The following is a 56,179-nucleotide window of genomic DNA, read 5'->3' on the forward strand; positions in this document are numbered from 1 at the left end:
GCCAGCACCGGGCCGGCCAGCGATCGCAGGCGGCGGGCGACCAGCGCCAGCGGGAAGGCGATGAGCAGGCCCAACGCCACCGAGGCGGCCGTGATCCACAGGTGCTGCACGGTGGCGTCGGCGAGTTCCTGGCGGTATTCGCGCAGGTAGCGGCCGCAGATCCAGGCGTTCGCCGTCAGGCAGTTTTCCGGGCCGCCGCCGGTCGCGCCGACCGCGGGAGGGCCGGGAATCCCGGACGCGGCGGGAGCCCCGGGAATTCCGGAAATCTTGGCGATCCCGCGAATTCCATGAGCGGGAATCGCGGCGACCCCGCCGGTGCCGTGAACCGCCAACGGCGTGACGGCCATTCGAGTTCACCTCCCGTGACGTCCCGCCCGTACTGTCCGTGGCGGCGAGCCTAACCCCGGCCGGCCGGAATCCCGCCGTTCGCCATACCGTCGGACGAGTCGGACGAAAATCCCGGCGCGGCCGGTAACGGAGGGTACGATCCGGTGCCCGTGATTCGTTTCGAGAACGTCGGCAAGCGTTATCCCGACGGCACCGCCGCCGTGCGGGACCTGTCGTTCGAGGTCGGGGCGGGAGAGCTGGTCACGCTCGTCGGGCCGTCGGGCTGCGGCAAGACCACCACCATGAAGATGGTCAACCGGCTCATCGAGCCGACGTCCGGGCGGATCCTCCTGGACGGCGAGGACATCGCCGGGATGGAGCCGGTCGCGCTGCGGCGGCGGATCGGGTACGTGATCCAGCAGTCGGGCCTGTTCCCGCACCGGTCGGTGCTGGAGAACACCGCGACGGTGCCCGCGCTGCTCGGCTGGAAGAAGGCCGCCGCCCGGGCCCGGGCCGCGGAACTGCTGGACCTGGTGGGCCTGGACCCGCGGACCTTCGGGCCGCGCTACCCCGACCAGCTCTCCGGCGGGCAGCGGCAGCGGGTCGGCGTGGCGCGGGCGCTGGCCGCCGACCCGCCGGTGCTGCTGATGGACGAGCCGTTCGGCGCCGTGGACCCGGTGGTGCGCGAGCGGCTGCAGACGGAGTTCCACGCGCTCCAGTCGCGGCTGCGCAAGACCGTCCTGTTCGTCACCCACGACATCGAGGAGGCGGTCCGGCTCGGCGACCGCATCGCCGTCTACGGGGACGGCCGGATCGAGCAGTACGACCGGCCGGCGGCCGTGCTGGGAGCGCCCGCGACGCCGTACGTGGCGCGGTTCGTGGGCGCCGACCGCGGTCTGAAGCGGCTGTCGGTCACCGCCGTGGAGCCCTCCGACCTTCAGCAGCCGCCCACCGTGCGCCTCGACGACCCGGTCGGCCGCGCGGCGGACGCGCTGGCCGCGCTGGGCTCGCGCTGGGCGGTGGTCCTGGACGCGGCGGGCGCGCTGCACGGCTGGGTGCCGGCCGAGGCGCTCGTCCCGGCGGGCGGCGGCACCGTCCGCGACCACGCCCGGCGGATGGAGGCGTGGGTGCCCGTCGGGGCCTCGCTGAAGCGGGCGTTCAGCACGATGCTCCAGTACGACGCCGGGTGGGTGGCCGTGGTCGACGGCTCCCGTTTCCTCGGCGTGCTCACCCCGGGCCGGCTGCACGAGGCGCTGCGCCGATCGGTGGGCGCGGACTCCTCGGGGGCGCGGCGGGAGGACGTGCGGATCGAGTCGGTGGGGTGAGCCGGCGGGGTGAGGACCGGTGTGGTCAGTCGCCGTCCGGTACGTGCGGGCCGGCCGCGATGTGCGGGGTGGGGGTGGTCGCGGTGCCGTCCGGCGGGGTGACCGGCAGGCCGGCCGCGCGCCACGCCTGGAAGCCGCCGGTCAGGTCGGTGGCGCGGGTCAGACCCAGGGCGTGCAGGGAGGCGGCGGCCAGCGAGGAGGCGTAGCCCTCGTTGCAGAAGACCACGATCCGCAGGTCGTGGCCGGTGGCCTGGGGGATGCGGTGCGTGCCCAGCGGGTCGAGCCGCCATTCGAGCTCGTTGCGTTCGACGATGACGGCGCCCGGCACGGTGCCGTCGCGGTCGCGCAGGGCACCGTAGCGGATGTCGACGAGCAGGGCGCCCTTGGCGGCGGCCCGTGCGGCCTCGGCGGGGGTCAGCCGATCCAGGCCCTCGCGTACGGCGGCCAGCAGGTCGTCGACGGAACGCGGCGTGGTCACCGTCACCACTCCTCGGGGCGCTCGACCAGCTCAAGCCGCAAGGTGGCGCCCTGGCGACTGTAGCGGCGGATCAGCGGGAGCGGCGGGTAGTAGGCGTGGACGGAGACGGCGTGGACGCTCCCGGACCGGTTGACGACCTGGTGGACGTGGCCCCGGCCGAACGCCCGGCCGCCGCCCTCCGGCAGGATCCGCTCGCGGTCGACGCCGTCGGCCAGTTCCAGCGCGCGCCAGCCCTCGGTGGGGATCGGGACGGCCAGCGACTGCTCGGTCAGCTCGCCCGCGGCGGTCACGAAGACGCCGTACGAGCCGCCGTGGTCGTGCCAGCCGGTCTCGGCGCCGGGCGGCCAGCCGATCAGCCACGCCTCGGCCCCGCCGGGGCCTTCCAGGCGGATCCAGCTGCGTCCTTCGGGGTCCAGCGGGAGGCGAGCGACCAGGTCCCGGTCGGCGGCCGCGGCGCGGGCGAAGTCGAGCAGGTCGGCGGCGGTGGGGGCGGTCGCCGAGACGGAAGCGGTCGCGGGTGACGTGGTGTGCGGCAAGGGGTACCAACCCGGGTGAGGTCGCGTCGCCGCCGGCTGCCGTCCGCGGGCCGCGGCTACGGGCGCGGGACGGCGGATGTGCGGCTCGGGCGGACGCGAGGGTGAACGGTGGGCCGGAGGCGCGCTCGGCTCAGCGCGCGGCCGTACACACGCAGCCCGCGTACCGGACGAGGTCCAGATGGACCCTCCGGTGCAGTCGCAGGCTCTTTCCGTTCACGCCGGAACGCAATCACGCGCGGTGGGCGGAGGTCAAGTCGCGGCACCCGGCCGGCCGCCTCCCGCCCCCGCGCCGGGGCCCGGGTTCAGCGGGTGCGGCCGTGGTGGAGGCGGCCGGGCGGATGGGGGTCCTGGTCGTCGGGGAGCTTGCAGACGCGTTCGAGGAAGATGGCCGCGGCGACGACGGCGACGCCCGCGAGGAAGGCGAGGCCGGAGTAGACCGCCTGGTGGCGGCGGGGGACCATGTCGAGCTTGTACATGATGAGGTAGACGCAGGCGCCCCCGTACAGTCCGGAGACGACGGCGGCGACAAGGGCGCTGGCCTGGCCGAAGACGACCGCGCGGGCGGCGGCGAGGGGGTCGACGCCCTTGGCGCCCGGGCGGCGTTCGCGCTGCGCCTTCAGACGGGCGCGCAGCGACAGGGCCGTGGCGAACAGGGCGACCGCGATGAGGGCCAGCACGATGGGCGCGGCGACGGGCACGCCCGGCAGGGTGCCGACGTGGTCCCACAGGTGCGCCACCGCCCATGAGAGGACCAGGGCGATCACGAACAGCCCCACCAGCGTCCTGATCCGCAGCGTCCTCACCTGGTGCCCGCCTCCGCCTTCTGCTGTCTCACGCCGTCCGCGCCGTTCCCGCCGTGTCCCCTCAACGATTACTCCGGCAGCCGGAGTTCCACGTCGGTGCGGCGCACCACCCCCTGGTCCGCCACCGCGGCCCGCAGGTCCGCGACGGGGCCGTGCCCGGGGAGCACGGCCGCGGGATCCACGTCGTACCACGGTACGAGGACGAAGGCGCGCTCGTGCGCCCGCGGGTGGGGCAGCGTCAGGGCCGGGTCGTCGCTGACCGTGTCCTGGTAGGCGACGATGTCGACGTCGATGGTGCGCGGCCCCCACCGCTCGGTGCGCACCCGCCGGAACGCCTCCTCGATGGCGTGCCCGCGCTCCAGCAGCGCCCGCGGCGGCAGTGTGGTGCGGATCAGGACGACCGCGTTGAAGTAGGCGGCCTGGCTGCCCGGCGGGACGCCCCACGGCTCGGTCTCGTAGACCGGTGAGACGGATTTCACCCGCACCCCGGGGGTGTCCTCCAGCGCGTCGACCGCGCCCTGGAGGGTCTCCAGGCGGTTGCCGAGGTTGCCGCCGAGGGCGATCACCGCGGTCCTCGGGTTCTGCAGCGTGCTGTCGGCGGCGTCGACGCGGGCCACGACGGCGGCCGGCACGGGCTGCACGGTCGGGTCCACGGCGGGCAGCTCGGACTCGTCGGGGAAGGGCGCGAACTCGGGCGACTCGGAACTCACGGGCGCCTCCGGGTGATGGTCACGGTCACGTCGTCGAAGGGCACGGTGATCGGGGCGTCCGGCTTGTGGACCGTCACCTCCACCTCCTCGACCGCCTCGTGCCCGAGGCAGGTGTCGGCGATGCGCTGGGCCAGGGTCTCGATCAGGTCGACCGGTTCGCCGGAGACGATCGCGGCGACCTCCTCGGCGACCACACCGTAGTGCACGGTCCGCTCCAGGTCGTCGCTCGCCGCGGCGGCGGAGGTGTCCAGGCCCAGCACGAGGTCGACGACGAAGATCTGGCCGTTCTCCCGCTCGTGGCTGAACACTCCGTGGTGGCCGCGGACCCTCAGGCCGCGCAGGGTGACACGATCCACGTACTCACTCGCTTTCCGCCGTTCGCCCGCGCCGGGCTTCGTTCGCCGCCCGCCGGGCGGGCCCTTCCACCGCCCGCCGGGCGGGCCCCGTACGCCCCCGGCGTACCCGAGGGCCCGGGGGACCAATCCACGTCACAGGGCCGGTTCGTCCGTGCCGCCGTCGCCGCCGTCCTCCGCGCCGGTCTCGTCCTCGTCGGCGAGCACCGGGGAGCCGTGGTGGACCCACAGCCGCCACCCGGCGGAGGTGCGGCGGAAGACGTTCGTCGCCACCACCAGGCCGCCCACCAGGGAGCCGGCCGAGCCGTCGTCCTCGGCGGGGCCGCCGGTGAGGATGTTCTCGGTGCAGGTCACCAGGGCGGTGTCGCCGTCGACGGCGACCTCCACGTCGGTGAGGAAGAACTGGATGTACTCGGTGTTGGCCATGATCAGCGCGTAGGAGCGCATGACCTCGCGCCGGCCGCGCAGCACCGGCCAGCCGGGGTGCACGACGGAGACGGACTCGGCCAGCGGGCCGGTGAGGACGATGTGCTCCAGGGCGTCCAGGTCCGAGGTCTCCACGGCGTCGTAGAACGCCTGGTTGGCCGCCTCCACGGCCCGCGTCTCCGCGGTACGCGCGGTCACCGCGCGGCCCCGCCTCGCGCGCCGCCCGCGTCCGGTCCGCCGGCCCCGGGCCGCTCCAGCGCCCGTGCCACCCGTACCGCGTCGGCGCTGGCCCGCACCTCGTGCACGCGCACCGCCCAGGCGCCCTCGCGGGCGGCGATGGCGGTGACGGCCGCGGTGGCCGCGTCGCGCTCGCGGGCCGGCGGCGGGTCGCCGCCCTCGCCGGCCAGCACCCGGCCGAGGAAGCGCTTGCGGGAGGCGGCGACCAGCAGCGGCCGGCCGAGCGCCCGCAGCTCGGGCAGGTGGGCCAGCAGGGTCAGGTCGTGGCCGGCGTCCTTGGCGAAGCCCAGGCCCGGGTCGACGACGATCCGTTCGGGCGCGATGCCGCCGCCGACCGCCCGCTCCAGGCCGGTCCGCAGTTCGGCGAGCACCTCGGCGAGCACGTCGCCGTAGACCGCCCGGTTGTTCATGTCGATGCTCTGGCCGCGCCAGTGCATGACGACGAAGGGCACGCCGGCCGCGGCCACCACGGGCACCATCGCGGGGTCGGCGAGGCCGCCGCTGACGTCGTTGACCAGCCGGGCGCCGGCCGCCAAGGCCCGCTCGGCGACGGACGCGCGCATGGTGTCGACGCTGACCAGGACGCCGGCCGCGGCGAGTTCGCGGACGACGGGCACCACGCGGCGCAGCTCCTCGGCCTCGTCGACCCGGGCCGCGCCGGGCCGGGTGGACTCGCCGCCGACGTCCACCAGGTCCGCGCCCTGCGCCACCAGGTCCAGGCCGTGCTTGACGGCCAGTTCGGGGTCGAACCACTGCCCGCCGTCGGAGAAGGAGTCGGGCGTGACGTTGACCACGCCCATGACCGCGCAGCGGTCCCACTCCGGCAGCCCCAGCGGCCGGGTGCGGCCCGTGGGCGGGCCCGGCGGCGCGCCGGGTGGCGTACGTGTAGGGCTCATGGGGCCAGCCTAGGGCGTCGCGAGCCGGTGAAGCTTCCCGGCCGCGGCACCGGCGGCGTGGCCCGGCGATCCGGGCCACGCCCCGGTCGCGCCCGCCGGGCGGGGTGTGCGGCGGGCGCCGGGGTCACGCGACGGCGCTGTGCCGCTCGGCGGCCGGGTCGTCCTCCGCGGCGGCTCCCGGCTCGGCGGCGTACCCGGGCTTGTGGCGGTGCGTGGTGCGCTTGGCGCGGCCGGGCAGGAACCGCTGGACGGCCTGCGGCAGCGGCAGGGAGAGGGTGACGAAGCCCTCGGCCTGCATGATGGCGAAGCCGATCCTGGGCAGGTCGCGGTTGCCCGGGAAGACCAGGAACCGCGGCACCCACTCGGGCTGGAACTTGGCGTTGAACTTGTACAGCGACTCGATCTGGAACCAGCGGGACAGGAACACCAGCAGGCCGCGCCAGCCGCGCAGCACCGGTCCCGCGCCGATCCGCTCGCCGCGGGCCAGGGCCGAGCGGAACATCGCGAAGTTCAGCGAGACCCGCGCGACGCCCAGCCTGGGCGCCTCCTGGAGGGCGGCGACGATCAGCAGCTCGTTGAGACCGGGGTCGGCGGCGCGGTCGCGGCGCATCAGCTCCAGGGACATGCCGTCCTCGCCCCAGGGCACGAAGTGCAGCACGGCCCGCAGGTCGCCCAGCTCCGGGTGCGGGGCGCCCGGCTCGCGCTCCTTGTGGGCGGTGACGACCACGCAGTCGCCGTCGGCCTCCTCGCCGAACCGGCCCAGCGCCATCGAGAAGCCGCGTTCGGTGTCGGTGCCGCGCCAGGCGTCGGCGGCCAGGCGGACCGCCTGCTTCTCGTCCTCGGTGAGCTCCCGGACCCGGCGCACCCTGGTCTCGTATCCCGACCGCTCGATGCGCTTGACCATCTGGCGGACGTTGCGCATGGCGCGGCCCTCCAGGGTGAACTCCGCGGTCCTGACGATGGCCTCGTCGCCGAGTTCCAGCGCGTCCAGGCCGGTCTCGCGGGTCCACACCTCGCCGCCGGTCTCGCTGCAGCCGACGACCGCGGGCAGCCAGGCGTGCGCCCGGGCCAGCTCCATGTACTGCTCGATGGCCCCCGGCCACGCCTCGACGTCGCCGATGGGGTCGCCGCTGGCGAGCATCACGCCGGAGACCACCCGGTAGCAGACGGCGGCCTTGCCGCTGGGCGAGAAGACCACGGACTTGTCGCGGCGCAGCGCGAAGTGGCCCAGCGAGTCGCGGCCGCCGTGGCGGGCCAGCAGGGCGCGCAGCCGGTCCTCCTCGGCCTCGCTGAGCTCGGCGACGGGGCGGGCCGGGCGCAGCAGCAGGTAGGCGGTGGAGCAGGCGATGAGCAGGCCGAGGCCGCCCAGCGAGTACGCCACGATGTCGTTGACCCGGTCGCTGGTGTACTGCACCGGGCCGACCACGCCGAACAGGCCGTAGAGCACGTGCTGGCAGCGGTCGAGGAAGCCGGGGTTGCCCCGCTCGGAGGACGGGTGGGCGCTGGTGATGACCAGGCCGAGCGAGAAGGCCAGGGCGCTGAGGCCGACGAAGTTGGCGCCGGCCCGCCAGCGGGTGCGCGGGTCGGACAGGGCGGTGAACTCGGCGCGGTTGACCACGAGCAGCACCAGCAGGCCCAGCGAGACGAGGGCGCCGAAGACCGAGTGCCGGTAGATGAGCTGGGTGGCGGCGCCGACCGGCAGCAGCGCCACGGTGGCCCACCAGGCCCGCTGCTTACCGCGTTTGAGGCCGTGCGCGAGCATCAGCAGCAGGATGCCGGTCACGACGGAGGTGGCGGCGGCCAGGGAGCTGACGGTGCCCGGGAAGACGGCGGCCAGGGCGTGCATCCGGCCGTTGCGCATGCCGGGGAACACCGCGCCGACGACGTCGAGGAGGCCGATCACCGCCGCGCCGGTGCCCATGATCACCGGTACGGCGGACGGCCGCGGCACCCACCGGTTCAGCCTGCGGCCGGCGACACGGTCAGCGGACATGATCACCCGCCTGGGGAACCCGGAGCATGTTTTCACCCTCTAGCTGAGCAGACATGGGTCACCAAACCCGACATCGCCGGAATCGCGGGGTTTCGGGAGAACATCCCGCAATCTTCTCCAGTACGAATAATTTGCGCCCTCTAGGACGGCAGCCCGGCCCGCCGGGTTCCCTCCTGGGAGGCGCAACTGGGCGCGACACGGAAAGTACACCTGCAGACATGGGTCTCACGAGCAAGAAGGTGCTGCTCCTGGCATTCGTCCTGGCGCTGGTGCTGTTCGGCCTCACCGTATGGCTGTGGCCGCGGCTGGGCCGACGCGGGGTGCTGCCCGTCCTCGGCCGGGTGGGCGCGCTGCTGGGAACCCAGCTGTCCATGATCGCCGCACTGGGGCTGTGGGCCAACTACTCCTTCGGCTTCTACGCCTCCTGGGCGGACCTGCTCGGCGAGAACACCACGCCGGGCGTGGTGGTGGACCACAGCAACGGCCGCAGCACCCTGCGGCTGCTCGGGACGCTGACCGTCGGCGGCCCCGGCGGCGGCGTGCCGACCGTCGGCGGCCAGATCCAGAAGGTGGTGATCTCGGGGCCGGCCTCGCGGCTCGGCAGCACGGCCTACGTGTACCTGCCGCCGGAGTACTTCCGCGATCCCGGGCGGCGCTTCCCGGCGGCGGTGGTGCTCACCGGCTACCCGGGGACGGCCGAGGCGCTGTTCAAGAAGATGCACTACCCGCAGGTGGCGGCGCACGAGGTGCACGAGGGGCAGGCGCAGCCGATGGTGCTGGTGATGATGCGGCCCACCGTCGTACCGCCGCGGGACACCGAGTGCATGAACGTGCCGCGCGGGCCGCAGACCGAGACCTTCTTCGCCACCGACGTGCGGGACGCGATCAGCGGCCGCTACCGGGTCGGCACGGCGGCGGCGAACTGGGGCGTGATCGGCGACTCCACCGGCGGGTACTGCGCGCTGAAGATGGCCCTGCAGGAGCCCGGGGACTTCTCGGCGGCCGTGGCGCTGTCGGCGGACTACGCGGCGCCCAAGGACGCCACGACGGGCGACCTGTTCGGCGGCAGCAAGGCCGTACGGCAGCAGAACGACCTGGCCTGGCGGCTGCGCCACCTGCCGCAGCCGCGGGTGAGCCTGCTGGTGACCAGCAGCAGGAAGGGCGAGAAGAACTACCGGGCGACGGTGCGGTTCATAGGGCTGGTCAGGACCCCGGCCCGGGTCTCGTCGATCATCCTGCCGAGCGGCGGCCACAACTTCGGCACCTGGTCGCGCGAGATACCGCCGGCGATGCAGTGGCTCAGCGACCACCTGACGCCCTGAGCGGCGGGCCCCGCGGCCGGCGTAGGCGGCGGACCCCGCGCCGCCCTGGGCGGCGCCCTACGACCGGCCGATGATCAGGCTCATCGCCTCGGCGCGGGTGGTGGCGTCACGCAACTGGCCGCGGACCGCGGAGGTGATGGTCTTCGCGCCGGGCTTACGGACCCCGCGCATCGTCATGCACATGTGCTCGCACTCGACCACGACGATGACCCCGCGCGGCTCCAGGATCTGCATCAGGGCGTCGGCGATCTGCGTGGTCAGCCGCTCCTGGACCTGCGGGCGGCGGGCGTAGACATCGACCAGCCGGGCGAGCTTGGACAGGCCGGTGATCTTGCCGGAGGCGGCCGGGATGTAGCCGACGTGGGCGACGCCGACGAAGGGCACCAGGTGGTGCTCGCAGGACGACATGACCTCGATGTCCTTGACCAGCACCATCTCGTCGTGGCCCAGGTCGAAGGTGGTGGTCAGGACGTCCTGCGGACGCTGCCACAGGCCGGCGAATATCTCGCGGTACGCCCGCGCGACCCGGGCCGGGGTCTCCCGCAGGCCCTCGCGGTCCGGGTCCTCGCCGACGGCGTACAGCAGCTCGCGGATCGCGGCCTCGGCCCGCTTCTCGTCGAACTCCCCGGCCGGTCTGTCGTCGTGGAGCGTCACCGGATCGGTCATGCTGTGTCGTTCCTCCTGCGCTCGGGCGTCCTCCGCCGCCGCCCGGAAACGGGTTCCGGACAAAGGCCGCGGCCCCAAGGCTAGAACCCTGGGGCCGCGGATCGCATTCCGGTCCGGTCCGGACCTGCGGTGTGAGCTGTGATTCCGCTCTCGTCGGGAGTCCCGCCGGGGGTCCCGTCGGGAGCCTCACCGGGACTCGCGTCCCGGCTGTCGTCCCGGCTCGTCAGCTCTCGGAGCCGCCGTCCTCCGGCAGCTCCACCGGCTCGGCCGGCTTGGTGGTGGACACCGTGGAGCGGGTCGCGCCGTTGGCGGGCTGGCTGCCGTTGGTCAGCGCCAGCTCCTTCGGCGACAGCACCGGCGGCCGGGTGGACGGCGCCCGGCGGGCGGAGCCGGTCCAGGCCGGACGCGGCGGACGCTTGACGACCGGGGCGAAGATCTCGGCGATCTCCTCCTTGTTCAGCGTCTCCCTCTCCAGCAGGGCCAGCACGAGGTTGTCCAGGACGTCCCGGTTCTCCACCAGGATCTCCCAGGCCTCGTTGTGCGCCGTCTCGATGAGCTTCTTGACCTCCTCGTCGACCAGCCCGGCGACCTCTTCGGAGTAGTCGCGCTGGTGACCCATCTCACGGCCCAGGAACGGCTCGGAGTTGTCGGAGCCGAACTTGATCGCGCCGAGCCGCTCGGTCATGCCGTACTGCGTGACCATGGCGCGGGCGGTGGCGGTGGCCTTCTCGATGTCGTTGGAGGCGCCGGTGGTCGGGTCGTGGAAGACGAGCTCCTCCGCGGCCCGGCCGCCCATCATGTACGCGAGCTGGTCGAGCATCTCGTTGCGCGTGGTGGAGTACTTGTCCTCGTCGGGCAGCACCATGGTGTAGCCCAGGGCGCGGCCGCGGGAAAGGATCGTCACCTTGTGGACCGGGTCGGAGCTCGGCGAGGCCGCCGCGACCAGGGCGTGGCCGCCCTCGTGGTACGCGGTGATCTTCTTCTCCTTGTCCGACATGATCCGGGTGCGCTTCTGCGGACCGGCCACGACGCGGTCGATGGCCTCGTCGAGGGTGCTGTTGTCGATCAGCTTCTTGTCGCTGCGGGCGGTCAGCAGCGCCGCCTCGTTGAGCACGTTGCTCAGGTCGGCGCCGGTGAAGCCGGGGGTGCGGCGGGCGACGGCCATGAGGTCGACGTCCGGTGCGATCGGCTTGCCCTTCTGGTGAACGGTGAGGATCTCCAGGCGGCCCTGCAGGTCCGGCGGGTCCACCGCGATCTGCCGGTCGAAGCGGCCCGGGCGCAGCAGCGCCGGGTCGAGGATGTCGGGCCGGTTGGTCGCGGCGATGAGGATCACGCCGCCCTTGACGTCGAAACCGTCCATCTCGACCAGCAGCTGGTTCAGCGTCTGCTCGCGCTCGTCGTGGCCGCCGCCGAGGCCCGCGCCGCGGTGCCGGCCGACGGCGTCGATCTCGTCGACGAAGACGATCGCCGGGGCGTTCGCCTTGGCCTGCTCGAACAGGTCGCGGACCCGGCTCGCGCCGACACCGACGAACATCTCGACGAAGTCGGAGCCGGAGATCGAGTAGAACGGCACGCCCGCCTCACCGGCCACGGCCCTGGCCAGCAGGGTCTTGCCGGTACCCGGGCGGCCGTAGAGCAGCACGCCCTTGGGGATCTTGGCGCCGACGGCCTGGAACTTCGCGGGCTCCTGGAGGAACTCCTTGATCTCCTGGAGCTCCTCGACGGCCTCGTCGCACCCGGCCACGTCGGCGAACGTCGTCTTCGGGGTGTCCTTGGTGATCAGCTTGGCCTTGGACTTCCCGAACTGCATGACGCGCGAGCCGCCGCCCTGCATCTGGTTCATCAGGAAGAGGAAGACCACCACGATCAGCACGAACGGCAGCAGCGACAGCAGGATGCCGACGAAGGCGTTCTGCTTGGACTGCGAGACGGTGTAGTGCCCGGGGAGGCTGACTCCCTTGACGTCGCCGTTCTCGATGCTCTGCAGCTTCGTGGCGAGGTCGGCGCCCTGGCGGCCGATGTACGTCGCCCGGATCTTGTTGCTGCCCTCGATCTTGACGCCGTCCTTGAGCTGCACCTTGATGGAGTTGTCGTCCCCGGTGGTGAGCTGGGCGTTGTCGGCCTTGTTCGTGTCGATCGCGTTGACGACCACGCCGGTGTCTACCGTCTTGTAGCCGCCGCCGGAACCGACGACCTGCATCAACACGACCACGGCGAGGACGACCAGCACGATCCACATGACTGGCCCACGGAAATAGCGCTTCACGTCCATCCATGCGGGGCGCTCACGCCCCGTCCCTCCTGCCACTGTGAGGCTCCGCGCCGATTGGCAGCGCGTGCATCCGGTGTATTGACCCGACCTTCGGACCGTACCCCAGCATTGTCACCCGAGGTTGCCGCAGACCGTTAACAAACCCGCTTTCCCCTGCTCCAACGCCGGGAAACCGTCAAGGGTTCCCCCGTTCACCCGGGGCGTACGGGCGGCGCGGGGCTCAGCCGCCGTACACGTGCGGGGCCAGGGTGCCCACGAACGGCAGGTTGCGGTACTTCTCCGCGTAGTCCAGGCCGTAGCCGACCACGAACTCGTTGGGGATGTCGAAACCAGTGTATTTCACATCGATCTCGACCTTGGCCGCCTCGGGCTTGCGCAGCAGGGTGCAGACCTCCAGGGAGGCCGGGCCGCGCGAGCCCAGGTTGCTGATCAGCCAGGACAGGGTCAGCCCGGAGTCGATGATGTCCTCGACGATGAGGACGTGCCGGCCGGCGATGTCGGTGTCCAGGTCCTTGAGGATCCGCACCACGCCGGAGGACTTGGTGCCGGCGCCGTAGGAGGACACCGCCATCCAGTCCATGGTCACGTTGCTGGACAGGGCGCGCGCCAGGTCGGCCATCACCATGACCGCGCCCTTGAGGACGCCGACGATCAGCAGATCCCGTCCCGCGTAGTCCCGGTCGATCTCGGCGGCCAGCTCCACCAGCTTGGCCTCGATGTCTTCCTTGGAGACGAGCACCTTCTCCAGGTCGGTGCCCATGTCGATCTCGTTCACTGCGCGGTACATCCTCAGGGTCTACGACGGCGAGAAGAACAGTCTGCCATTCGACCTGAGGACGGCGACGCCCCCGGGCAGGTTGATGGCCTTCTGCCCGCGCCAGCCGGTGACCAGGCGGTCCACCTCCTCGATGTGCCGGGCGAACAGGAAACCCGGCGGCGACCCCGCGGCCACGGCCGCCCGGCGCAGCACGCGGCGGCGCACGGCCGGCGGCAGCCCGTGCAGCCGCGCGACGTCCAGGCTGCCGTCCTCGGCCGCCGCCTGGCCCTGGGCGTCGGCGGCCCACTGGTCGAGGGCGTCCGCGTCGTCCCTGGAGAGCTGAGCGGTCCTGGCCAGCGCCTCCACCACCCCCTTGCCCAGCGACTTCTCCAGCACCGGCAGCGCCTCGTGGCGGACCCGGGAGCGGGTGTACGCGGGGTCGTGGTTGTGCGGGTCCTCCCAGACCGTGATGCCCTGCGCGAGGCAGCCCTGCCGCACGGTGTCGCGGTCCAGCAGCAGGAAGGGGCGGCGGTAGCGGCCGCCCACCCCGGAGACCGCGGCCATGCCGGACAGCGAGCGGATGCCGGAGCCCCTGGCCAGGCCGAGAAGCACCGTTTCTGCCTGGTCGTCGCGGGTGTGGCCGAGCAGGACGGCGGCGGCGCCGCGGCGCTCGGCGGTGGCGTCCAGCGCCGCGTACCGCGCGTCGCGGGCGGCGGCCTCAGGACCGCCCTGGCGGCCGACCTTCACGCCGACGGTGTCGACCGGGTCGAGCCCCAGCTCGCGCAGCCGCTCCGCGACCTCCCGGGCACGCAGGTCGGAGCCGGCCTGCAGGCCGTGGTCGACGGTGACGGCTCCGGCGCGCACGCCGAGGCGGGGCGCCTCGAAGGCCAGCGCGGCGGCCAGCGCCATGGAGTCGGCTCCGCCGCTGCAGGCGGCGAGCACGAGCGGGCCGGGGTCGGCGGACGCGGTGAGGACGTCGTGCAGGACGCGACGGACGGCCAGGCGTATCGCCGCGACCGTGGGGTGGGGTCCCATGTCCGGTTCCCTCCTGGGGAGGTGGTGGGTGCTGGGCGAGCTCGGGGGGAGAGCTCGGGGAGATGACGCAGGGTATTCAGATGGTGACAGAAGCCCGGGCATTACCCGAGCATCGCACGCGCCACCCCGCGCAGCGCTCCCTCGGACGGGTGAACCCGATGGGCGCTTCGGTCACGTGTCGCCGCGCCGGTGCACCCGCGCGACCCAATCCGCCGGTTTGGCGATCTCCGCCTTGGTCGGCAGGGTGTTCGGCGAGGTCCACACCCGGTTGAAGCCGTCCATGCCGACCTCGTCGACCACGGCCCGGACGAACCGCTCGCCGTCGCGGTACTGGCGCAGCTTGGCGTCCAGCCCCAGCAGCCTGCGCAGCGCCTGGTCGAGCCGGCCCGCGCCGCTGGCCCGCCGCTGGGTGAACTTCTCCCGGATCTCGGCGACGGTCGGCACGACGTCGGGCCCGACGCCGTCCATCACGTAGTCCGCGTGCCCCTCCAGCAGGGACATCACGGCGGTGAGCCGGCCCAGGATCTCCCGCTGGGACGGGGTCTGCACCAGGTCGACCAGGCTGCGCCCGTCGTCGTGGCGCTCGCCGGCGTCGCCGTCCTTGGCGTCCCTGCCGTCCCTGCCGCCCTGGCCGGTGAAGGACTGCACCGCCTCCCGGATCCGCTCGATCACGGTGGACGGGTCCAGCTCGGTCTCGCCGAGGAAGCCCTGGATCTCGCCCTCGATGTGGTCGCGCAGCCACGGCACCGCGGAGAACTGGGTGCGGTGGGTCTCCTCGTGCAGGCACACCCACAGCCGGAAGTCGTGCGGGTCCACGTCGAGTTCGCGCTCGACGTGGACGATGTTCGGCGCCACCAGCAGCAGCCGGCCGGCCTTGGACTCGCCCGGCCCGGGCTTGACCGGCCCGGCGGGCAGTTCGCGGGACGGCGGGGCGAAGGTCTCGTACTGGCCCAGCACCCGCGAGGACAGGAAGCTCAGCAGCATTCCGACCTCGACGCCGGTGACCTTGCCGCCGACCGTGCCGAGGACCACGCCGCCCGCGCCGCCGGGCCGGCGCGCCTGCATCTTGCCGAGCAGCGGCTTGAGGATCTCGCGGAACCCGGCCACGTTGGCCCGCACCCATCCGGGCCGGTCCACGATCAGCACCGGTGTGCCGTGCGGCGCCGCCTGCCCGCCGGCGTCCCCGTACATCTTGGTGTACGCCCTCACATGGGCCTCGGACGCCTGCGCGTGGCCGCGCAACTCGGCCACGATCGCCCGCGCCTCGTCCCGGCTCACCTCCGGCCCCGGCCGGGTCAGCCGCTGCGCGGTCGCCACGGCGAGGTTCCAGTCGACCATCTCGGTTCCACCGAAGCTCGTCATGTCTTCACGGTACGGTGCCGCTCCCGCTTTGGGGGTTCCACCTCGGATACGGGGTTCGCCGGGAGCCCCCGGCGACGCTTCCCCGGCTTGGGCGGCGGGGGCGGTTCGCCGGTCCGCCGCCCGGCCGCGGATGCGCCGCGGGGTTCGCCGGGAGCGCCCGGCAGGGGCGCGGGGTTCCCGGAGCCGCGCGGGGCGGCCGAGGTTCGCGGCACCTCAGCGGTCGGCCTCTCCGTACGCCTCCGCGATCTCCCGCGACGTCGCCCAGCGGCTGTAGGTCGGCGACTGGGGCCAGCCCTCGGGAGAGTCCTGCCACTCCTCCTGGCGGCCGTAAGGCAGGAGGTCGACAAGGCCGAACAGATGGCTCAGCTGCTCGGTGCCGCGGCCGTCGGTGTGCCAGGTGCGGTAGACCGTGTCGCCGTCGCGAAGGAACACGTTGACCGCGAATCCGCCGTTCGCCGGGGCGCCGACATCGGCGCCGAACGTGCTGTCCGCCGTCGAGTACCACGTCATCGTGTTGCCCACCTTGCGCTTGTAGGCGAGCGCCTGGTCGATCGGGCCCTGGGTGACGATCACGAACCGGGCGTCGAACTTCTCCAGCCCCGCGAGCCGGGTGAACTGAGAGGTGAAGCCGGTGCAGCCTGCGCACTGCCATTCGGCGTCCTCGCGCCACATGTGGCTGTAGACGATCAGCTGCGGGTGATCGCCGAAGATCTCGGCGAGCCGGACCGGGCCGTTCTCGCCCTCCAGTACGTAGTCGGGCATCTTCACCATCGGCAGCCGGCGGCGCTGGGCCGCGATGGCGTCGAGCTCACGGGTGGCGGCCTTCTCCCGCACGCGCAGCGCGGCCAGCTCTTTGTTCCAGGTGGCGGCGTCGACGACGGGCGGCAAGGCGTTTTTGCTGGTGGACATCGTGTCTCCGGTGAAGTCGGGTTCCTTTGCGGAGGTACCGACTCCCGCTCCGGTCGGAACTCATCGGTCGGCCCACACGCCCGGTGGGCCTGTTGAACACCTGATGCCGACTGACACGTCCACGCCGCTGCTCGGCCGCTCGCGTCCGCACCCTGATCGTCACCGCGCCGTCCGCGGTGCGGGACACGCTGCGCGGGCTGTGCGCGCGAGAGCTGGTCGACACCCTGGCCGGCTCCCGCCCGAGCGGTGAACGGAACGGCCCGGATCAAGGACGCGGACAAGGAGATCGGGCCGCTCGGCCCCGCGGTGGGCTCTTCGCGCTGGGGGCACCCCTCTGGGGGACCCCAGCGCGAACAGCCACAGCGGATACGCTCCCGGCGGCCGCTCCCGGCGAACCCATGGGGCCCCGGCCGCTCCCGGCGAACCCTTGGAAGGGGGCGGCCCCGGCGGGTCCCGGCGGCCCGCGGGGCTCAGTGGGAGCCGTGTTCCTTCAGGCGGCGGAAGGACTCCTCGATCTCCGCCTCGGCCTCCGCGCGGCCGACCCAGTTGGCGCCCTCGACGGACTTGCCCGGCTCCAGGTCCTTGTAGACCTCGAAGAAGTGCTGGATCTCCAGCCGGTCGAACTCGCTGACGTGGTGGATGTCGCGCAGGTGCTCCAGGCGCGGGTCCGACGCCGGAACGCAGAGCACCTTGTCGTCGCCGCCGGCCTCGTCGGTCATGCGGAACATGCCGATGGCGCGGCAGGTGATCAGGCAGCCGGGGAAGGTCGGCTCGTCGAGGATGACCAGGGCGTCCAGCGGGTCGCCGTCCTCGCCGAGGGTGTTCTCCACGAAGCCGTAGTCGGCCGGGTAGCTGGTCGAGGTGAAGAGCCTGCGGTCCAGCCGGATACGACCCGTCTCGTGGTCCACCTCGTACTTGTTGCGCGAACCCTTCGGGATCTCGATCGTGACGTCGAACTCCAAGGCCCTACTCCTCAATGATCAGCGCGTAATGCGGGTGATTAAGTGTCTCCCACGCGGATGAGTGGTCGTGAAAGGGGCTGGTCGGCGGTGCCGGTGGGCAGGACGTGGCAGGTCGTCGCGGGTTCGGCCGCGATAGGTCTGGCGGTGGCCGCCGGGGCGGTGGCCGCGGCCGGGCCGTGGGAGTCGGGCCAGCGTACGGCGGAGCGGGCGTACGCCGCCGCGCGGGACCACCACGGCGGCCGCCCCGCCCCCGGCCCCGCCGCACCGGCGCCCGGGGCGCTGCCGTCCGCGCGTCCCGCCGCCCCCGTCCTCGTACCGGCGCGGACGAGCGGGTCCGGGGCCCCGGCGGCGGCGCCCGCGCGGCAGCTGGACCGGATGATGTCGACCGCCGGCCTGGGGCACGTCACGACCGGCGCGGTGGTGGACGTGGCCGACGGGCGGCTCGTGTACGACCACGGGGGCGCCGTGGCGACCACGCCCGCGTCGGTCACCAAGCTGGCCACCGCCGTGGCCGCGCTCGAACTGCTCGGCCCCGACCACCAATTGACCACCACGGTGGTGATGACGGGGCCGGCCCGCGTGGTGCTGGTCGGCGGCGGCGACCCGACACTGGAGCTGCCGCGGCTGGCCGCCGACACCGCCGCGGCCCTGAAGGCGCGCAAGGCCACCAGGGTCACCGTCGGCTACGACACCTCGTACTTCTCCGGGCCGCTGATGCACCCCATAGGCGTCAACGAGAACCTCGCGCCCGTCACCGCGCTCATGGTCGACGAGGGCCGGCTGGACGGCAGCAGCGCGGGGCCCGCGCAGCGCGCGCAGGATCCGGCCGGGTCGGCGGCGGCCGAGTTCGCCGGGCTGCTCGCCGCGCACGGCATCACGGTCAAGGGGTCGCCCCGGCCAGCCCGCGGCTCGGGCGGCGCCGTCCTGGCCGTCCACCGGTCGGCGGCCCTGTCGGACCTGGTGGAGCGCATGCTCACCAACAGCGACAACGACCTGGGCGAGGCGCTGGCCCGGCAGGTGGCGCGGGCGAGCGGCCTGCCCGCCTCCTTCTCCGGCGGGGCCCGGGCGGTCTCGCAGGTCCTGCGGCACGTCGGCGTACCGCTGCCCGGCGCGTCCTTCCACGACGGCAGCGGCCTGGACCACCGCGACCGCCTCGCGCCCGTCACGCTGGCCCGCCTGCTGGCGCTCGCGGCGGCGCCCGGCCACCCCGAACTGCGGCCCGTGCTGAGCGGGCTGCCCGTGGCCGCCTTCACCGGCACCCTGTCCGACCGGTACCGCGGCAGCGCCGCGGCCGGCCTCGTCCACGCCAAGACGGGCACGCTCACCGGCACCAACACCATCGCGGGCACCACGGTCACCGCCGACGGCCGGGTGCTGGCCTTCGCCTTCATGACCCAGGGCGCGCCCGACTCCGGCGCCGCCGAGGCCGCCCTCGACAAGCTGGCCACGGCGCTGACGGCGTCCTGAGGCGGCGCCTGGCGGGGCGGGCGCGGGCAGACGCGGGCGGGCGGCCCGGAAAACCGGGCTTGCACCTCACGTGGCGTGAGGGGCCAGGCTCGTGGGCGACAGGAAAGCCGGAGAGGAGGGGAGCCATGGGCTGGTCGGTGGGAGAGGTCGCCGCCTTCGCCGGGGTCAGCGTGCGCACGCTGCACCACTACGACGAGATCGGGCTGCTGCGGCCGCGGGCGCGCAGCCGCGCCGGTCACCGCAGGTACGACGACGCCGATCTGGACCGGCTGCAGCAGATCCTGTTCTACCGGGAGCTGGGCTTCCCCCTCGACGAGGTCGCGGCACTGCTGGACGACCCCGACGCGGACCCCGTGGCGCTGCTGCGCCGCCAGTACGAGTTGCTGACCGCCCGCGCCGAACGCCTCCAGCAGATGGCCGAGGCCGTCCGACGAGCCATGGAGGCACGCACGATGGGAATCCATCTGACGCCCGAGGAGAAGTTCGAGGTGTTCGGGGACTACGACCCCGATCGGCACGCCGAGGAGGTGCGGGAGCGCTGGGGCAACACCGAGGCGTACGCGCAGTCGCAGGCGCGCGCCGCCTCGTACGCCAAGGAGGACTGGCTGCGGATCAAGGCCGAGCAGGACGACTGGGCCGCCCGGATCGTCGCGGCGCGCGACGCGGGGGAACCCGCGGACGGCCCGGCCGCGATGGACCTGGCCGAGGAGCACCGGCGGGCGGTGAACCGCTTCTACTACGACTGCGACCACCGCATGCACACCTGCCTGGCCGAGATGTACGTGGCCGACCCGAGGTTCACGGCGTTCTACGAGTCCCTCGGCCCGGGCATGGCCCGGTACCTGCACGACGCGATCCTGGCGAACGCGGCGCGTCGGGCGACGTGATCGCCGGCTGTACACACCCGCCGGTGTGTACGGTCCAGGTATGGAGATCCGTCCACTCGTCACGGCGAGGAACCAGCTCGGGCAGCTCGTCGGCCGGGTCCGGCACGGTCATGAGCACTTTGTGATCAGTGCATACGGCGAGCCGGCGGCCGCACTGATTCCGATGGAGGAACTCGACGAACTGCGACGCCTGCGCGACGCGGCCGACGCCGCCGAGGCCCGGGCACGGGAGGCGGCGCCGACCGGTCCGCGGATGACCCATGACGCCTTCATGGCCGAGTTGGAGGCCGAGGATCGCCGGGCGGCCGCGTCGTGACCTTCACCGTGGTCTGGGAGACCCGTATCCGCCGGAAGCGCGGGCGTTGGGGGGCTCCGGCTACTGGCGACCGCGCGTGGGCACCTGGCGCGTCCTTCACCGCCCCGAGGAGGAGACCGTGACGGTGCTCGTTCCGAAGGTGGGGCGCGTTCCCTGAGCCGCGGAGCACGCGGTCGGGCCTGCGCACATCGCTAGAAGCCCCTGGTGCGTTTGGCCGCCTTGCGGGGGGCGGGCGGGCTGGGGGCCCTCAGGGCGACGCGGGCGATCTCGTTGCCGAGGTTGACGCCGATGGCGATGGCCATGGCCAGGGCGGCGGCCTTGGTGAGCTGGGTGGCGCCCTGGGAGGTGTGATGCTGGGTGAGAGCGAGCAGGCCGAAGTAGGTGGCGGAGCCCGGCAGGAGGGGGCCGATGGCGGCGGTGACGTACGGGAGCACGGAGACGTAGCGGTAGCGGGCCATGAGCTGGCCGAACAGGCCCACCAGGCCGGCCGCGGCGGCGGTGGAGGCGACCTGGTTGCCGTGCGCCTGCTGGTGGAGGACGCCGAAGACGGTCCAGGCGACGCCGCCGTTGAGGGTGGCCAGCGGCAGGACGCCGCGTTCGCACTGCAGCAGCACCCCGAAGGCGAGGCTGACCGCCATGGACGCGAGGAGCTGCACCCAGGGGTGGTCGTAGGCGCGCAGCGCCTGGTCCGGCCGGAGGTCGGCGCCCAGCGCGAGCCCGCCGTAAAGGATCAGGGTGACGCCGATGACGATGCCGACGACGAGGTAGGCGACCTCCAGCAGGCGGGCGGAGGCGGTGATGTAGAAGCCGGTCAGACCGTCCTGCACGGCCGCGACCAGCGCGCGGCCGGGCAGCAGCGCGAACAGGCCACCGGTGATGACGGCGGAGGACTGGACCCCGCTGGCGCCCGGGATCCAGTGCGCGTAGCGGTCCACCAGCACGCCCATCGCGGCCGCGGGCATCGCGGCCACGGCGAACTGGTAGAACTCCGGCAGCCCGCGCCCGGCGCACAGCCAGGCCAGCCGGTCACCGAGCATCGCGGCGACCGCCGCCGCCAGGAAGATCACCGCACCGCCGCCGACCAGCACGCTCGCCGCGCCCGCGAGAAGGCCCGCGGCCGCGGTCAGCGCCCAGCTGCTGTACGGGTGCCGGTTGCGCCGGATGTCCGCGAGCCTGCGATAGGCGTCCTCCAGCGTGGTCTCGTGCGCGGTGATCGAGTCCACGAGCTGGAACACCGCGGCCAGCCGGGTGTAGTCGGTGCCGCGCCGGCGGACGGTGCGGCTGATCGTCAGCGGCGGCTCGGTGAGCGAGGGCTGGTACGAGATGCCCAGCAGCGTGAAGGTGACGTTGGGCTCGACGCGGACCAGGCCGTAGGCGTAGGCCACGCCGAGCATCGCCGCCTCGACGTCCTCCGCGCCCTCACCGCCGGACAGCAGCAGGTCGCCGATGCGCAGGGCCAGGTCGAGTACGCGGGGTACGGACACGCCGGGCCCGGCCTCGGCCTGCCCGGCGGGGGCGGGCCGCTCGGTGGCGGGCAGCCGGATCATCGCGCGCATGCGGTCCTGCCAGCGCGCGTCCTCCGGCGGCAGGACGACCGTCGGGATGCCCTCGGGCGGGGTGAAGGCGGAACGTATCTCCTCGTACGGCACGTCCCGCGCCGACCGCGGCTCCTCCCTGCGCGCCGGCTCCCGGCCCGCCGGCTCCCGACCGGCCGGCTGCTGCCCGCCCATGCGTCCGGACCCACCCGTACGCCCGGACCCACCCGTACGCCCGGAACCGCCCGTACCCGTCGAGCCGCCCGGGCCGACCGGGCCGCTCGTTCCGTTCTCCCCGCTTCCGGCTCTTCCGGCGGGGCCTTGCGCGGTCAAGGGCTCAGCGCTTCTGGGCCCGGTGCCGGCCGCCGCGCGGGGCCGCGGCCGCCACGTCCTGGTCCGGGTCCGCCGCCCGCCCGCCCGCGTCCGCCGCCCGCGCGTTCTTCCCGCGCGAGCGCAGGTACTCCACGATCAGCGGGACGAGCGAGACGAGGACCACCAGGACGAGCATGGCCTCGATGTTCTTGTGGACGAAGCCGATCTGGCCCAGCCAGTAGCCGAGCAGCGTGACGCCCGCGCCCCACAGGGTGCCGCCCAGGACGTTGAAGGTGGCGAAGGTGCGGTAGTTCATCCGGCTGACCCCGGCGACGATCGGGGTGAAGGTGCGGACGATGGGCACGAAGCAGGCCATGACGATCGCCTTGGGTCCGTGCCGGTCGAAGAAGGCGTGCGCCTTGTCGACGTTCTCCCGCTTGAACAGTTTGGACTCGGGGCGCCGGAACAGCGCGGGGCCCACTTTGCGGCCGAACCAGTAGCCGGTCTGCTCGCCCGCGACCGCGGCCAGCGCGATGGCGGCGGCCACCAGCGCCAGGGGGTGGTTCAGGGTGCCGGAGGCGACCAGCAGACCGGTGGTGAACAGCAGCGAGTCGCCGGGCAGGAAGAAACCGATCAGCAGCCCCGACTCGGCGAAGACGACCAGCAGGACGCCCCACAGGCCGTAGGTGTTGATCAGGTGGTCCGGGTTCATCCAGGCGGGACCGAGCGCGAGGTTCGTCACGGTCCAAAACTATCAATGCGGTCCTGACACAATCGTTCCGCAACCGGTGAGTAGTGGACTACCTTCTCCGCAGCGTCACCCACGCATCGCCGCGTCGTCGTCGTGAGGCCACTTTCGTACGCCCACCTGCACGTACGTCACGTACGGCACGCACGTCCCATCCACCTCACAGCAGACTCCCAAAAAACGTCCGGCACGTCCACAGCAGGCCTTCGCAGCACGGCAATTCCCGCACGCCCGTAAGCACCGCACGCCCCGTAAGTACCGCGGAGCTCCCCCCACGTGCCCCGTCACATGTCCGACAACCTGGCGGCTCCCGTTATGACTCGCGCCATCACACTGCATGAAGTCTCGAAGTACTACCCGAAGCAGCCGTCACCGGCGGTGGACCGGTTCTCGCTGGACATCCCGCCGGGAGAGTTCCTGGTGCTGCTCGGGCCCTCGGGGTGCGGCAAATCCACCGTGCTCCGCATGATCGCCGGTCTTGAGGACATCACGACCGGCGAACTGCTTCTGGACGGCGAATACTCCAACGACCTGGCCCCCGGCGACCGCCGGATGGCCATGGTGTTCCAGAACTTCGCCCTCTACCCGAGCATGACCAGCCGGGAGAACATAGGTTTCCCGCTGCGCTTCGAGATGCCCGGCGAGGAGCACGGGGCCCGGGTCGACGAGACCGCGCGCATCCTCGGCATCGAGGAGATCCTGGACCGCTACCCCGGGCAGCTCTCCGGCGGTGAGCGGCAGCGCGTCGCGATGGGCCGGGCGATCTCCCGCCACCCGTCCGTCTTCCTGATGGACGAGCCGCTGTCGAACCTCGACGCGAAACTGCGCGCCCACCTGCGGGCCGAGATCGCCCGGCTGACCCGCGGCATGGGCGTGACCACGGTGTACGTCACGCACGACCAGGCCGAGGCGATGTCGCTCGGCGACCGGGTGGCGATCATGCGCAGCGGGGTGCTGCAGCAGGTCAGCACGCCGCGCGAGGCGTACCACCTGCCGGAGAACGTGTTCGTCGCCGCCTTCATCGGCACCCCGCGGATCAACCTGCTGCAGGCCACCGTGCTCGCCCCGCTCAGCGGCGGGATGTGGATCGACTTCGGCCGGCAGCGGCTGGGGCTGCCCGAGCCGCTGAGCTACGACCACCAGATGCTGCGCGTCCAGCAGGGCCGGCGGATCATCGTGGGCCTGCGCTCCGAGGCGGTGCGCATCGCCCAGCCGAGCCAGGCGCACGCCGGCGAGGTGGTGCTCAGCGGGATCGTGGAGCACGTGGAGTACCAGGGGCACGAGTCGCTGGTGCACCTCAACACCGGGTCGCGGCCGGCGGTGGTGCCGGAGCTGGAGGCGCCGCGGCCGGGCACGTCGAGCCAGCGGGCCGGCGCCCGCCGCGTGGGCGGCGGCTCCACCGGCCTGGGCAAGCTCGCGCAGAAGGCGGCCCGCAGGCTCCAGGCGACGATGCCGGCCCGGGACGGCGGGAACGGCGCGTCCGGCGGGGCGCACAGCGCCAACGGGTCCGGATCCGGGTCCCGGCCGGGTTCCGCGGGGGCGCCCGGCACACCGCCCCGCCCGTCGCAGGCGCCGGGCCAGTCCCAGGTCTCGGTGCTGGACCGGCCGGACGGCGGCCCGATCACGCAGCAGCCGGGCGACCTGGTGGTGCGTACCGGGCCGGACGTCCGGGTACGCCGCGGCGACCGGGTCCCCCTCCTGGTCGATCTGGCCCACCTCTACGTCTTCGACCACGAGGGCAACCGGATCTGCCCGGCCCCCACGGGCCAGCCGCGTCTGGAGTAACCCCGGCTGCGCCCCCGCCGCGGCCGGGGCAGGCTCCCCCCATGGGAATCGAGGAGTACGGCGGCGGGCAGGCGCAGGGCGCCGAGGTCCTGGTCGTGACCACCAACGAGGCGCCCGGCTTCCGGGTGGAGCGGGTGATCGGTGAGGTCTTCGGCCTCACCGTCCGCTCCCGGCACCTGGGCAGTCAGCTCGGCGCGGGCCTGAAGTCCATGGTGGGCGGCGAGTTGAAGGGCCTGACCAAGACGCTGGTGGAGACCCGCAACCAGGCGATGGAGCGCCTGGTCGACCAGGCCCGCGCCCGCGGCGCCAACGCGGTCCTGATGATGCGGTTCGACGTCACCGACGCGGCCGATTTGGGCACGGAGGTCTGCGCCTACGGCACGGCCGTGGTCCTGGCCCGCGCCTGACCCGGCCGCCCCTCCCCGGAAGGCCCTGCCGGACTGCGGGGTAGGTGTTCTGCTCGTAGGGTCGCTCGTGGGTACGGGCGCCGGGACGAACCGGGAGGACACGGATGTCGCTGCACAAGGGGTCGGGCGCCGAGTGGAAGGTGGCGGTCAACCCGTTCTACGGGGAGGCCGACCCGGTCGGCGGTATGGAGACGGCGCCGCCCAAGCACCGGCTCCCGGACGGCCCGATGGCCCCGCACGCCGCCTACCAGCTCGTGCACGACGAGCTGATGCTGGACGGCAACTCGCGGCTGAACCTGGCCACCTTCGTCACCACCTGGATGGAGCCGCAGGCCCGGGTGCTGATGGCCGAGTGCGCCGACAAGAACATGATCGACAAGGACGAGTACCCGCGCACCGCCGAACTGGAGCGCCGCTGTGTGTCGATGCTCGCCGACCTGTGGAACGCCCCCGACCCGGGCGCGGTCGTCGGCTGCTCGACCACCGGCTCGTCCGAGGCGTGCATGCTGGCCGGCATGGCGCTCAAGCGCCGCTGGGCCAAGCGCACCCCGGGCTACCCGGCCACCGCCCGGCCCAACCTGGTGATGGGCGCCAACGTGCAGGTGTGCTGGGAGAAGTTCTGCGCGTTCTGGGAGGTCGAGCCGCGGCTGGCCCCGGTCAGCGGCGACCGGCTGCACCTGGACGCCGAGTCGGCGGTGGCGCTGTGCGACGACAACACCATCGGCGTGGTGGCCGTGCTGGGCTCGACGTTCGACGGCTCGTACGAGCCGGTGGCCGAGATCTGCGCGGCCCTGGACGCGTACGAGGAGCGCACCGGCACGCACATCCCGGTCCATGTGGACGGCGCCTCCGGCGCGATGATCGCGCCCTTCCTCGACCCCGGCCTGGAGTGGGACTTCCGGCTGCCGCGGGTGGCGTCGATCAACACCTCGGGCCACAAGTACGGTCTGGTGTACCCGGGTGTGGGCTGGGCGCTGTGGCGCGACTCCGAGGCGCTCCCCGAGGAGCTGGTCTTCCGGGTCAACTACCTGGGCGGCGACATGCCGACCTTCGCCCTGAACTTCTCCCGGCCCGGCGCCCAGGTCGTCGCGCAGTACTACAACTTCGTACGGCTGGGCAGGGACGGCTACCGGGCCGTGCAGCAGGCCTCCCGCGACGTGGCGCGAACCCTGGCCGGCCGCTTCGAGCGCCTGGAGGAGTTCCGGCTGATCACGAAGGGCGACCAGCTACCGGTGTTCGCCGTGACGACGGCGCCCGACGTGACCTCTTTCGACGTCTTCGACGTCTCCCGGCGGCTGCGCGAGCAGGGCTGGCTGGTCCCGGCGTACACCTATCCGGCGAACCGCCAGGACCTGGCCGTGCTGCGCGTCGTGTGCCGCAACGGCTTCTCGGAGGACCTCGCCCACATGCTCGCCGACAGCCTCGAAGGCCTGCTGCCGGACCTGCGCCGCCAGCCCCACCCGCTGCATCCGACGGCACAGGCCGCCACCGCCTTCCACCACTGACCGACCACCGGCCGGCCGTCCGCCGACCGGCGACGTAGTGAGGACCGCCGCTCACCCCCGCACGGAAGGACCCCCACCATGTCCGAGCACACCTACCGCGTCACCGAGATCGTCGGCACCTCGCCCGAGAGCGTGGACGCCGCCGTCCGCAACGGCATCCACCGCGCCGGCAAGACGCTGCGCGGCCTGGACTGGTTCGAGATCACCCAGGTCCGGGGCCACATCGTGGAAGGCGACGTCGGGCACTACCAGGTCGGCCTGAAGGTCGGCTTCCGGCTGGAGGACCCGGAGTAGGAGCCGGAGCAGCCGCCGGCGGCCGTACGCCGAACGGGGGCGTTTCCCCGGACGGCGGCGCCCCGGACGGCGCAATACAGGTCGCGAAATCCGACAATGCGTCAATTGTCTTGTCATTCGCGCGGGCCGCCGTCCGGTCACGCACCCGCGGCGCCGAGGCACGGCCGACCCGGTCCACGTGCCCCGGCGCGGCACCGCCGACGCATCGCCGACGCATTCCCGGGAGCCGTCATGAGCCAACAGGAACCGCCCGCCCCGCCGCCCCCGCGCCGCGGGCCGGCACCGCAGGGCCCGTCGCGAGCGGGGGTGACGCGGTGACGGTGAGCCCGGGGCCGCTCGCCCCGACCCTGGAGGTGCTGCGCCGCTGCACGGTGGCGGTGGACATGGGGGCCGCCCGTACCCGGGTGTACCTGCGCGGCTCGGGGCTGGTCGTCGACGAGCCGAGCGTGGCGGCGGTCGACGTGCGCTCCGGCGCGCTCATCGCCGTCGGCTCCCGCGCCGAGACCATGGCCGGCCGCACGCCGGCGCACATCACGGTGGTGCGCCCGGTGTCGGCCGGTGTGGTGGTGGACGTGTCCATGGCGCAGCGGATGATGCGGCACGTGCTGGGCGACAAGCTCGGCCGCCGGAGGCTGAGGATGATCCTGCGCGGGATGCCCGTGCTGCGCGCCGCGGTCTGCATGCCGCACGGCAGCGAGCCGATCGCCCGCAGGGCGGCCGTGGAGACGATGCTCGGGCTGGGCGCGCGGCGGGTGGAGATGGTGGACACGCTGCTGGCCGCCGCCGTGGGCTGCGGGCTGCCGGTGGAGCAGCCCGAGGCCACGATGATCGTGGTGTGCGGCGCCGGTACGACGCATGTGGCGATCCTGTCGCTCGGCGCGATCGTCTCGGCCGAGACGGTGCCCGTGGGCGGCGACGCCATCGACCGGGCCGTCATCGACCACATGCGCAACGAGCACGACCTGCTGCTGCCCGGCCAGAGCGTGCGCGCCCTGCACCGGACGCTGGGCGCCCCGGGCCAGGGCGGCGCGCAGACCACGGAGGTGCAGGGCCGGGACGTGGTCAGCGGCCTGCCCCGCTCGGTCGTGGTCGACACCGAGGGCGTACGGCACGCGATGCACGCGCCCCTGACGGCCGTGCTGGACGCCATCACCCACGTCCTGCGGCACTCGCCGCCCGACCTGGTCGCCGACCTCGCCGAGCGCGGCATCATGCTGGCCGGCGGCAGCGCCCACATGCCCGGCCTCGACCTGCTGCTGCGCGACGCCATGGGCATCCCGGTGCACACCGCCCCCCATCCGGACACGGTCGCCGTACGCGGCCTGGGGGCGATGATCGAGGGCCGGATCCGGGCGACCCCGCTGGACCCGCTGGCGGCGGTGTAGCGCGGGCAGGGTCCGCGGCCGGTACGGTCCGCCCGTGCGGCGGCCGTCAGAGGCGGCCGTGAGAGGCGGCCGTCACAAGGGCGTCCAGGCGGATCCTCAGAGGCGGGCGCGGTCGGCGGCCCGCTCGCCGTGGTTCCACCCTTCGGCGTCGCGGCCCTTGAGCCGGGACGTGGTGGTGGCGGGGAACAGCCGCTTGGTCTCCTCCTGTACGGCCAGGTCGCGCCGCGCGAGCACGGGCAGCAGGCCGGGGGCTCCGCGGGCGCCGGCCGACTCCTCCTCGCCGGCGGCCTCGGTCAGGCGCCGCCGGATCCTCGCGGCATAGGCGATCAGGAAGCTCTCGCGGAAGTCGCGGGAGCGGGAGACGCGGCCGGCGTGCAGGGCGCGGTCGGCCTGGACGAGCAGCGAGGTGTAGAGGAGGTCGACCGCCTCCAGGTCGCTGTCGTGGCCGACGACGGTGGAGAAGCCGAAGTCGGCGGACCAGACGGACTCGCAGCGGTTCGCCGCGGCGACGGCGTCGAGGAGGAGGGCCTTGGCCCCCTCGTACGGGCGGTCCACCCCGATGCGGCGGGCGCCCGGCCCGGTGCCCGCGCCCGCCGCCAGCGCCTCGTCGATGCTGTGCCTGGCCATCAGGTGCTGGGCCTTGGCGGTCAGCGCCTCGGCCTCCTCGGGGTACCCGGTCGACTCGGCCTTGGCCAGCAGGGCCCTGATCCGGCCGAGCACCTTGCCCCCGCCGGGGGCGGCGGGCGCCGGGCCGCCGGGGCCGAGGGCGGGGACGCGGGGCAGCCGCGCGTACAGCCGCAGCAGCTCGACCAGGAGGGTCGCCCCGGAGAACCGGTCGAGCCGCTCCGCCGTGACGAACGCCGCCAGGTCCCGTCCGCGCGCGAGTTCCCCGGCCAGCCGGTGATGGCGTCCGGTGAGCTCGCGCCCGGCCATCCGTACCAGGTCGGGGTCGGTCCAGCCGCGCGCGTGCGCCTGGCCCGCGACCCGCTGGTACGCCGAGGCCGCGGCCGGCGCCCAGCCCTCCCCCGCTCCGGCCAGGACGCAGGCGGCGGCGTCGGTCTCGGCGTCCCCGCCTCCGGCGAGGACCGGTCCCAGCGCACGGTCGAAGTCGTCCACGCCGTCCATTGTCGCCGGGCCGGGCGGACGAGCCGGGCGCGGGGCCGCCCACGACGCCCGCACGAGCGGCTCGTGGAGCGGCCGCGTCCTGAGGCCGCCCGCCGTGCCGTCAGTGCTTCCGCAGTGACTGGGCCGCCTCGATCGTGCCGTGCAGGTCGTGGGCGGCCAGCAGGGCCGTGCCGGCGGACAGGGCGAGGCAGGTGGCCAGGAGGGCCGCGATGGCTCGCGGCGCCGGACGCGGGACGGCGGGCGGCGAGAGAAGGGCGGCGACCCTGCGGGGGACGGGGCCGCTGGTGGCGGACAGGACCGGGACGAGCGGCCGGGGGGCGGGACGCGCGGCCAGGGCGGCGCGGCCGATCGCGCGGGCGGCCAGGCGGCGGTCGCCGACGGCGTCGGCCGCGGCCTCGTCGGCCCAGCGTTCGAGGGCGTACGACAGGGGGCCGCGCAGGAGCCGCAGGGCGGGGTGCGCCGCGCAGGACAGGGCGAGGCCGGTGAGGAACATGTGGTGGCGCCCGGACAGGTGCGCGCGTTCGTGGGCCAGCAGCGCCTCGCGCTCGGCCGGGCCGAGCGCCTCCAGCATGCCCGAGGTGACCACGATGCGTCCGGGCCGGCCCGGCAGCGCGTAGGCGTCCGCGTCCGGATCGGCCAGTACGGTCAGGTCGCCCGCCGGGGTCCCGGCCGCCGCCACGGCCCGCCGGGCCCGCGCGGCCAGCACGACGTGCGCCCGTACCGTACGGGCCACCGCCACGACCACCGCGCTCAGCAGGACGGCCGCGGCGCACGCGGCGGGCACGGTCACCTGGTCGCCCACCACGGGCAGCACCAGGTGCCCCATGGCGGCCACCGGCGGCAGCATCAGGGCACCGGCGCCCGCGAGCAGCGCCAGCGCGGCCGTACTGCACACGGCGAGCACCACGGCGGAGCCGGCGACCAGCCAGGCCGCGGCCTTGGGCGGCAGCGCCTCGGCGAGCCGCCGCGCGGCGGGCGCGGCCAGCAGGGGCAGCACCAGCGGCATCCACACCACGTAGTTCACGCGCCCCGCCCTCCGTTCGCCCCATGGCGCCCCGCGCCGTCCGGTCCGGCCGCGCGGTCCCCGGTGTCCCCCGGCGTCTGCGCCAGCAGCGCCCGCAGCAGCGCCTCGTCGTCGGGTTCGAGCCCGGAGACGAACCGGGCCAGTACGGTGCCGCGGTCGTCGCGCGCCGACTTGTCGAGCTCGGTGCGCATCCGGCGGGCCGCGAGGCCGGGCGAGTCCTGGACGGGCAGGTAGGCGTAGCCGCGGCCGGCCCGGGTGCGGCTGACCGAGCCCTTCTCGTGCAGGCGGGCGAGGATCGTGGTGATGGTGGTGCGGGCCAGGTCCATGCCCAGTTCGCGCTGGACGTCCGCCGGGGTCAGCGCGCGGCCGCCGGCCGCCCACAGGGCGGCGAGCACGCTCGCCTCCAGCTCGCCCGACGGGCGGCGAGCCGCATTGGCGTCCGCCATGAATCGCCCCTTCCCGCTGCTTCGTCTACAGTTGCAGTTCACCTGACTGACTACACGACTGTAGTCGATCGGGTGTTCCCGCCGCGCCCCGACCACCATTATGGGAGGGCTCCACCGCCATGCCCCCGCCCGTGCTGAACCAGGCCGTCAACGTCCTTGACGCGACCTCGCTGCTGTCGTCGTTCGGCGCCCTCGGGATCGCCGTCGTGCTGTTCGCCGAAACCGGCCTGCTCGTCGGCTTCTTCCTGCCCGGCGACTCCCTGCTGTTCACCGCGGGCCTGCTGTGCGTCGGCGGGTCGTCGCACACGGTGCACCTGTCGCTGTGGCAGGTGCTGCTCGCCGCCCCGGCCGGCGCGCTGCTGGGGGCGCAGACCGGTTACGTGCTCGGCGGACGCGGCGGCTCCGCGCTGCTGGCCAGGAGCCGCAACCGCAAGCTGCACGAGGGCGCGGCCAGGGCCGAGGAACTGCTCGGGCGCTACGGGCACGCCAAGGCCGTCGTCCTGGCCCGCTTCATCCCGGTGGTGCGCACGGTGCTCAACCCGCTGGCCGGCACCCTGGGCGTGCCCGCCCGCACCTTCACGGTCTGGCAGGTCGCCGGCGGCGTGGTCTGGTCGGTGGGCCTGGTGCTCGGCGGCTACGCGCTCGGCTCCTCGATCCCGCACGTGGACACGTACCTGCTGCCCATCGTGGCGCTGATCGTGATCCTCTCGCTGATCCCGCTCGTCCTCGAAATGCGCAAGGGACGCGCGCGTGCGGGCCGGGGCGCCCAAGGCGGGGGCAACGGCGGACAGGACGGGGGCGGCGGAGACGGCGGGGACGGGGGCGGCGGCGCGGACGGTCCGCGCCACGGCGGGCGCGCGGCGCGCGTCCCGGCGGCCGGCCCGGCGGCGGATTCGGAGGGACGGCTGTGACCTCGCAAGTGGACGCCGGCCTGTACCGCTGGGTGGTCACCCTCACCCACCACGCCCCGCAGCCGCTCAACGACACGGTGAAGTTCTTCAGCGACTTCGGCCTCGGCCTGTTCGCCGTCCTGATGCTGATCGCCTGGTGGCGCGCGAGGCCGGCGGACTCCGCTCGGATGGCGGCGGCGCTGTCCGTACCGCTGATCGTGGTCGCCGTCTATCTCGTCAACGACCTGGTCAAGTCGGGTGTCGACGAGACGCGGCCCTGCCGGACGCTGCACACCGTCACCTTGGAGGCGTGCCCCGGGCCGTCCGACTGGTCCTTCCCCAGCAACCACTCGGCGATCGCGGCGGCGGCGGCCGTCGCGCTGCTGTTCGCGAGCCGCAGGATCGGGTGGTACGCGCTCGCGCTCGCCCTGCTGATGGGCGCCTCCCGGGTGTGGATCGGCGTGCACTACCCGCACGACGTGCTGGTGGGGCTGGTGCTGGGCGCACTGGTGGCCTGGCCGCTGGCGCTGGCGGCCCCGCGGCTCGCGCCCGTGGTCGAGCGGCTGCGCGGGACGCGGCTGCTCGGGCCGGCGCTGCTGGCCCCCGGGCCCCAGGAGAACGGGTCGCGGGGAGCCACGACCGCGCCCCAGCCGTAAACGCTGCCGTCTCCCGGCGGCCGTCCGGTGGACGGCCGTCGGACGGGTTGTGTTCACGCGTGCGCAACGACGGCGGGGCGGCGACGCGCGGCCGGCCCGGCCCGGCCCGGCGGGGCGGGCCGGGCCGGGAGCCGCGGGTCCGCGCGACACGCCGACGCCCGGACGAATCAGCCACATACCGGGACTCTCGGTGCGATCGTCGCATTACCGCATCTTCATCACTGATGGGAGTGACATGCGCATTCGTACCCTCCTGGCCGCCGGTGGCCTCGCCGTGGCGGTCGTCACGGGCTCCGCCGGGATCGCCGCGGCCGCGCCGGCGCACTCGGGTCCGGGCACGACCAACGGCAACGGCAACGTCGGGGCGTTCGGCAACACCCGTACCGGCGGCACCCAGAGCCCGCAGATCGGCCTCGTCCAGGGCAGCCTCAACAAGCCGTGCGTGGGTCTGGCCGGCAAGGTGAACGTCGGCTCGCTGATCGGCGTCATCCCGGTCACTCTGCAGGACCTCAACGTGCTGTCGAGCCCGCAGAACCAGCAGTGCACCGACAACTCCGCCCAGATCAAGGGCGACGAGCCGCTGTCGCACATCCTCAGCGACGACCCGATCCTCTCGGGCAACGGCGCGCGCTTCGGCGGCCACGACCGCCGCTGATCCCGTCCCTCCCTTCGGAACCCCTGAGCACGCTTCCCGGCCGGACCGCCGCCGCCCTCCCCGCGGCGGCGGTCCGGCCTTTCCAGGCGCCCAAGCGCCCAAGCGCCCCGGGACGTCACGAGGCGGCAGTACGTCAGGGGCGCGCGGCGGCCGCGTGCGCCGCCTTCACCTCCGCCCAGCGCGCCGCCTGCGCGGGCGTCAGCGTGCCGCGGATCTCGGCCAGCTTCAGCAGCGCGGCCTCCGCGCCCGAGGCCAGCGCGCCCGCCTCGGCCCGGTAGTGGTCGCCGACCAGGTCCTCGACCTCGGCCGGGCTCATCGCGGGCACGACACGGGCGGCCAGGGCCGCCATGTCGCGGTAGGACCCCTGGAGCAGGAACGGCGGCTCGGTGCGCGCGGTGTCGGCCTGGGCGGCCGAGGCGATGTAGGCCGCGTTGACGGCGAGGACGGTACGGCGGATCCGCACCAGGTGGCGCAGGACGGCCAGGATCCCGTCGCGCTCGGCCGCCGGGTACGGGTGGCGCAGGTCCTCGGCGCGGGCCGCCGGGTCGCCCTCGGCGAGGCGGACGAACAGTTCGGTGTCGGCCCGGTCGCGGCCGGCCAGCGGGGCGAGCACCTCGTTGGCCGTGAGGGCGTTCTCCAGGAAGCTCAGCGCGAACAGGTCCGCGCGGCCGGCCAGCACGTCGCCGAGGTTCCACAGGTCGGCGCGGTTGGCCAGCATGTCCGGCACCCGGAAGAGCCGGCCGGACTCGGTGTAGGGGTTGCCGGCCATGCACACCGCGAACCGCTTGCCGCGCAGGTCGTACGTCCGCGCCGCGCCCTCGATCCGGCGGGTCGCGTCGCACAGCGGGATGAACTTCTGCAGCAGTTCCGGCGAGGTGTGCTGGATGTCGTCCAGGTACAGCAGCACGCCCGTGCCCATCTCCAGGGCGAGTTCGATCTTCTCGACCTCGCGGCGGGCGGCCGCGTCGGGGGCGCGGGCCGGGTCCAGCGAGGTGACCGCGGCGCCCAGCGCCGGGCCGGAGACGGTGACCAGGGCCAGGCCGAGCCGGGCCGCCACGTACCGCACGAGGGACGTCTTGCCGTAGCCCGGCGGCGACATGAGCATGAGCAGGCCGCCGGCCGGGCCGAACTGCTTGGCGAGGCTGTCGCCGACCAGCGGCAGGCAGACCTCGTCCAGCAGCCTGCCCCGCACGAAGCCGGTGAGCGGGCGGGGGCGGAGGGCGTCCAGGCGCAGCCGTTCGCGTTCGGCGGCGACGAGTTCGGCGCGGCGCCGCCGGTAGGCCCGGTACGCGGGCACCTCCTCCGCCTCGAACCGCCGCACCCGGGCGAGCAGGCCGTCCAGCCGCACCGGCAGCCGGCCCGCCGTGACGCGCGGGTGGCTGCCGAGCAGCCCCTCGACGGTCGTCGCGACGCCGCCGTCGACCGGGTAGCGCTCCGCGGGGCACACCAGCAGGGCCGCCGTCTCCGCCACGTCCCCGGGATCGGCGCCGAGGCCCCCCAGCCACGCGGCGGCCAGCTCCCACCGCGCCCGCACATCCGGCCCGAGCGACTCCAGTTCGGCCACGAACTCCTTGTACGGGACGCCCTGCCGGCCGCCCAGCGCGTCCGCCAGCCGCTCTTCGAGCGCCAAGGCGCCCGGGCCGACCGCGAAACCGGGCCGGTCCGCGGCCAGTTCGGCGACCAGATATTCGGCGGTCAGGGCGGGGTCGAGGGGACGGTCGCCGCCCTGGGCGCCGGGCGGCGCCACCGTACCGAGGAACTCACGCGCCGCCGCGGCCACTTCGGCGGTGAGCGCGGTGAGGGCGCCGAGCGCGTCAAAGGCCGCGTCTTCGGCGCCCGGCCGCGCGCCGAAGACGGTACGGGCCCGGGCCAGGGAGCGCGCCCGTGTCGTCCACGCGGCCCGGGCGGCGGCCGGGACGCCGTACGTCCACAGCACCTGGGCGGCGGCGCGCTCGGCGGCCGGGTAGCGCAGCAGCCCGGCCCGCTCGTGCAGGTCGCACAGCGCGGCCAGGACGAGGGTGGCGTCGTGGTCGTGCACCCCGCGCTCGTACCCCTCGTCCGGTCGCGCGGCCACGGCCTCGCGCACAAGTGCGGCGAGCCGGTCCCTGGGCACCCGGTCGGCGTCCCCGCGCGCCCGCAGCGCGGCGTCCAGGAGCGACACCGCCAGGTACTCCGCCCGGTACAGCCCGGGTGTCTCCGAGGGGAGCGGGCGGGTCCAGAAGGGGCGGGTGGCGGCGAAGGCGGGGTCGGTGACCGGCGCCAGGTAGTCGGTGCCGGTGATGGTGAAGGCCAGGGCGCCGTCGTGGGGCACGAGGGCGAGGTCGAAGGTGTGGGCGGCGACCGGGAAGGTGTGGCGGCCGAGGCGGACGGTGGTGCCGTCGGGGCCGAACAGGTCGAGGCGGTCGCGCAGGGTGCGGGCGGCTTCCTGCCGGGCGTCGGCGAGGGCCGCGTCGAGGGCGGCGGCGCCCGCCGGGTCGCCCAGGGCGCGCAGCCGGTCGGCGAGGGCCCGGTGCCGGGCGACGGTCGGGTCGGCGGCGAAGAAGGCGTTGAGGTCGTCGGGTGAGGCGGCGGCCGCGGCGCGGCGGCGGATGCCGTCCAGGACGCGGGTGGCGGACTCGGCCAGGCGCCGGGCGCGGGCCGCGCGGTCGTCGGCGAGCGCCTGGCGGCGGGCGGTGAACGCCTGGTGGATCTCCTCGCGGCGCGTGTCGAGCGCGGCGAGGCGTTCGTCGTCCCCGGCGAACCGCGCGGCCAGGTCCTCGGCCCGTGCGAGCAGCCGCGCCACCTGCTCGTCGCACGCCTCGGGCGTGTCGCAGCCGGCCAGTGCCCCGGCCGCCGCCTGCGCCAGCAGGGCGCTCTCCGCGGCGAACTGGTCCGCCGACTCGGCCGAGCTCAGCTCCCGGCGGCGGGCCTCCAGCAGCGCCCTGGCCCGGTTGACGGCGCCGAGCACGTCGCCCGCGCCCTCCAGGATGCGGGTCCGCACGGTGACGTCGGCGACCTCCAGGCCGGCCACGGTCTCGGTGACAACGGTGAGTTCCGCGGCCTGTTCGTCCAGGGACGCGGCGAGCGGTTCGGCCGCCACGGACGTGGTGATGGCCCCGGCTTCGGCGGCGAGCGCGGCGATGCGCGCGTGGTGGGCGTCGAAGGCGTGGTCGCCGGCGAAGTGGCCGGCCGCGCGGGCGCCGGCCTCGGCCAGGGCGGCGGCGAGGTCGGCCTCCAGTGCGTCCAGCCGGGCGGTGTCCGCGTAGCGCAGGTCCCGCAGCGAGCGCAGGCGGCCGCTCATCCGGCGCAGGTCGGTCAGCCGGCGGACCCATTCCCCGGCGCCGGCCGCCGCCTCGCCCCTGATCCGCCGGCCCAGCCCCGCGACCGCGTCGGCGGCCTCCTCCACCGCGCGCGCCGCCTGGTCGGCGAGGTCGCGCACCCTGGCGTACTCGGCGAGCACCGCGTGCCCGGCGTCCCGGACGCCGGTCAGCGGACCGGCCAGACCGCCGGCCTCCGGGTCGGCGAGCCAGTCGTGCCGGTCGCGCAGGCGGTCCGCGGCGGCGGTCAGCGCCTCGTAGCCGGCGGCGGTCGGGGCCGGCTCCCGGGCGGCGCGGGCCAGCGACAGCGCCTCGCCGACCGCCCGCACCAGGTCGGGGTTGCCGATCCTGGCCAGCGGGCCGTCGCCAGGGGCGACGCGGGCGGCATAGGTGTCGGTCGTGTACGGGGTGGAGCGGCGCTGCACGGTGTGGACGCGGCCGGGCTCCCCGCCGTCGGCCGGGCGCAGGGTCAGCAGCGTCCCGTCCTCGTACAGCGCCCAGCCCCGCACGAGCAGCGGCGTCGCGGCCTCGCGGCGGATGAGGTGGTACGGCAGCAGCAGCCGCCGGCCGTCGGCGGCGGCGAACACGTACAGCAGGTCCTCGCCGCCGGGTGAGCGGACCAGCCGTTCGAACTCCCAGCCGTCCTCGGGCGCTTCCGCCCCCGGCGGCAGGTCGAACGCCCGGGTGCCGCCGGTCGCGAGGACGTAGCCGCCGGGGAAGACCACGCCCTGCTCCTCGGGCAGGCGCAGGCACGCCCGACCGAGCGCGTCGAGGCGCTCGATGGCGGCGGTCCTGGTGTTGACGGCGAAGTGCCGGTCCGCGCTCTCCCGGTACGGCCGCACCCGCAGCAGCACCAGCGGCCCGGCGACGGCGTACGCCACCTCGGCGTCGGACAGCGCCTGCACGGCGTCCTCGACGGGCTCCTCGTGCACCGCCGCGCCGGTACGGACCGTCAGGCGCCCGCCTGTGGTGGCCAGCTCCACGTCCTGCCCGTTCCCGGCGGTCAGCCGGATGTACGGGCGGCGGTCCGCGACGAAGTCCTCGCGGCCGACGGGGAACCACGTCAGGGCGTCGCCCTCGGCGGGCTCCGGCCGGGCCGCGCCCTCGTACACACAGCCGCCGTCCGCGCCGACCCGCCAGCCCAGCACGCGCACGTCGCCCGGGGCCGGGCCGGTCCTGAACACCACGCGCAGCAGGCCCTCGTGCGCCCGCAGGTCCACCACCCGCGCCTGCCGGTAGTACCGGTACAGCTCGCGGACGTCCCGTACGAACCCGGGGTCGTCCAGCAGCCCGCGCGGCGACGGCACTTCGGGCAGCCCGGCGCCACCGGTCCGCGGCCGGGCGGCCCGCTGGGCCGCGTCCTGCACCGCATCCCGTACGGCGGCCTGCCCCGCATCCTGTGCCGCGTCTCGGTCCGCATCCCGTACGGCGGCCTGGGTCGCGTCCGGTACGGCGGCCTGCCCCGCATCCCGTACCGCGTCCCGACCCGCATCCCGTACGACGGCCTGCCCCGCGTCCTGTGCCGCGTCCCGACCCGCATCCCGTACCGCGTCCCGTATCGCGCGGACCTGGAAGACGTCGGCGACGTCCGTCACTTCCGCCGGATTGGCCGCGAACAGCAGGTACGGACCGACAGGGGCGATGCCCGCGGGCAGTGCGGGGCGGGGGGTGCCGATGCGCTCGCTGCCCTCCAGCCGCATCCCGCCGGCGCCGAACACCTCCTGGCGCCGGGCCTCCAGGGCCTGGGCGCGGGCGGCCAGTTCGCGGGCCGCCGTGTCCAGCCGCCGCCGCAGCACCTCGTAGGCGTCGCCGTCCAGGCCGGGGCCCGGCGGCTTCTCCTCCCCGGTGGCCCTGGTCGCCCCGGTCGCCCCGGTGGCCCCGGTGGCCCCGGTGGCAGCGGCAGCCGCGGTGGCCGCGCCGGAAGCCCCCTCCGCTTCCGGCGCGTTCACCGCTTCACGGCTCCGTTCGGGGCGGAGCCGGAACCATTGGCGGCGGGCGCGGGCGCCGACACGGCCGTGGCCGCGCCGGCGTCCTCCTCACGGCGTGCGGGCGCGCCCGCGCCGGCCTTCACGAGGGCGTCGTCCGGAGCCGGCGCCCCGAGCGCCCTGACCAGCGCGCCCGCGAGGTTGCCGGAGGAGGCGTTGGCGCCGAGCGCGGACAGCACGCGGGTCGCGTCCTCGGTGAAGTCCGCGGAGCCGTCGAGCCAGGGAGCGGCGAGCTGGCGGGCGGTCTGCGAGGAGGACAGGAAGGTGTCGAGGCCGCGTCCGGCGGAGACGGCGTTGACCAGGCGGTCGACGAACAGCGACTCGCCGCCGACCACCGAGATGTCGGCCTTCTCCAGCCCCGCGGCCAGCACGGTGGCCTGCGCCTCGGCGATCTGCCGCTGCGTGTCGAGCCCGGCCAGCCGGATGTCCTTCTCGGCGGCGATCCGCAGCCGGTACTCCTCGTGGCCGCGCGACGCCTCGTCCAGCGCGGCCATGGCGGCGGCCTTCTCCTTCAGGCCCGCGGCCTCGGCCTTGAGCTTCTCGCCGACCATGGCGGCCTCGGCGCTCGCCTGGGCGGCCGTGCCGTCCGCGGTGGCCAGCGACCTGGCGCGGACGCCCTCGGCCTCGGCCTTCGCCTGCGCCGCCGTACCCTCGGCGTTGGCCAGGGACAGCAGCCGGGCACCTTCCGCCTCGGCCTTCAGACGGGCGGCGGTCGCCTCCGCCTCGGCGCGGCCCACCTTGCTGATGGCCTCGGCGCCGCGCTCGCGCACCTCCACCTCCGCCAGGCCGACGGCGGCGGCCTCGGCGCGCTCCCCCTCGGCGAGCCGGATCTTGGCCTCGGCGTCCATCTCGGCGGCGCGTTTGCGGGCCTCCGCCATGGTGAGCGCCTCGCGGGCCCGGAACTGGGCGGCCTGCTCGGCGGCCTCGGCGGCCTTGATGTCCTTGACGAGCTGCTCCTGGGCCTGCGCCTCGGCGGTGATGACCAGCGCCTGCCGTTCGCGTTCGGCCTCCTGGACCAGCCGGAGCTGCTTGATGGACTCCTCCTGCTCGGCGACCGTGCGGTCCACCGCGATCCGTTCCCGTACGACGTCGGCGACGGCCCGCCGCTCGCCCTCGACCTCCTTCTCCTTGGAGATGCGGGCGAGTTCGGTCTCGCGTTCGCGGGCGATGACCTCCAGGACGCGGTCCTTCTCGATCCGCTCGTTCTCCACGGCGATCACGCGTTCGCGGTTCTTCTGCGCGACGGCGATCTCGCGGGCCTGGTTCTCGCGCTGCACGCCGAGCGCCTCCTCGGTGCGCAGGAACGCGCCCTGGGCGCCGAGCCGTTCCTCCTCCTGCACGCGGGAGGTCACGGCCTCCTCGCGGGCCCGCAGCGTCTCGACCTCCCGGCGCTGCTTGATCTCGGCCTCGGCCTGCCGGCGCTCCAGCTCCAGGATGGTCTCGCGGGCCTCGACGTTCTGCCGGGTGATCTCCTTCTGCTCGGTGCGCTGGAACTCGTTGGTACGCACGTGCTCGACCGTGGTCAGCTCGGTGATCTTCCTGATGCCCTGCGCGTCCAGGATGTTGGCCGGGTCGAGCTGGGTGAGCGGGGTCTGCTCCAGGAAGTCGATCGCGCAGTCCTCCAGGTGGTAGCCGTTCAGGTCGGTGCCGATGACCTGGATGATCTGGTCCCGGAAGTGCTCGCGGTGGGTGTAGAGGTCGACGAAGTCGAGCTGCTTGCCGACCGTCTTGAGCGCCTCGGAGAACTTCGCGCTGAACAGCGCCTGCAGCGTGTCCTGGTGGCTGGCCCGCTGGGTGCCGATCGCCTGCGCGACCTTGATCACGTCCTCCTTGGTCTTGTTGACCCGGACGAAGAAGGTCAGGTGGATGTCGGCGCGGATGTTGTCCTGGCAGATCAGGCCCTCGCGGCCGGTGCGCTGGATCTCGATGGTCTTGACGGAGATGTCCATCAGCTCGCAGCTGTGCAGGACCGGCAGCACGACGGCGCCGGTGAAGGTGACGTCCACCTGCCTCGACTTGGAGATGATCAGTGCCTGGCCCTGCTCGACCTTGCGGAAGAGGCGGCCGGCGGTGAGGAGCACTCCGAGTGCGATGAGAACGAGCAGGGCGAAGAGCACGCCGAGCCCTATGGCGATGCCATCCATGGCGGATCAACCTCGATACGGGCGGGTGGTGGTGGGGCCCCGGTCACGGGGCCGGACCTGGGTCAGGTGGTGGACGCCGGGCGGGTCCCGGGCGGGGCGGCCCCAGGAGGATCGGTCACCGGCGGGGCGATGCCCGGCGGGGCGGCGGTGAGCGGGCCGGCCGGGAGCGGGGCGGCGGTGAACGGGCCGCCGGTGAGCGGGCCGGGGGCCGACGGGCCGGGGGGCGGCGGGCCGTCCAGCGGGTCGGCGAAGGGCGCGACCCAGAAGAACTCGCCGTCGGGCTCGTAGGCGTAGAGGAGTGCGCTACTGCCGGCCGGGAGGGGGTCGCGGCCGTTCTGCCGGACCTGGACCACCGCGGCGGACCCGTCGGGCGCGGTGACCTCGGCCTGGCCGAAGGCGCCGGTGACGGTGCCGGTTCGGACGACGCACAGCAGGCCCACGAAGTCGTCGCGGGACGGTGCGCGGCCGGCCGGGAAGAGCCCCCGCAGCGGCCGTACCAGCAGCCAGGTGCCCGACCAGGCCCCGACGAGCGCTCCGGCCAGTACGGCCCACTCGGCGGCGGTACGCGCCGGGCCGCCCCCGCTTCCGGCCGTGTCCAGCGCGATCCGCCCGGCCAGGCTCAGGAACCAGGCCAGGGCGGTGAGCAGGGAGAACACGACGGTGAGCGGCACGCCGTCCAGGCCGAGCGCGGCGATGGGTCCGGCTCCCCGGCCGTGCGGGCGGTGCCCGGCGGATCCGTGGGAAGCGGGGTGGGTCTGGGCGTGGGCCCGGGCGTGGGGTGCGGCGGGCGACGCGTGCCCGGGTGTGGCGGCCGGGCCGCCGTGGTGGTGCGCCAGGGGGCCGTGGTGGCCAGGGACGTGGAAGCCGGCGCCGCCGACGAGTACCACGGTCCAGAAGCCGGCCACGACCACCAGCGCCCCTCCGAACAGCACGGTCGGAAAGCCGAGGACGGCCCGGGTGAACTCCCCCATCTCCCGTGCGCCTCCCCCCCGTTGGCCTTCCGTTCGCGCCGCCAGAGATCGTGGCAGCCCGGGGCCCGCCGCGGCATTTCCGGTTCCCGGCAGTCTTGGGGGCCGCCTCACGTCCTGAACCGCCCGCAACCGGGGCCGGTCCGGCGGCGTCACCGGCGGGTCCCGCGAACGCCGCCGGCCGCTCCCGCGGGTGAGCGGGGAGCGGCCGGAAGGGGCGGGCACGGTCCGGGGGGGGACCGGCCCGGGACGGCGGGGGTGTCAGCCCTGGGCGGCCTGGGTGGCCTCGATCTCCAGCGCGATGCGGATCTTGTCGCTGACCGCGGCGCCGGCGGCGCCACCGGTGACGCCGAACTCGGAGCGGCTGATCTCGGTCGCGGCGGAGAAGCCGGCGATCGCGTGGCCCTCGTAGTGGGTGCCGAAGCCGTTCAGCTCCAGCTTCAGGGTGACGGTCTTGGTCACGCCGCGCAGGGTCAGCTCGCCGTCGACCTCGAACAGTTCGGCGGTCTGCGGGCGGATCGCGGTGGAGGTGAAGGTCATCTCCGGGTACGTCTCGACGTCCAGGAAGTCCGCGTTGCGCACGTGGCTGTCGCGCATCTCGTTCTTGGTGCTGACCGAGGCGGTCTTGATCACGGCCTCGACCTTCGAGTCGAGCGGGTTCTCCGCGGTCACGATGGTGCCCGAGAACTCGGTGAACGAGCCGCGAACCTTGGAAACGCCCAGGTGGCGGACGAAGAAGGAGATGTCGGAGTGGACGGAGTCGATGGTCCAGGTACCGGCGACGTAACCGTCGACGACGGCGGGCTGCGTGGTCATGGCGGGGCTCCTCGGTGGGGACGTTGCGGCGGCCGGGCGGGGAGCCCGGACGTACGTTGTTGAACTCTCAGCAAATATAGCGCTCTGGTGTTGAGAGTTCAACCACTCTATACTGGACACATGAGCGACGTGGACGAGGTGCGCTGGCTGAGCGCGGAGGAGCAGGAGATCTGGCGTACCTTCATGACCGCGAACACCGAGTTCACGGCGCACATCGACCGGCAGCTGCGCCGCGACTCGGGCATGCCCATGGCTTACTACGAGATCCTCGTGCGGCTGTCCGAGGCGCCCGGCCGGTGCCTGCGGATGAACGAGCTGGCCACCGTCTCGCTGTCCTCGCGCAGCCGCCTGTCGCACGCCGTCTCCGCGCTGGAGAAGTCCGGCTGGGTGGTCCGCCGCCCGGCCGACCGCGACCGCCGCGGCTGGGTCTGCGAGCTCACCGACCAGGGGTTCGCCGCCCTGGAGGCCGCCGCGCCCGGCCATGTCACCGCTGTCCGCGAGCACCTCTTCGACGTCCTGACCACCGAACAGCTCGCGACGCTCCGCGACATCGGCCGCGCGATCAGCGCGGGCCTGAAAACGGAATGCGAAGCCGCCCGCCAGGAAGCCTGCGAAGCGGAGTAGCCCGGCCACCCCGCACCCGGCGGACCCGCGCCCGCGCAGGAAGGCCCCGCAGCCGCCGCCCACGCCGGCACCGGTGCGCCCCCAAAGGTGCGCGGGGTCCTCCGGAGAGGGTGCCCCCACGCGACCGGCCCCCCACCAACGGACGATCCGGCCACGACCGCACCCGCCCCACCGGGACGGCCCCGCCCACCCCGCCGGAGGCTAGAGCGGATTCGACGGCCAGTCGAGAAGCCTTGCCCCGAGCGCGGCGGTCTCCAGCGTGTAGCGCTGCAACGGGTCGTCCGGGTCGAACCCCGTGAGCGCCGCGATCCGCTCCAGCCGGTAGGAAAGGGCCCGCACGCTGAGGTCGAGGCGGCGGGCCGCCTCCGCGTTGACGTAGCCGGCGGCGGCGTAGGCCGCGATCGTGTCGAGCAGGGGCTTCGCGCCGCCGCGGGCCTCGGCGAGCGGCCCCAGAACCGTACGCACCAGGTCGGCCATCGCGGCCCGGTCGCGCAGCAGCACGGGAAAGACGAGCAGGTCGGCGGAGTTGAGCACGGTGGCCGTCAGGCCGAGGCGGTCGGCGAGGTCGAGCGCGCTGAGTGCCTCCTCGTAGCTGCGGACCACGCCCACCGCGCCGCTGTGCGGGCGGCTGACCGCGACCCGGTACGCCGAGGTGATCTTGACGAAGACGTCGAGCACGGCCCGCTGCCCGGTCGGGACGACGCACACCAGGCGGCCGTCCTTGGGCGCGATGAGGCCGTCGTGGTCGCCGAAGCGGCCGGCCAGTTCCCGCTCGGCGCGGCGCAGCAGCGGGTGCTTCGTGTCGTACGTCTCACCAGGCGGCGGTGCGGCCACCGCCACGACGTGCCGGTCCGCCAGCCGCAGCCCGAACCGCTCGGCCTGCTCGGCTATGCGTCCGGGGTCGCTGCGGCCGTAGAGCAAATCGTCCACGAAAGCCCGTCGGGCCTCCTCGGCCCGGCGCACCGCGTGCCGCTGGGCCCGGTCGTGCCCTTCGGCGAGCGCGGCGACGCCCGCTTCGAGGGCGGTCAGGACGGCGCTGCCGACCTGGCGCAGCTCGGCCGCGTCCCGGGCGCCCGCCACTCCCGGCAGCGTCGGCCACGCCCTGCGGGCCGCGGCAAGGTGCGCCGCCGCCAGCTCGCGCAGGCCGAAGCCGGCGTCCGCGGCCTGCTCGCCCAGCACCCGCCGGGCCTCCCGCTCGCCGCGGCTGAGCGCCCGGCAACTGGCCGACACCTCGGCCAGTGTCTCCGCGAACCCGGCGACGAACTCGGGGGGAAGCCCACCCGATGCCGTCCCCGCCGCCGACGCGACCACTGGCCCACCCACCCCGTCTGCCACACCGTTCCGGACGTCGGAAACGTACCAAGACAGCGCTCGGACGCGGCGACGGGCCTGTGGACAACCCGTTCAACCCGTTCCCGGGCCGGTCACGGGGCGGGGCACCGGAACCCGGGAGACCCGGGACCCCGGGGCCCGCAGGCGCGGCAGCCGGTTACTTCGCGGTGCTCGCGGGCTCCTCGGTGACGGCCTCGGAGGACGTCTTGATGTCGCTGGGCGTGATCGCCTCGGGCGCGGCCGGAGTGGCCGACGAGCCGGGCGCGGCACTCGCCGTCGTCGAGGAGTCGTCGTTCTTCATCGCCTTGGCCTCGGACTTCAGGATGCGCATCGACTTCCCGAGCCCGCGCGCCGCTTCCGGCAGCTTCTTGGAACCGAACAGCACGATGACGACGATCGCCACCACGATCAGGTGCCAGGGCTCCAGCCCGTTTCGCAACATGGGATCCTCGCTTCGTTAAGGGGTCCGACTAGCACTGCTTCGACTTTCGCATTGTCACCCGGGAGCCGCTCCGAACGGGACCCGGGTACCCAAAGCATGCGCAAAAAGCTCGTGAACCGGAAGACCCCCCGGCCCCACCTGCTCCGTTTGCCCCGGACGCCGCCTCGTTTCCTCGACTGTACGGCGTCCGCGCCGCTCACCGCCCCGGCCGGTTCGCGGTGGTCGTCGCAGCGGGCCGGTCCGAAGTGTTCGATGTGACACTTTTGCCGGGTGCGCCGGGATTCCTCCATTTCTTGGGCGCGGGAAGGGCGTCGATCACCCACTGCCAGCGCGGGTTCGTGACGATCCCGGTGATCTGCGCGCTGTTCAGCGGGGGTTCGGGGCGGGTGATCGGGGCGTCCTTCTCCTGCGGGGAGTTCCACTCGTCGAGTTCGACCACGGCGCCGGAGGAGGTCCGGAAGCGGGCGACCCATTCCTTGGTGGCGACGCGGTGGTCCGGGTACTCGTACCCCTTGAAGATCTGCAGGGTGCCGCTGACTCCGGCCGAGTTGTGGAGGGGGATGACCGTGCACGAGGTGGTGGGGTCGGGGTTCCGCGAGGGGCAGGTCGGCACCTCGCCCTGGGCGGTGACCCCGACCTCGACGGCCGCCTTGCCGTGGCCGTCGTCGTAGACGACGTGCGCGTACGGGATGCTCTCCCCGGTACCGCGGCCGGTCACGCCGGAAACGGTGCCGCCCGCGGGGAGCATGGAGACGAGGAGATGCTCCATCTGCTCGGCGGTGAGCGCCTTGGACGCGGGCCTGCCGTGCCCCTTGGCGGCGGCGGTGGGCTGCGGCTGCGAGGCGGAGGCGACGCCGCTGCCGTGGCCGCCCGTGCCGCTCGTGCCACCCGTGCCGCCGGTCGCCGCCAGGGCGCCGCCCACGCCGGCCGCGGCCACGGCGGCCACCGCGGCCGTGACCAGGGCCGTACGGCGGCGGCGCAGGCGGCGGCCGCGCGCGTGGCCGGCGGCGACCAGGCCGAGGGTGTCGGGGCGGAAGTCGTCGGCGGTACGGCGCAGGGCGTCGCCGAGTTCCTCGCCGTAGCGGCCGTGCGGGTCGTCGTCGAAGTCAACGGACATGGTCGGTCACCGTCTCCATGAGTCGTGGGTGTCGGGATTGCCGTGGGTGTGCCGTGGGCGTGTCGTGGATGTTGCGAATGTCACAGATGCCGTGAGTACCGCGAGTGTCGTGGCGGCCGGGAATTCGCGGGTGCCGCGCGCGGGGTCGGTCGGGCTGCCCACGGGCATGGGGTGCCGGTGGGGCGGCCGGCACGGGCGGCCGCGGGCCGCGGCGGGGCGGGGAGGGGGGCGGGACGGCCGGGGAGGCGCCGGGAGGTCAGCGCACCTTCAGGTCGGCCAGGGAGCCGCCGAGTTCGGCGCGCAGCCGCTCCAGGGCGCGGCTGGAGCGGGTGCGCACGGCCCCCGGGCTGGAGTCGAGGGCGGCGGCGGTCTCCTCGATGCTGCGGTCCTCCCAATACCGCAGCACCAGGACGGCACGGTCCTTGGGGGTCAGCCGCCCGAGCGCCCCCAGCAGGGTCACCCGCAGCGTCGCGTCCCCCTCCTGCCCGGCCGGCGGCTCCGGCAGCTCCGCGCTGGGCCGCTCACCGCTGCTGCGGCGCCGGCGGTGCGTCAGGAAGGCGCGTACCAGCACGGTCTGGGCGTACGCCGCGGGATTCCCGACCCGCGTCATCCGCCCCCAGACCACGAACATCCGCCCGAGCGTCTCCTGTACGAGGTCCTCGGCCAGAAAGGTGTCCCCGCCCGCCAGCAGGCACGCCGACCGGTACAGCTCCCCGGCCCGCGCGCCGGCGAACTCCAGGTACGCCTCCCGCTCCCTTTTGCGCACCGGCCCCGCCCCTCTCGTCGGCGTCTTCCCTCCACTCCCACCGACGCGCCGGACCCCGCCGAACGTTACGCCGGCCTCCGCGAGCCGCGGCGGGACGGCCGTCAGGCGGCGGTGGTGATCGTCGTACGTGTGAGGGGGGATGGCGTCGCGGGGCGGGCGGGACGGGCGGGGCGGTCGGTGAAGACGAGGAGGCGCAGGACGAGGAAGCGGGCCGTGCCGGTCAGGGCCGAGGCGGTGAGGTAGACGGCCTGGGTGAGGAGGGCGGACGGGTGGGGGCGCACGGCGGGGAGGGCGAGGACGGCGGTGGTGGTGACCGCGTAGGCCAGGGCGAGGGTGAGGGCGGACTGCGCGTGGACGCGCCAGCCGGCGAGGCCCTTGCCGGCGCCGAAGGTGAAGCGGTGGTGGAGCTCGGTGGCCAGGGCGGTGGAGGCCACGGTGACGGCCGCGTTGGCCGCCGCGAAGGGCACGCGGCCGGTCAGCACCAGCAGCACCCCGCTCGACAGCAGGCTGACCCCGCCGCCGCAGATCACGAACCGCGCGAACGCCGCCAGCGGGCCGCGCCGCCCCGCCCGGTCCCTCGTCTCCCGGTCCCTCGTCTTGCGGCTCTTCGCCGCCCGGTCCGTCGCGGCCCGGTCGCTCGCCGCCCGGTCCGTCGCGGCCCGCCCCGCCCGGCCGGTCGTCGCCCGCCCCGCCGCCGTCGCCGTCCTTCGTATCCCGCCCTTGGTCCCCATGGTGTCAACTGTGCCCGCCTCCACTGACATCGCGCCTACACGGCGCTGACAGGACCCGCACCGCGGCCTGTCGGGGAGGTGGCGCACCCCGGCGGGCGGGGGCGCGTACGGGTTGCGCGGGCCGCGCGGGGCGCGTTACGGGGGCCGGGTGCGCGGGACGGGCGTGCGCGCGCCCGGCCCCGCGCGGTCAGGCCCGCATCTCCACCGGCACCGCCGCGAGCGCCTCCTGGATCGCGGCGACGAGCCGCTCGGCGGAGTCCGCGGTGAGTTCGAGGGCGACGCGGGCGCCGGGACCCTTGGCCGGGGCGGCGAAGTCGATGTTGAGGGTGTGTTCGGCCAGGGCGTGGACGGGGTGGTCGAAGTAGACCGTCACGTCGGTGACGCGGAACCACGCCCCGCCCGGCCCCTTCGCGCTGCCGTCGATCGCGTCCTTGACGGTGGTGTAGGTGCACACGGTCAGCTCCCGAGGTGCTTGCCGAGGAACTCGGCGACGCGTTCCCAGCCGTCGTTGGCGGCGGCCACGTTGTAGTTGGCGCGGTCGGGGGAGAAGAAGCCGTGGCCCGCGCCCTCGTACGAGTGGATCTCGACGTCCTTGCCGGCGTCGGTCAGGACGCGGCGCAGTTCGGCCACCTGCTCCGGGCCGGGGTGGGTGTCCTGGTCGCCGAACAGCCCCAGCAGCGGGGCGCGCAGTCCGGGCAGCTTGTCGGTGAGGGGGGTGACCTTCAGCGGCAGGCCGGCCGGGACGGTGCCGGTGACGAAGGCGCCGTAGCAGTCGACGACGGCGTCGACGTCGGTCTCGCAGCCGGCCAGGACGGCCTGGCGGCCGCCGGAGCAGTAGCCGATGACGCCGACCCTGCCGTTGGAGGTGGGCAGCGCGCGCAGGTACGCGGCGGCCCCGGCCACGTCGCCGACCAGTCGGGCGTCGGGTACGCCGCCGGCCGCGCGGACCACGGCGGCCGCGTCGTCGGGCGCGGCGCCGGGCGCCTCGCGCGTGTAGAGGTTCGGGCAGACGGCGTCGTAGCCGAGTTCGGCGAAGCGGCGCACCATCTCCTTGGTGGAGCGGTCGTAGCCGGGCAGGTGGTGGATGACCACCACGCCGCCGCGGCCTCGGTCGCCCTCCGGGCGGGCGAGGTACGCCTCGACGCTGTCGCCGCCGTCTCCGGTGATCGTGACGGTGGTGGCGGTCAGAGAGCCGGAAGCAGTGGATGAATCGCTCATACGGCCCTCTATACCATAAGGTTGGACTGCACAGTTTGCACTGAGGAATACGCCGGTGAACGGCCGCGCGCGGGCCCGTGCGTCCACCGTCCGGCAGACCGGCGCCCCCGCGCACGGTCACCGTACCGTCACCGTGCGCACGGGGACCACCGCGTCCGCGACGAGCGCAGCGACCACCGTGCGCCCGACGAGCGCGACGACAACCGTGCGCACGGCACGCCGTACGCCCGCACGCCCGCCCGTCGCGCGGTCAGCGCACCGCCGTCCAGTCCATCGCCTCGATCCGCTCCGGGTCGCCGAGGATCTGGATCGAGGTGATGCGCCCGTCCCGGACGGTGAACGCCATGACGGCCGACGGTTCCCCGCCGCGCAGGCCCAGCAGGCCCACCGTGCCGTTGACGAGCACCAGGTCCGCCTCGGACGCGCTCGCGGAGAAGGTGATCGCCTGGCTCGCGATGGTGGCGGCGCCGATGACCTCCCGCGAGTGGCCGACAGGTCCGGCGCCGACGTCGGCACGCAGCACCGCGTCCGGGTGCAGGAGGGCGACCAGCGCCTCGAAGTCCCCGCCGCGGGCGGCGGCCATGAAGGCCTCCACGACCTCGCGCTGCCGGGCCAGGTCGGGATCGGGCGTGGTGCCGGCGCCCCGGACCCGGCGGCGGGCCCGGCTGGCGAGCTGCCGGGCGGCCGCCGGGGAGCGGTCCACGATGGGGGCGATGTCGTCGAACGGCACGGCGAACATGTCGTGCAGCACGAAGGCGAGGCGTTCGGCGGGCGCGAGGGTGTCGAGCACCACCAGCAGCGCCAGCCCCACCGCGTCGGCGAGCAGCGCCTCGTGCTCCGGGTCCACGGCGTCCAGCGCGCTCACCACGGGGTCGGGTACGTGCGTGTCCAGCGGCTCCTCGCGGCGGGTCTTGCGCCGCCGCAGCATGTCCAGGCACACCCTGGCGGTGACGGTGGTCAGCCAGCCGTCGAGGTTGTCCACCTGGCCGGCGCCGTGACGGCTCAGCCGCAGCCACGTCTCCTGCACCGCGTCGTCGGCCTCGGCGAGCGAGCCGAGCATCCGGTACGCGACCGCCTTGAGCTGTCCGCGCTGCCGCTCGAACCGGGCCGCCAGCGCGTCCCGCTCGTCCCGCCCGTCCTGCTCGTCCTGTCCGTCCTGTCCGTACCGCTCGTCCCGCCCGTACCGCTCGTCGTTCGTCACTGCGTCGCCCGTTTCCGTCCTCGCGGCTGCTCGCACGGCCCCCGCCGTCGCCGCTCATCACGATGACGCGGCCCCGCTCGGGTTTGTGACGCGGCCCCCGGGGCGGGCGAGAACCGGGAGGCCGGGCCCCGGGCACGGGACCCGGGCGCGGCGAGAAAAATGCGGGCGGCCCACGAGGGAGCCGTCCGCATCAGGGACCCACCGGACCGTCAGTGCGCCATGTCGCCCCTCGGGGCGGTCGGCGCCGCCGCACGCTGGGCGCCGGAACGCCTCTGCTTCATCAGTCCGATGCCCATGGTGGCCAGCCCGAGGGCGATGGCCACACCTCCGACCCAGGCGTTGTTCATCACGTTCTTGAACACGCTCTCGTTGCCGGACACCACCCACGGGGCGATGATCGTCCACGCGCCGATCGCGCAGGCCACCCAGCCCAGCCCGTGGGTCCGCTCCAGCACGGAGCCGAAGCCCATGCCCAGGACCGCGAGGGCGAGACCGGTGATCAGGTTGCTCACCCTGAGCGCGGGGGCCGTGCCCTGGAAGCCCACGACCCACGGCGAGATGGCCAGGTACAGGCCCGTCAGCATGCACAGGCCCTCGATGACCCCCGTCGTCGGCCGGGCGGAGGCCACGGCGTAGCGCTCGCGGAGAGCCAGCAGATCAGGGTGGGTGTCGATGTGCGATTCCGTCGAATGGGTGGCCATAAGGAGCCACCTCCCTCGCCAATCAGTCACTTGTGCCGCCGGATGGGACTTTCGGATCTCCGGTCCGAAGGTGCCGCGCCCTCACTCAGCGTAGGACTTATGCGATCCTTATTTCCACCGCAGGAGCGGGAGAAACCGGGCGACTTCATACTGTTTCGATTACGACCGGTTCCGTCGTGACCGGCGCCGCCGCCAGAAGGGCGGCCGCGGCGGCCCGGGCGGTGGTGGACGCGGAGGGGTCCCGGTCCAGCCGCGCGGAGGTGCCGGCGCCGTCCCAGAGCAGCAGGAGCTGGCGGCTCAGGCCCTCGGGGTCGGCGTATCCGGCCTCCTCGGCGAGGGAGGCGAACAGGCCGCGCAGCCATGAGCGGTAGGCGTCGGTCTCGCGGGCGATGCCGCTGTCCTCCGGCGCCTCGGCGCTCGCCCGCTGGAACGCGCACCCCCGGTAGCCGGGGCCGGTGAGCTGCTCGCCGAGCGCGTCGAAGACGCCCAGCAGCTTCTCGCGGGGGGTGCGGTAGCGGGTCAGCACCCGCTCGACCCTGGCCATGTTGCGATGGCGGCGGGCGTCGAGGTACGCGCAGACCAGCGCCTCCTTGCTGCCGAAGGAGTTGTAGAGCGAGGCCTTGGCGACACCGGCGCGTTCGATGACCCGGTCGATGCCCACGCTGAGTACGCCCTCGCTGTAGAACAACTCGTCGGCGGCGGCGAGCAGCCGGTCCCTGGCGGACGTCTTCGCCGCGGTCCTGGTCGCCATGGCGTTCACCTTTCAGACAGGTCTGTCCAGACTAACTCCCCGCCCCGGCCGTCCGGTACGGGTCAGCCCTCGCGCACGGCCGGCGGGGTCCGCCGGCCCAGCAGCAGCCCGGCCAGGGCGGCCGCGGCCAGCACGATGACGGCGGCACCGTACTCCCGCGCGGTGTCCAGCAGCCCGCCGCCGTCCACGACCAGGACGCCGCCGATGACCGCGGGCACACCCAGACCCAGGTACGACACCACGTAGACCAGGGACAGCAGCCCGGCCCGCTCGTGGGGCTCGGCGAGCGGCACGACCATGCGCAACGCGCCCTGGAAGCCGCCGCCGAAGCCGAAGCCCGCCAGCGCGCTGCCGATGAAGAACCCGGTGGCCGGGCCCGCGCCGCCCGCCCCGGAACCGAGGGACAGCACGGTCACGGCGACGCCCGCGACCAGGGAGCCGATGCCGAGCAGCATCACCGTGCGGGTCGGTGTCCCGCGCAGCACCAGCACCGACAGCCCGGCGGCCCCGGCGAGGACGAACAGCGGCAGGCCGCCCCAGACGACGGAGGTGGAGTGCACCAGGCCGCGGGTGAGGGCCGGGCCGAGCGATCCGTAGAAGCCGGCCAGCGCCCATACCGCGAACAGGACGGGGGCGGCGGTCGCCAGCGGCCCCCGGGCGGCCCGCGGCAGCTTGATCTCGGGCCTCATGGCGGCCAGCGCGCCGGGCTTGCGGCTCACCGTCTCGCGCACGAACAGCACGCCGAGCGCCTGGAGCGCGACGACGCCGAGCAGCAGGTAGTAGACGAGGCGGGTGGGCGCGGGCAGGTACTGCACGACCAGCCCGGACGCCAGGGCGCCGACTGCCGTGCCCATGGTGGGGGCGAAGGAGTTCAGGAAGCCGCCCCTGCGGCGGTCGACGTCGAGCATGCCCGCGCCTATTGCGCCGAGCGCGGCCCCCGTGGCCACCCCCTGCATGATCCGGCCGGTCAGCAGCGCGGGCACGTTGCCCGCGGTGGCGAAGACGACCATGGCGGCGGCCTGCACGGCCAGGCTCGCCAGCAGGACGGGCTTGCGGCCGGTGTGGTCGGAGACCCTGCCGAAGACCAGCAGCGAGCCCAGGACGGCGAGCGCGTAGACGCCGAACACCACGGTGGTGGTGATCGGCGAGAAGCCCCAGTGCCGCTGGTAGACGGCGTAGAGCGGGGTCGGCGCACTGGAGGCGGCCAGCAGCGAGATGACGATCGAGGCGAGCAGGGCCAGGGAGGCGGTGGAGCCGAGTACGGGCCCTCGTCGCCGGCCCGGGGCGGCGGAGGACCCGGGGTCGGCCGTCGACGGGTGAGGCGCGGCGTTCGGGGACGTCGGGGAGGCCGCCGCTACGGGGGCGGTGCCGGCCGAAGCGGGGTCGGCGGACAAGAGGCGCATGGATGACTCCCCTGGGTTAGACAGGTCTGTCTAGTACGGGTCCCGACTTTAGACAGATCTGTCTAGTGTCGTCAAGCCAAGCGCTCATGACCCCGCTCACACCGGCCGACGCGGCTGTCCGGCGCCGGGGCGAACCGTTTATCCGCCCCCCGGCCGGTGAGGCGCCCGGAAGACAGGCCCGGGGAGAGCGAGGGCGCGGCACGGGAGGCGACCATGGCATCGGGCAGGGCAGCCAGGGCGGAGGGCGGTTCGAACGGGGCGCCGGGCGGGACAGTGGGCAGGGCGGGCGGAGCGTCGTCGCGGGATTCGGCGCAGGGTTTGGCGCGGGATCCGGCGCGAGGTTCGGCGCGAGCGCTGGCCGAGTACCGGCGCAGGCGCGACTTCGGCAGGACCCGCGAGCCCAGGGGAGGCGAGACCCGGGCGGGCGGCGAACCGGTCTTCGTCGTGCAGATCCACGACGCGAGCACCCTGCACTACGACTTCCGGCTGGAGGTCGACGGCACCCTCAAGTCATGGGCCGTCCCCAAGGGCCCGTCCGCCGATCCGCACGACAAGCGGCTGGCGATGCCGACCGAGGACCACCCCATGGAGTACCGGGACTTCGAGGGGGTCATCGCGGAGGGCGAGTACGGCGCCGGGACCGTGATCGTCTGGGACGAGGGCGGCTACCGCAACATCAGCAGGGACCGCCGCGGCAACGAGATCCCCTTCGCCGAGGCCCTGGCCAGGGGCCACGCCTCCTTCCGCCTCGACGGCTCGAAGCTGCGCGGCGACTACGCGCTGACCCGCTTCCGCGGCGGCGGTACGGACGGCGGCAGCGGCAGCGGCAGCGGCAGCGGTGACGGCTCACGCGAGGCGTGGCTGCTCGTCAAGCGGGAGGGCGGCGGGCGCGGCGGCGCGAAGGGCCGGGCCGGCGGACGGGCCGGCGCGAAGGGCGCCAAGGGCAACGGCGCCCGTACGGGCAGCGGCGGCGCTCCCGGTGACCCCTTCCGCGCCCGCTCGGCGCTCAGCGGCCGTACGCTCGGCCAGGTCTCCGCGGAGGCGGAATCCGGAACGGGGTCCGGAACGGAATCCGAAGAGGGGCCCGGGAGCGGGTCGGGGACGCCGGCGTGAGCGGCGGCGCGAGCGCGAGCAGCAGCGGGAGCGGGCCGCTGGACCGGCTGCCCGAGGCCGACCGGGCCAGGCTGCGGCCCGCGCCCGCCGACCGCGTCGGCCACGCCGTACCGCCCATGCTGGCCACCCTCAGCGACCGCCGCTCCTTCGACGACCGGTGGCTGTTCGAACGCAAACTGGACGGGATGCGCGCCCTGGCCGTGCGCGAGGGCGGCACGCTGCACCTGATGTCGCGCAAGGGGAACGGTGTCGAGGTCACCTACCCCGAGATCGTCGCGGCGCTCGGCGCCCAGGAGTGCCGGGACTTCACGGTCGACGGCGAGATCGTCGCCTTCCGGGACGGGCGTACCGACTTCTCGCGGCTCCAGCAGCGCATGGGCCTGACCAGGCCGCGCCAGGTGGCCGCGAGCAAGGTCGCCGTCTACTACTACGTCTTCGACATCCTCGCGCTGAACGGCCGGGACACCACCCGGCTGCGCCAGCGCACCCGCAAGTCGCTGCTGCGCTCCGCGCTGACCTTCACCGGTCCACTGCGGTTCACCCCGCACCGCAACGAGGCCCTGCTGGAGGAGGCGTGCGCCCGCGGCTGGGAGGGGCTGATCGCCAAGCGCGCGGACGCGCCCTATTCCGCGCGGCGCTCGGCCGACTGGCTCAAGCTCAAGTGCGCGGCCGGGCAGGAGTTCGTGATCGGCGGCTTCACCGAGCCGGCCGGCTCCCGTGTGGGCTTCGGCGCGCTGCTCATCGGCTATTACGACGCCGAGCGCCGCCTGCGGTACGCCGGAAAGGTCGGTACCGGATACGACCGGCGCACGCTCCGCTCCCTGCGCGCCCGCCTGGACGAACTCGCGGTCGGCCGCTCGCCGTTCAGCGGCCCCGTACGCGAACCCCGCCCGCACTGGGCCCGGCCCGAACTCGTCGCCCAGGTCGCCTTCACCGAGTGGACCCGCGACGGGATGCTGCGCCACCCCCGCTTCCTGGGTCTGCGGACGGACAAGTCCCCTTCGGAGGTCGTCCGGGAGACGGCCTGAGGCAAGGGCGCGGTCACCGTCCTCGGGCAGTCGGACGGTCCTCAGCCGTCTGCGGTGCCTGGTGGAACGACCCATTCGGCGGCTTGGCCGGTGAGGGAGGCGATCATGTCGAAGTCGCCGTCGTAGTGCAGGACGGTCCGCCGGTTCAGTTCCGCCGTGGCGGCGATCAGCGGTCGGGGAGGGACAGGGCCCGGTGGAAGCGGCGTTCGGGCGCCTCCTCGCGCGGGCCCGGGCGCGGGTCGGGCCGCCGGCCCGCGCCTGTCGGGTCGGCTACGGGCTCACACCCTCGGGTTCGCCGGCGGCGGCAAGGCCGCAGGCATCCGCCCCGGGCTCCCCGGCCTCCGCGGGTACGGCGGGCTCCGCGGCCCGCTCGGGTACGGCGGCGGCGAGTCTGGCGCCGCGGCTCTCGGCGATCCGGTTCACGTCACGCAGCGCCTCCGTCAGCCGGGCGGCAAGGAAACGGTACTGCTCGGGTGTGACCGTGCCCGTGCCCGTACCCGCGTGCGGGCCGCCGTGGCCGTCGCCGAGCATGTCGTCGGCGTGGCCCAGCAACTCGACGGCCATGTCGAGCAGTTCCCGCTCCACCCGGTCGGCGATGCGGGAGACCAGTCCCCCGTCCCCGCCGAGCAGGTAGCACTGCCTCCCGTCGTCCCGCGTCCACGGCAGCAGCCGTACCGCCCCCTCGACCTTCGCTTTCACGCCGCCCGACCTCCTTGCCGTACCGATACTTCGTGAGCGACCGAACGCATTCCTGTCTGTCACGATCCTCCTACACAGTGCGACGACTTCCGTCGGGCTCGCCAGGGCCAACGGGGTGACCAGCCCTTTCACGCCCGGGAGTTGACACGTTGACGGCGTGTCCGGGAAACCCGTCGCGGATCACGGCGCAGGGCCCTGGGACCCGGCCGGCCGTCGAACAACTGTCGAAGCGCCTCGATAATGCGCAGTTCCCGTACGGCAGTTCGCATCGCAGCAGGTCACCGCCGGGCGCGGCACGGGCGTTTCGCGCGCGGAAATCCGCCCTCGTCCCTTGCGTGTCACGCGGCGCGGTTCTACGCTCCGCTGTTGAAGCGCTTCGAAACCGCAAGACCGGCCCGGGCCTTTCTCCACCCCTCCCCCACAGAGGAGAACCCTCATGGCACGAGTGCTCACACGCCTGTGGCCCGCCCCGGTGGTGGCCGCGGGCATCGCGCTGGTGATGGCGGCCGGCCCCGCGCAGGCGGCCACGTGGTCGTCGACCGCGCAGTACGGCAGCTGGTCGAACGGCGGGTACGAACTCAACAACGACGTCTGGGGCGGCGGCGCCGGCCCGCAGACGATCTGGGCCAACACGTACAGCAACTGGGGCGTCTGGTCGAACCAGCCGAACACCGGCGGCATCAAGTCCTACCCGCACGCGGCCCGCAGCGTGGGCAAGCCGATCAACTCGCTGTCCAGTGTCGGCAGTTCGTTCAACGTGTCGGTGCCCGGCAGCGGGGCGTACGAGACGGCGTACGACATCTGGGACAGCGGCTACCACAACGAGATCATGCTCTGGATGAACAAGACGGGCGCCGTCGGCCCGCTGGGCACCTCGCAGGGCACGGTGACGGTCGGCGGCCACACGTGGACCGCGTACAAGGGCAGCAACGGGTCCAACGCCGTCTTCTCCCTGGTCCGCAACGGCAATACCAGCGCCGGCAGTGTCGACATCCTGGCCGTGCTGAAGTGGATGGAGAACACCAAGCACTGGTTCGG

At 74.1% G+C, this 56,179-nt stretch carries 54 protein-coding genes and 1 pseudogene (2 of these 55 cut by a window edge); 17 read left to right on the forward strand and 38 right to left on the reverse strand.

The window, feature by feature from the left end:
- Positions 1–347: the start of an ABC transporter permease gene (locus tag K7G61_RS05550; protein ID WP_225845473.1), read on the reverse strand. It extends 562 nt beyond the left edge of the window; the window shows 347 of its 909 coding nt (coding positions 1–347); its start codon is at positions 345–347; its stop codon lies beyond the left edge, outside the window.
- A 150-nt stretch (positions 348–497) separates the two neighbouring features.
- On the opposite strand from K7G61_RS05550, the gene K7G61_RS05555 reads away from it, so the two are divergent.
- Complete coding sequence (locus tag K7G61_RS05555; RefSeq protein WP_225845474.1) at positions 498–1,652, forward strand: ATP-binding cassette domain-containing protein; 1,155 nt, start codon at positions 498–500, stop codon at positions 1,650–1,652.
- 25 nt (positions 1,653–1,677) lie between these two features.
- Here K7G61_RS05555 and K7G61_RS05560 read toward each other — a convergent pair whose 3' ends face one another.
- The 8 genes from K7G61_RS05560 to K7G61_RS05595 form a co-directional block, all read right to left on the reverse strand.
- Entirely contained in the window at positions 1,678–2,130 is a 453-nt protein-coding gene (locus tag K7G61_RS05560; RefSeq protein ID WP_374204063.1) for a rhodanese-like domain-containing protein, read from the reverse strand.
- Positions 2,131–2,132: 2 nt separating this feature from the next.
- A complete protein-coding gene (locus K7G61_RS05565; RefSeq protein WP_225845476.1) occupies positions 2,133–2,666 on the reverse strand; it encodes a cysteine dioxygenase in 534 nt (177 codons plus the stop codon).
- A 302-nt stretch (positions 2,667–2,968) separates the two neighbouring features.
- The gene (locus K7G61_RS05570) at positions 2,969–3,469 is read right to left on the reverse strand and encodes a DUF3180 domain-containing protein (protein WP_225845477.1); all 501 of its coding nucleotides are present in this window, start codon (positions 3,467–3,469) and stop codon (positions 2,969–2,971) included.
- A gap of 68 nt (positions 3,470–3,537) precedes the next feature.
- The gene (folK, locus tag K7G61_RS05575) at positions 3,538–4,290 is read right to left on the reverse strand and encodes a 2-amino-4-hydroxy-6-hydroxymethyldihydropteridine diphosphokinase (protein WP_263983950.1); all 753 of its coding nucleotides are present in this window, start codon (positions 4,288–4,290) and stop codon (positions 3,538–3,540) included.
- The gene (gene folB / locus K7G61_RS05580) at positions 4,176–4,535 is read right to left on the reverse strand and encodes a dihydroneopterin aldolase (protein WP_225845479.1); all 360 of its coding nucleotides are present in this window, start codon (positions 4,533–4,535) and stop codon (positions 4,176–4,178) included. Before folB ends, folK begins: the two co-directional genes overlap by 115 nt.
- 132 nt (positions 4,536–4,667) lie before the next feature.
- Positions 4,668–5,156 carry a nuclear transport factor 2 family protein gene (locus tag K7G61_RS05585; RefSeq protein WP_225845480.1) on the reverse strand — a complete coding sequence of 163 codons (489 nt, stop codon included), beginning with the start codon at positions 5,154–5,156 and terminating at the stop codon, positions 4,668–4,670.
- Positions 5,153–5,995, reverse strand: coding sequence for a dihydropteroate synthase (gene folP, locus K7G61_RS05590; protein WP_225845582.1), 843 nt, complete (start codon positions 5,993–5,995; stop codon positions 5,153–5,155). Before folP ends, K7G61_RS05585 begins: the two co-directional genes overlap by 4 nt.
- A 220-nt stretch (positions 5,996–6,215) precedes the next feature.
- A complete protein-coding gene (locus tag K7G61_RS05595; RefSeq protein ID WP_225845481.1) occupies positions 6,216–8,084 on the reverse strand; it encodes a phosphatidylglycerol lysyltransferase domain-containing protein in 1,869 nt (622 codons plus the stop codon).
- Between the two features lie 218 nt (positions 8,085–8,302).
- Here K7G61_RS05595 and K7G61_RS05600 point away from each other — a divergent pair, with 218 nt between their 5' ends.
- Positions 8,303–9,406, forward strand: coding sequence for an esterase family protein (locus K7G61_RS05600; RefSeq protein WP_225845482.1), 1,104 nt, complete (start codon positions 8,303–8,305; stop codon positions 9,404–9,406).
- Positions 9,407–9,463: 57 nt separating this feature from the next.
- Here K7G61_RS05600 and folE read toward each other — a convergent pair whose 3' ends face one another.
- From folE to K7G61_RS05635, 7 genes are all read right to left on the reverse strand, one after another.
- Entirely contained in the window at positions 9,464–10,072 is a 609-nt protein-coding gene (gene folE / locus K7G61_RS05605) for a GTP cyclohydrolase I FolE (protein ID WP_225845483.1), read from the reverse strand.
- Positions 10,073–10,295: 223 nt separating this feature from the next.
- Entirely contained in the window at positions 10,296–12,344 is a 2,049-nt protein-coding gene (ftsH, locus tag K7G61_RS05610) for an ATP-dependent zinc metalloprotease FtsH (protein WP_225845484.1), read from the reverse strand.
- Between the two features lie 220 nt (positions 12,345–12,564).
- Positions 12,565–13,119: a hypoxanthine phosphoribosyltransferase gene (gene hpt, locus K7G61_RS05615; protein ID WP_308190592.1), complete on the reverse strand. Its 555-nt coding sequence runs from the start codon at positions 13,117–13,119 to the stop codon at positions 12,565–12,567.
- Positions 13,120–13,140: 21 nt separating this feature from the next.
- Positions 13,141–14,136 carry a tRNA lysidine(34) synthetase TilS gene (tilS, locus tag K7G61_RS05620; protein WP_225845485.1) on the reverse strand — a complete coding sequence of 332 codons (996 nt, stop codon included), beginning with the start codon at positions 14,134–14,136 and terminating at the stop codon, positions 13,141–13,143.
- A 171-nt stretch (positions 14,137–14,307) separates the two neighbouring features.
- Positions 14,308–15,498 carry a zinc-dependent metalloprotease gene (locus K7G61_RS05625; RefSeq protein WP_225845486.1) on the reverse strand — a complete coding sequence of 397 codons (1,191 nt, stop codon included), beginning with the start codon at positions 15,496–15,498 and terminating at the stop codon, positions 14,308–14,310.
- Between the two features lie 213 nt (positions 15,499–15,711).
- Positions 15,712–16,407, reverse strand: coding sequence for a DUF899 family protein (locus K7G61_RS05630; RefSeq protein WP_225845488.1), 696 nt, complete (start codon positions 16,405–16,407; stop codon positions 15,712–15,714).
- Between the two features lie 470 nt (positions 16,408–16,877).
- Positions 16,878–17,369 carry an inorganic diphosphatase gene (locus tag K7G61_RS05635; protein WP_225845489.1) on the reverse strand — a complete coding sequence of 164 codons (492 nt, stop codon included), beginning with the start codon at positions 17,367–17,369 and terminating at the stop codon, positions 16,878–16,880.
- A 57-nt stretch (positions 17,370–17,426) separates the two neighbouring features.
- Here K7G61_RS05635 and dacB point away from each other — a divergent pair, with 57 nt between their 5' ends.
- The 3 genes from dacB to K7G61_RS05650 all read left to right on the forward strand — a co-directional run bounded on the left by dacB (position 17,427) and on the right by K7G61_RS05650 (position 20,039).
- Entirely contained in the window at positions 17,427–18,836 is a 1,410-nt protein-coding gene (gene dacB / locus K7G61_RS05640; RefSeq protein ID WP_225845491.1) for a D-alanyl-D-alanine carboxypeptidase/D-alanyl-D-alanine-endopeptidase, read from the forward strand.
- A gap of 125 nt (positions 18,837–18,961) precedes the next feature.
- Positions 18,962–19,723, forward strand: a complete 762-nt coding sequence (locus tag K7G61_RS05645; RefSeq protein WP_225845492.1) for a MerR family transcriptional regulator — start codon at positions 18,962–18,964, stop codon at positions 19,721–19,723.
- A gap of 40 nt (positions 19,724–19,763) precedes the next feature.
- Positions 19,764–20,039 carry a type II toxin-antitoxin system prevent-host-death family antitoxin gene (locus tag K7G61_RS05650; RefSeq protein ID WP_225845494.1) on the forward strand — a complete coding sequence of 92 codons (276 nt, stop codon included), beginning with the start codon at positions 19,764–19,766 and terminating at the stop codon, positions 20,037–20,039.
- Between the two features lie 191 nt (positions 20,040–20,230).
- Here the strand turns inward: K7G61_RS05650 and K7G61_RS05655 are convergent, their stop codons facing one another.
- Entirely contained in the window at positions 20,231–21,769 is a 1,539-nt protein-coding gene (locus tag K7G61_RS05655; protein WP_225845496.1) for a threonine/serine exporter ThrE family protein, read from the reverse strand.
- A 142-nt stretch (positions 21,770–21,911) separates the two neighbouring features.
- Positions 21,912–22,628: a DedA family protein gene (locus tag K7G61_RS05660; RefSeq protein WP_225845497.1), complete on the reverse strand. Its 717-nt coding sequence runs from the start codon at positions 22,626–22,628 to the stop codon at positions 21,912–21,914.
- Positions 22,629–22,949: 321 nt separating this feature from the next.
- Between K7G61_RS05660 and K7G61_RS05665 the strand changes: the two genes are divergently transcribed.
- The 5 genes from K7G61_RS05665 to K7G61_RS05685 all read left to right on the forward strand — a co-directional run bounded on the left by K7G61_RS05665 (position 22,950) and on the right by K7G61_RS05685 (position 28,010).
- Entirely contained in the window at positions 22,950–24,419 is a 1,470-nt protein-coding gene (locus K7G61_RS05665; RefSeq protein ID WP_225845499.1) for an ABC transporter ATP-binding protein, read from the forward strand.
- A gap of 41 nt (positions 24,420–24,460) precedes the next feature.
- Positions 24,461–24,826, forward strand: a complete 366-nt coding sequence (locus tag K7G61_RS05670) for a YbjQ family protein (protein WP_225845501.1) — start codon at positions 24,461–24,463, stop codon at positions 24,824–24,826.
- A gap of 104 nt (positions 24,827–24,930) precedes the next feature.
- Positions 24,931–26,331: a glutamate decarboxylase gene (locus K7G61_RS05675; RefSeq protein WP_225845503.1), complete on the forward strand. Its 1,401-nt coding sequence runs from the start codon at positions 24,931–24,933 to the stop codon at positions 26,329–26,331.
- A gap of 78 nt (positions 26,332–26,409) precedes the next feature.
- Positions 26,410–26,625, forward strand: a complete 216-nt coding sequence (locus K7G61_RS05680) for a dodecin (RefSeq protein ID WP_225845504.1) — start codon at positions 26,410–26,412, stop codon at positions 26,623–26,625.
- 314 nt (positions 26,626–26,939) lie between these two features.
- A complete protein-coding gene (locus K7G61_RS05685) occupies positions 26,940–28,010 on the forward strand; it encodes a rod shape-determining protein (RefSeq protein ID WP_225845505.1) in 1,071 nt (356 codons plus the stop codon).
- A 96-nt stretch (positions 28,011–28,106) separates the two neighbouring features.
- Here K7G61_RS05685 and K7G61_RS05690 read toward each other — a convergent pair whose 3' ends face one another.
- The 3 genes from K7G61_RS05690 to K7G61_RS05700 all read right to left on the reverse strand — a co-directional run bounded on the left by K7G61_RS05690 (position 28,107) and on the right by K7G61_RS05700 (position 30,605).
- Positions 28,107–29,135: a DUF2786 domain-containing protein gene (locus tag K7G61_RS05690; RefSeq protein ID WP_374204064.1), complete on the reverse strand. Its 1,029-nt coding sequence runs from the start codon at positions 29,133–29,135 to the stop codon at positions 28,107–28,109.
- A gap of 100 nt (positions 29,136–29,235) precedes the next feature.
- Positions 29,236–30,159 (reverse strand): M56 family metallopeptidase, encoded by a 924-nt coding sequence (locus K7G61_RS05695; protein ID WP_225845507.1) that lies wholly within the window; start codon positions 30,157–30,159, stop codon positions 29,236–29,238.
- On the reverse strand, positions 30,156–30,605 hold the full coding sequence (locus K7G61_RS05700) for a BlaI/MecI/CopY family transcriptional regulator (RefSeq protein WP_225845508.1): 450 nt from the start codon (positions 30,603–30,605) through the stop codon (positions 30,156–30,158). Before K7G61_RS05700 ends, K7G61_RS05695 begins: the two co-directional genes overlap by 4 nt.
- Positions 30,606–30,724: 119 nt before the next feature.
- Between K7G61_RS05700 and K7G61_RS05705 the strand changes: the two genes are divergently transcribed.
- The 3 genes from K7G61_RS05705 to K7G61_RS05715 all read left to right on the forward strand — a co-directional run bounded on the left by K7G61_RS05705 (position 30,725) and on the right by K7G61_RS05715 (position 32,806).
- Positions 30,725–31,516, forward strand: coding sequence for a DedA family protein (locus K7G61_RS05705; protein WP_225845509.1), 792 nt, complete (start codon positions 30,725–30,727; stop codon positions 31,514–31,516).
- Positions 31,513–32,151, forward strand: coding sequence for a phosphatase PAP2 family protein (locus tag K7G61_RS05710; RefSeq protein WP_225845510.1), 639 nt, complete (start codon positions 31,513–31,515; stop codon positions 32,149–32,151). The genes K7G61_RS05705 and K7G61_RS05710 overlap by 4 nt, the downstream gene beginning before the upstream one ends.
- A 235-nt stretch (positions 32,152–32,386) precedes the next feature.
- Positions 32,387–32,806, forward strand: coding sequence for a rodlin (locus tag K7G61_RS05715; protein ID WP_225845511.1), 420 nt, complete (start codon positions 32,387–32,389; stop codon positions 32,804–32,806).
- A gap of 133 nt (positions 32,807–32,939) precedes the next feature.
- Here K7G61_RS05715 and K7G61_RS36300 read toward each other — a convergent pair whose 3' ends face one another.
- The 4 genes from K7G61_RS36300 to K7G61_RS05740 form a co-directional block, all read right to left on the reverse strand.
- Entirely contained in the window at positions 32,940–38,051 is a 5,112-nt protein-coding gene (locus tag K7G61_RS36300) for a DNA repair ATPase (RefSeq protein WP_308190589.1), read from the reverse strand.
- The gene (locus K7G61_RS05730) at positions 38,048–40,231 is read right to left on the reverse strand and encodes an SPFH domain-containing protein (protein WP_225845512.1); all 2,184 of its coding nucleotides are present in this window, start codon (positions 40,229–40,231) and stop codon (positions 38,048–38,050) included. The genes K7G61_RS36300 and K7G61_RS05730 overlap by 4 nt, the downstream gene beginning before the upstream one ends.
- Before the next feature lie 62 nt (positions 40,232–40,293).
- Positions 40,294–41,202, reverse strand: coding sequence for a hypothetical protein (locus tag K7G61_RS05735; RefSeq protein WP_225845513.1), 909 nt, complete (start codon positions 41,200–41,202; stop codon positions 40,294–40,296).
- Positions 41,203–41,460: 258 nt separating this feature from the next.
- Positions 41,461–42,015: a YceI family protein gene (locus tag K7G61_RS05740; protein WP_225845514.1), complete on the reverse strand. Its 555-nt coding sequence runs from the start codon at positions 42,013–42,015 to the stop codon at positions 41,461–41,463.
- A 120-nt stretch (positions 42,016–42,135) separates the two neighbouring features.
- Between K7G61_RS05740 and K7G61_RS05745 the strand changes: the two genes are divergently transcribed.
- Positions 42,136–42,639, forward strand: a complete 504-nt coding sequence (locus K7G61_RS05745) for a MarR family winged helix-turn-helix transcriptional regulator (protein WP_225845515.1) — start codon at positions 42,136–42,138, stop codon at positions 42,637–42,639.
- A 201-nt stretch (positions 42,640–42,840) separates the two neighbouring features.
- Here K7G61_RS05745 and K7G61_RS05750 read toward each other — a convergent pair whose 3' ends face one another.
- The 11 genes from K7G61_RS05750 to K7G61_RS05800 all read right to left on the reverse strand — a co-directional run bounded on the left by K7G61_RS05750 (position 42,841) and on the right by K7G61_RS05800 (position 52,301).
- Positions 42,841–43,962, reverse strand: coding sequence for a CdaR family transcriptional regulator (locus tag K7G61_RS05750; RefSeq protein WP_225845517.1), 1,122 nt, complete (start codon positions 43,960–43,962; stop codon positions 42,841–42,843).
- Positions 43,963–44,128: 166 nt separating this feature from the next.
- The gene (gene tatA / locus K7G61_RS05755) at positions 44,129–44,413 is read right to left on the reverse strand and encodes a Sec-independent protein translocase subunit TatA (protein ID WP_225845519.1); all 285 of its coding nucleotides are present in this window, start codon (positions 44,411–44,413) and stop codon (positions 44,129–44,131) included.
- A gap of 196 nt (positions 44,414–44,609) precedes the next feature.
- Positions 44,610–45,530 carry a hypothetical protein gene (locus K7G61_RS05760; protein WP_225845521.1) on the reverse strand — a complete coding sequence of 307 codons (921 nt, stop codon included), beginning with the start codon at positions 45,528–45,530 and terminating at the stop codon, positions 44,610–44,612.
- 256 nt (positions 45,531–45,786) lie between these two features.
- Positions 45,787–46,296 (reverse strand): SigE family RNA polymerase sigma factor, encoded by a 510-nt coding sequence (locus K7G61_RS05765; protein ID WP_225845522.1) that lies wholly within the window; start codon positions 46,294–46,296, stop codon positions 45,787–45,789.
- Positions 46,297–46,397: 101 nt separating this feature from the next.
- The gene (locus K7G61_RS36305) at positions 46,398–47,027 is read right to left on the reverse strand and encodes a hypothetical protein (RefSeq protein ID WP_263983898.1); all 630 of its coding nucleotides are present in this window, start codon (positions 47,025–47,027) and stop codon (positions 46,398–46,400) included.
- Positions 47,028–47,214: 187 nt separating this feature from the next.
- A complete protein-coding gene (locus K7G61_RS05775) occupies positions 47,215–47,481 on the reverse strand; it encodes a DUF6295 family protein (RefSeq protein ID WP_225845523.1) in 267 nt (88 codons plus the stop codon).
- Between the two features lie 2 nt (positions 47,482–47,483).
- Positions 47,484–48,245, reverse strand: coding sequence for a dienelactone hydrolase family protein (locus K7G61_RS05780; protein ID WP_225845524.1), 762 nt, complete (start codon positions 48,243–48,245; stop codon positions 47,484–47,486).
- 250 nt (positions 48,246–48,495) lie between these two features.
- Positions 48,496–49,446, reverse strand: a complete 951-nt coding sequence (locus K7G61_RS05785) for a sigma-70 family RNA polymerase sigma factor (protein WP_374204065.1) — start codon at positions 49,444–49,446, stop codon at positions 48,496–48,498.
- A 209-nt stretch (positions 49,447–49,655) separates the two neighbouring features.
- Complete coding sequence (locus K7G61_RS05790; RefSeq protein WP_225845525.1) at positions 49,656–50,147, reverse strand: SPW repeat protein; 492 nt, start codon at positions 50,145–50,147, stop codon at positions 49,656–49,658.
- A gap of 145 nt (positions 50,148–50,292) precedes the next feature.
- Positions 50,293–50,898: a TetR/AcrR family transcriptional regulator gene (locus K7G61_RS05795; RefSeq protein ID WP_225845526.1), complete on the reverse strand. Its 606-nt coding sequence runs from the start codon at positions 50,896–50,898 to the stop codon at positions 50,293–50,295.
- A gap of 62 nt (positions 50,899–50,960) precedes the next feature.
- Positions 50,961–52,301, reverse strand: a complete 1,341-nt coding sequence (locus K7G61_RS05800) for an MFS transporter (protein ID WP_225845527.1) — start codon at positions 52,299–52,301, stop codon at positions 50,961–50,963.
- 318 nt (positions 52,302–52,619) lie between these two features.
- Between K7G61_RS05800 and K7G61_RS05805 the strand changes: the two genes are divergently transcribed.
- Positions 52,620–53,414, forward strand: a complete 795-nt coding sequence (locus K7G61_RS05805; RefSeq protein WP_225845528.1) for a DNA polymerase ligase N-terminal domain-containing protein — start codon at positions 52,620–52,622, stop codon at positions 53,412–53,414.
- Positions 53,411–54,442 (forward strand): non-homologous end-joining DNA ligase, encoded by a 1,032-nt coding sequence (ligD, locus tag K7G61_RS05810; protein ID WP_225845529.1) that lies wholly within the window; start codon positions 53,411–53,413, stop codon positions 54,440–54,442. The genes K7G61_RS05805 and ligD overlap by 4 nt, the downstream gene beginning before the upstream one ends.
- Before the next feature lie 41 nt (positions 54,443–54,483).
- On the opposite strand, the pseudogene K7G61_RS05815 reads toward ligD, so the two are convergent.
- Together K7G61_RS05815 and K7G61_RS05820 are read right to left on the reverse strand one after the other, a co-directional pair.
- Positions 54,484–54,641, reverse strand: a pseudogene (locus tag K7G61_RS05815) (VapC toxin family PIN domain ribonuclease); the annotation flags it as partial.
- A 71-nt stretch (positions 54,642–54,712) separates the two neighbouring features.
- Positions 54,713–55,141 carry a hypothetical protein gene (locus K7G61_RS05820; RefSeq protein ID WP_225845531.1) on the reverse strand — a complete coding sequence of 143 codons (429 nt, stop codon included), beginning with the start codon at positions 55,139–55,141 and terminating at the stop codon, positions 54,713–54,715.
- Between the two features lie 436 nt (positions 55,142–55,577).
- On the opposite strand from K7G61_RS05820, the gene K7G61_RS05825 reads away from it, so the two are divergent.
- On the forward strand, positions 55,578–56,179 hold the 5' portion of the coding sequence (locus tag K7G61_RS05825) for a hypothetical protein (protein ID WP_225845533.1). It continues 100 nt past the right edge of the window; the window shows 602 of its 702 coding nt (coding positions 1–602); it begins with the start codon at positions 55,578–55,580; the stop codon falls past the right edge of the window.

The sequence above is a fragment of the Streptomyces sp. HPF1205 genome (genome assembly GCF_020400825.1).
GTDB lineage: Bacteria > Actinomycetota > Actinomycetes > Streptomycetales > Streptomycetaceae > Actinacidiphila.

Coding starts and splice junctions, on each gene's coding strand:
- K7G61_RS05600 (WP_225845482.1), top strand. CDS start 8,303: ATGGGTCTCACGAGCAAGAAGGTGCTGCTCCTGGCATTCGTCCTGGCG.
- folE (WP_225845483.1), bottom strand. CDS start 10,072: ATGACCGATCCGGTGACGCTCCACGACGACAGACCGGCCGGGGAGTTC.
- K7G61_RS05790 (WP_225845525.1), bottom strand. CDS start 50,147: ATGGCCACCCATTCGACGGAATCGCACATCGACACCCACCCTGATCTG.
- K7G61_RS05800 (WP_225845527.1), bottom strand. CDS start 52,301: ATGCGCCTCTTGTCCGCCGACCCCGCTTCGGCCGGCACCGCCCCCGTA.
- ftsH (WP_225845484.1), bottom strand. CDS start 12,344: ATGGACGTGAAGCGCTATTTCCGTGGGCCAGTCATGTGGATCGTGCTG.
- K7G61_RS05625 (WP_225845486.1), bottom strand. CDS start 15,498: ATGACGAGCTTCGGTGGAACCGAGATGGTCGACTGGAACCTCGCCGTG.
- K7G61_RS36305 (WP_263983898.1), bottom strand. CDS start 47,027: ATGGGGACCAAGGGCGGGATACGAAGGACGGCGACGGCGGCGGGGCGG.
- K7G61_RS05760 (WP_225845521.1), bottom strand. CDS start 45,530: ATGTCCGTTGACTTCGACGACGACCCGCACGGCCGCTACGGCGAGGAA.
- K7G61_RS05675 (WP_225845503.1), top strand. CDS start 24,931: ATGTCGCTGCACAAGGGGTCGGGCGCCGAGTGGAAGGTGGCGGTCAAC.
- K7G61_RS05715 (WP_225845511.1), top strand. CDS start 32,387: ATGCGCATTCGTACCCTCCTGGCCGCCGGTGGCCTCGCCGTGGCGGTC.
- K7G61_RS05595 (WP_225845481.1), bottom strand. CDS start 8,084: ATGTCCGCTGACCGTGTCGCCGGCCGCAGGCTGAACCGGTGGGTGCCG.
- K7G61_RS05780 (WP_225845524.1), bottom strand. CDS start 48,245: ATGAGCGATTCATCCACTGCTTCCGGCTCTCTGACCGCCACCACCGTC.
- K7G61_RS05740 (WP_225845514.1), bottom strand. CDS start 42,015: ATGACCACGCAGCCCGCCGTCGTCGACGGTTACGTCGCCGGTACCTGG.
- tatA (WP_225845519.1), bottom strand. CDS start 44,413: ATGTTGCGAAACGGGCTGGAGCCCTGGCACCTGATCGTGGTGGCGATC.
- K7G61_RS05655 (WP_225845496.1), bottom strand. CDS start 21,769: ATGGGCGGGCAGCAGCCGGCCGGTCGGGAGCCGGCGGGCCGGGAGCCG.
- K7G61_RS05795 (WP_225845526.1), bottom strand. CDS start 50,898: ATGGCGACCAGGACCGCGGCGAAGACGTCCGCCAGGGACCGGCTGCTC.
- dacB (WP_225845491.1), top strand. CDS start 17,427: ATGAGTGGTCGTGAAAGGGGCTGGTCGGCGGTGCCGGTGGGCAGGACG.
- K7G61_RS05690 (WP_374204064.1), bottom strand. CDS start 29,135: ATGGACGGCGTGGACGACTTCGACCGTGCGCTGGGACCGGTCCTCGCC.
- K7G61_RS05645 (WP_225845492.1), top strand. CDS start 18,962: ATGGGCTGGTCGGTGGGAGAGGTCGCCGCCTTCGCCGGGGTCAGCGTG.
- K7G61_RS05745 (WP_225845515.1), top strand. CDS start 42,136: ATGAGCGACGTGGACGAGGTGCGCTGGCTGAGCGCGGAGGAGCAGGAG.
- K7G61_RS05700 (WP_225845508.1), bottom strand. CDS start 30,605: ATGGCGGACGCCAATGCGGCTCGCCGCCCGTCGGGCGAGCTGGAGGCG.
- K7G61_RS05670 (WP_225845501.1), top strand. CDS start 24,461: ATGGGAATCGAGGAGTACGGCGGCGGGCAGGCGCAGGGCGCCGAGGTC.
- folP (WP_225845582.1), bottom strand. CDS start 5,995: ATGGGCGTGGTCAACGTCACGCCCGACTCCTTCTCCGACGGCGGGCAG.
- K7G61_RS05730 (WP_225845512.1), bottom strand. CDS start 40,231: ATGGATGGCATCGCCATAGGGCTCGGCGTGCTCTTCGCCCTGCTCGTT.
- tilS (WP_225845485.1), bottom strand. CDS start 14,136: ATGGGACCCCACCCCACGGTCGCGGCGATACGCCTGGCCGTCCGTCGC.
- K7G61_RS05705 (WP_225845509.1), top strand. CDS start 30,725: ATGCCCCCGCCCGTGCTGAACCAGGCCGTCAACGTCCTTGACGCGACC.
- K7G61_RS05665 (WP_225845499.1), top strand. CDS start 22,950: ATGACTCGCGCCATCACACTGCATGAAGTCTCGAAGTACTACCCGAAG.
- K7G61_RS05630 (WP_225845488.1), bottom strand. CDS start 16,407: ATGTCCACCAGCAAAAACGCCTTGCCGCCCGTCGTCGACGCCGCCACC.
- K7G61_RS05680 (WP_225845504.1), top strand. CDS start 26,410: ATGTCCGAGCACACCTACCGCGTCACCGAGATCGTCGGCACCTCGCCC.
- K7G61_RS05735 (WP_225845513.1), bottom strand. CDS start 41,202: ATGGGGGAGTTCACCCGGGCCGTCCTCGGCTTTCCGACCGTGCTGTTC.
- K7G61_RS05650 (WP_225845494.1), top strand. CDS start 19,764: ATGGAGATCCGTCCACTCGTCACGGCGAGGAACCAGCTCGGGCAGCTC.